Origin of the sequence: Streptomyces sp. NPDC005808 (assembly GCF_042871385.1) — a bacterium.
Classification (GTDB): Bacteria; Actinomycetota; Actinomycetes; order Streptomycetales; family Streptomycetaceae; genus Streptomyces.
Genome location: NZ_JBIAIK010000023.1, coordinates 1 through 57,671 on the forward strand (window position 1 = coordinate 1; position 57,671 = coordinate 57,671).

Here is a 57,671-nt window from a genome sequence, read left to right on the forward strand (position 1 = left end):
GAGATCGGTACCGCCGAACTGGCCGATGTGCTGCACGCGAAGGTGACCGGAGCGGCCAACTTGGACGCCGTCTTCTCCGACCCCGAGTCCGACCTGGACGCGTTCGTTCTCTTCTCCTCCATCGCCGGCGTATGGGGCAGCGGTGGACAGGCCGGCTATGCCGCCGCCAACGCTTGTCTCGACGCTCTGGCCCAGGAGCGGCGCGCCCGTGGGCTAGTCGCCACATCCCTCGCCTGGGGTCCCTGGGGTGGCGGCGGGCTCGTCCAGGACGAGGAGGAGGAGATGCTCCGCCGTCGCGGCCTGCCCGTCATGGACCCGGAGAGCGCCCTGACGGCGCTCGGCCAGGCGCTGGTCGGCGGCGAGACTAGCCTGGTCGTCACCGACGTCACCTGGGACCGCTTCACCCCCGCGTTCACGGCCATGCGGCCCAGCCCGCTCCTCGGCGACCTGCCCGAGAACCAGCGGCTCGCCGAGACGGCCGCCGCGCAGACGCAGGCCGGGGCGGCCGGCAACGGCACGGGCAAGGGCACAGGTGCCGCCGACGCGGCCGCCGTTCTGCGCGAGCGTCTCGCCGCCGCCGGGGACGAGGAGGCTCGCGAAGGTGTCCTGCTCGATCTCGTACGCGGTGAGACCGCCCGCGTGCTCGGAATTCCGGCTCCCGCACAGATCAAGCCGCGGCGCGGTTTCGTCGAGATGGGATTCGACTCCCTCATGGCGGTCGAATTGCGCAACGGCCTGATCAAGCAGACCGGACTCCAGCTTCCCGCGACCCTGATCTTCGATTTCCCGACATCAGCCGTTCTCGTACGTCATCTCGGTGAGAAATTCACCGACCGTGACGCGGGTCTCTCGGGCGGCGACAGCGGCAGCGGTCCCGTACAGGAGACCGAAGCCGTCGCGGAGATCGAGAAATTGGAGCGCATTCTTACGTCTCTTTCCTCGGACGGCGCGGACGGAGCGGACATCACCAAGCGACTGGAAGCGCTGCTGTCCCGATGGAATGCGGCACAAGGGGCGAACCGGAACAATTCGGAACCAGCAGCCGACGATCTTCTCGAGACCGCGACACCGGACGAGTTGTTCGAGCTCATCCAGCGCGAGTTCGGAAAATCCTGATCGCGCACAGCGGTCGAGCGAGTGTACGAGTTTTGTTCTTTCGATGGAGAGGCACAAGGTGCCAGACACGGACACAGCCGCGCCTGACGCGGTGATAGTCGAAAATCTCGTCAAGGAGTACCTGCCGGGTATGCCCCGTGCAGTCGACGGGCTGAGTTTCACCGTGGCGCGCGGCGAGGTCTTCGGCCTCCTCGGCCCCAACGGAGCCGGCAAGACCACCACCATCCGTATGCTCACCACGATGGCCCAGGCCACGTCGGGCCGTGCCTTCCTGGACGGCATCGACGTGATCGCCCACCCGGACCAGGCGCGCGGCGTGCTGGCGGTGGTCCCGCAGCACAACAACCTCGACCGCTCCCTGACGGTGCGCCAGAACCTCATGTTCCACGCGGCCTACCACGGCCTGAGCCGCTCCGAGCGGCGCCGCCGCGCCGACGAGCTCATCGAGCGCGTGCAGCTCACGGAGAAGGCCGACGCGCTGGTGGACCAGATGTCGGGCGGGCAGGCGCAGCGCGTGATGATCGCCCGCGCCCTCATGCACGACCCCAGCGTGATGTTCCTCGACGAGCCCGCCACCGGCCTCGACCCACAGGCCCGGCTCTTCGTCCACGACCTCGTCGCGGACCTCGGCCGCCGGGGCGTGACCGTCGTGATCACCACGCACGACATGGAAGAAGCGGCCAAACTCTGCGACCGCATCGGCATCGTGGACCACGGCAAGCTCCTGACCGTCGACACGCCCGACGGCCTGATCCGCTCGCTGCCGGGCGGCACGACGCTCACCCTCAAGCTGAACCTCCGGGACGAGACCACGGAGTCCGTCACCGAGGCGCTCACCGGTGTTCCGTGGGTCGCCGCCGCCGAGTTCGTGACGGCCGGCGCACCCGCCGTGCCTCCCTTCCCGGGTATGCCGGCCCCCGAGCCGGAGGAGGACCGCTTCGTGCTCAGCGTGGAGTCCGGCGCCGGCGACGTGCTGCCCGGCGTCTTCAAGGTGCTCGGCGAACTGAGCTGCGAGGTCAGGGACCTCGCCGTCCGGGAGGCAAGCCTCGAGGACGTCTTCATTCACATGACTGGCAGGGGACTTCGGTGACTCTCACAACACCCGCGACCGCGACGGACGCGGCGACGACCGACGACACCGCCGCCTCCGGGCGGACGGCCGGGGCCGGATCCGCCGCCCCGGCGGTCGCCGTGCCCACCGGTCCGCGCAAGGCGTCACAGGGCCGCATCTTCGGGTCCATCCTGTGGCGCGACGTCCTGGTCACCGCGCGCCAGCCGTGGCTGTTCCTCGCGGAGGCGCTGCTCCAGCCGCTCTTCATCCTGTTCGTCTTCGGCAAGGTCCTCGTCGACATGGACTACGTCGACAGCGCCTACGTTCCGCTGCTCCTGCCCGGCATCGTGGGTCTGACCGCCTTCATCAGCGCGCTCCAGGCCACCGCCCTGCCCCTGATCATGGACTTCTCGTACTCGAAGGAGATCGAGGACCGCCTGATGGCTCCGGTCGGGATCCGGCTGGTCGCCCTGGAGAAGATCGTCTTCGGCGGCATCCGCGGCTTCATCGCCGCCGCCGTCATGATTCCCGTCGGCATCCTCGTCCTGGGCGTGCCGTGGTGGCCGGCCGCCGACCTCCCGCCGATCCTGCTCGTGCTCGTACTCGGCGCGCTCCTCGGCGGCGCCCTCGGCCTCGTCCTCGGCACCGTCGTCCCGGCCCGCCGCGTCGGCGTCGTCTTCGGCCTGGCCCTGACGCCGCTGATGTTCACCGCGGCCGCCCAGTACTCCCTGCTCAGCCTGCACGGGCTGCGCTGGTTCCAGGTGGTCGTCGGCATCAACCCGATCACGTACATCAACGAGGGCCTGCGTTCGGTCCTCCTCCACGAGGCCGACTCCGTGCCGCTGGGCATCGACCTCGCCGTCCTCGCCGCCGCGATCGTGATGGCCTCGGCGGTCGGCATCCGCGGCTTCACCCGCCGCGCCGTCGACTGATCCGGCGCCGTACCCCCGTACCCCGCACCGCCGTACGACTGTGGGCGGCACCCCACCCGGGTGCCGCCCACAGTCCTTCGTCTCGTCCGTACCCCGCGAGGTCCGCGCCTTGAGCCTTCGTACCCCCGCGAGGTCCGCGCCTAGGCCTTGCGGCCCGAACGGCGGTAGGCGTAGGCCGCGTACGCGCCGAAGACCAGCAGCCAGGCCACCAGCACCAGGACGCCGGTCATCCCCGGCGCCTTGCCGTCGGCCGTGTTCCAGCCCAACTCGGCGAAGCAGTAACCCGGGGTCCACTTGGCCACCGAGGCCAGCCAGCCCGGGAACTCGGAGATGGGGAACCACAGTCCGCCGACCAGCGCGAGCACCAGGTTGCAGACGATGTTGGTGACGTTAGTGGTCTGCGACGACAGCTGGTAGCCGTTGGCGATCCCCAACATCGTGAACGGCAGCGAGCCCACCCACAGCAGCAGGGTCAGCACGATCCACTGCCAGAACTCCAGCCGCACACCGTTGGCGATCATGGCCGTGAGCAGGACCACCACGATCGCCGGCAGCACCATCAGCGAACCGGTCACCGCACGGCCGAGCACCACCTGCGCCGGCGACAACGGGGTGATCCGCAGCTGCCGCAGCCAGCCCACGGCCTTGTCCTCGGCGACCGCCGTGCCGGTGCTCAGGCCGGCGCTCAGCGCACCGTACGCCGCGAGGCCCACCATCGCGGTCACGGCCCACTCGCCCGCGCCCTCGGCCTTCCCGCCCACACTGGTGAACATGATGTACATCAGCACCGGAGTGCCGATGCCGAAGATGACGAACCCGGCGTCACGGAACGTACGACGGAGTTCGAGATTGACGTAGTTGGACACAAGGGTGATCGGACTGGCCATCACGCGCCTGCCTTAGGGGTCTGGACAGAGGAGTCGGTCGAGGCGGAGGAGGTGTACGAGCGGTCCGCGCCGGGACCCGAGTGGTGCGCGGTGAGGCTCAGGAACGCGTCCTCCAGGCCCGCGGGGGCGACTTCGAGACCTCGCGGCATCACCAGCCCCGGCAGGGCGCTCACCGTCGCGTCCGAGTCCGACGTGCGCAGCCGCACCCGGTTGTCGACGACCTCCACCGAGAGGACCCCCGGCAGCGCCTCCAGACCGGCCGGCACCGCCCCGTCCGGCAGGGAGAAGGAGACCATGCTTCTGCCCACCGTGCGCTTGATGTCGACGCTGCTGCCGTCGGCGATCAGCTGTCCACGGTCGATGACGACGATCCGGTCGGCGTTCTGGTCCGCCTCCTCCAGGTAGTGCGTGGAGAACAGCACGGTCTTGCCGCGATCGGTGAACGCGCGCATCGACTGCCAGAACAGTCGGCGGGCCTCCACGTCCAGCGCTGCCGTCGGCTCGTCGAGCACCAGCAGATCAGGGTCCCCGGCCAGCGCCACGGCGAAGCTGACCCGCTGGGCCTGCCCACCGGAGAGCTTGTCCGCGCGCCGCCCCGCCAGGTCGGTCAGCCCCGCCAGATCCAGCGCCTCGCTCACCGGCATCGGCTTGGGATACGTACTGGCGACGAACGACACCAGCTCACGCACCGTCACCCGGGAAACCGGCTTGGAATCCTGCAACATGGCACCGACCCGGCCGTCGCGCACCGCGTGCCGCGGGGCCTGCCCGAACAGCTCCACCGTGCCGGAGGACGGGTCGTCAAGACCCAGCAGCAGGCCGATGGACGTCGACTTGCCCGCGCCGTTGCGACCGAGCAGGGCGACTCTCGCGCCTGGTCCGATGGTGAGATTGAGTCCATCGACGGCGCGCACCGCGCCGAACTCCTTGACCGCGCCGGTGAATGCCACCACCGGTGTCGCCCTGTGTGTTGTCGTCATGGTCGGAACTCTATGAGGACGACCAGCCATTCGGTACCCGGAGAAGTAGGCACTTCAGGCGTACGGAAACATCCACCGGCCGTCGCCACCACGATGAACTGCGATTTCGCCATGGGCCCTGGGGAAATGTACCGGTTACCCCTACCCGTACCCCTAGTCACCCCTGTTCTGAGAAGGCGCCCCGGGGGGAACAGATCACGGCACCCCCATTCGCCGTACGGTAGTTCGTGATTCCACACCGTGGGAAGGACCGGGTGACCGATGACCAGTATTCGACGTGCCGTGGTGTTGGGCGGTGGTCTCGCCGGAACGCTCACCGCTTCGATGCTGGCCCGGTATGTCGACGACGTGACCGTCGTCGACCGGGACGAATACCCCCAGACACCGGAGCCCCGCAAGGGCGTTCCACAGGCCCGCCACTGCCACATTCTGTGGTCCGGCGGCGCCCGAATCATGGAGGCACTCCTCCCGGGTACGACAGATCGGCTGACAGCGGCGGGCGCGCACCGCATCGGAATTCCGAACGGACTCGTTTCCTACACCCCTTTCGGATGGCAGCACCGTTTTCCGGAGACCCAGTTCACCCTCGCCTGTAGCCGCGCGCTCCTCGACTGGACCGTGCGCGCCCAGGCGCTCCGCAACTCCCGCATCTCCTTCCTCGAGCGCACCGAGGTACTCGCCCCGGTCGGCACCGCCCAGCGGGTCACCGGCATCCGGGTCCGCGACCGCTACTCCGGCGAGGAGCGGCTACTGGAGGCCGACGTCGTCGTCGACACCACCGGCCGCGGCTCCTCCACGAAACGCTGGCTGGACGGCCTCGGCATCGCGGCTCCGCAGGAGGAGACCGTCGACACGGGAATGGTCTACGCGACGCGCGTCTTCCGCGCACCGCAGACCGCCACCGGCACCTTCCCCCTCGTGAGCATTCTCGCCGACTCGCGCACGGGCACGCTCGGCCGCAACGCAGTCCTCATGCCCATCGAGGACGACCGCTGGATCGTCACGCTCTCCGGCACCCGCGGCGGCGAACCGCCCGCCGACGAGGCCGCGTTCATGGCCTACGCCCGCGAAGGCGTCCGGCACCCCCTCATCGGCGACCTCATCGCCGATCTGGAGCCGCTCACCGGCGTGCAGCGCTCCCACTCCACCGTCAACCGCCGCCTGCACTACGACCGTCTCGCGGCCTGGCCCGAGGGCCTGGTCGTACTCGGCGACGCGGCGACGGCCTTCAACCCCGTCTACGGGCACGGCATGAGCGCTGCCGCCCGCAGCGTCGCGGCCTTCGAGAAGCAGATACAGCTACGGGACCTCAACCCCGGCCTCGGCCGCGCCGCGCAGCGCGCCATCGCCCAGGCGGTCGACGACGCGTGGATGCTGGCAACGTCCAACGATGTGAGCTACCCCGGCTGCAAGGTCGAGAGCCACGACCCGCGACTGAACGACGACGACGGGACCCGCCGACGCGACTCGGACGTGATGAGCAGCGTCGCGACCCGCAACCGCGAGGTCAGCCGCGCCGCCGTCGGCCTGATGACCCTCTCCACCACCATCGCCGAGATCCAGACGCCGTGGCTGCTCGCCGCCCTACGCCGCGGATTCGAAGTACCGGCCCTGACCGATCCGCCGCTGGAGCCGGAGGAACTCGCCGTCCTGCGCTCGGGCGCCTACACCGGGCGCTGAGCCCGGCCCGCCGACCCCACGGCCGTACCTCCTCCCACCCCCTGCACGACCCCAGCCCACCCTCCTCCCGGTCCCTGCCGGAAGGAGGGTCGCCCGGATCCCACGCCGCCCCGGTCATCCCCCGTCAGGGGCGGCGTGGGATCCGGCACCGCGCCTCGCCGGCCCACTGCGCAGCAGCGCCCACCGGCGAGGCGCAGCAACACCCGGCTCCACACTCCCCCCTCGCCCAGCACAGCGCCGGCAAGCCGCCAGGCGGACCCGAGAACAGGAGGGAGGGGATCGTCGATGACCGACGACCACCACTTCGCGGACCCAGCCATGACCGTGGTCTTCACCCTGGCGGGAGAGGCCCAGGAACCGCCCGCACTGGAACTCCGCGGCCTGCTCGACCCGGCAGCGCTCGAGGCCGCGCTCGACCACATCGCCGCGTACCCCCCGGGCTCCGGCCGCCCCTGTCTCGTCCGGCACAGCCCCCTGCACCACAACCTCACCCTGCCGGCGTCGACCCCTACAGCCCCGTACCCGGCCGGACTTCTGGCGGACCTCCTCACCCAACCAACCCCGGCGCACCCACGGCCCATACCCGCCCACCCCCGCCCCACCACCCCGCCCAAGCCGAGGCCGACGCCGCCCGAGCCGGGGCGTCCGTCGACCGACTCGGGCGCCACGCCGCCCACCCCCGTCGGGCCTTCCCACCACCACCCCGCCACCCCGAGCCGTACGCCAAGAACGGCTCCAATCACCCCCGTCCAGCGCGAGCGGCTCGTCGACGCCCTCCAGGCTCCGCAGCACCAGATCGAACAGCTCTCCTGGCGCTGGCGCGGCCCGCTCGACCCCGGCCTCTTCGCCGCCGCGTGGCAGGCCGTGTCCGAACACGAGGCCGTCCTGCGGACCGCGTTCTCCTGGGACCCGCACCCGATGACCGTCGTGCACGACCACGTCACCCCGAGGTGACACACCATCCGCACGGCACGTTCGCCGACCGGCCCGAACTCCTCCGACACGAACGCAGCCGCGGCTTCGACCTGCGCCGCCCCGCACTCCTTCGCGCCGCCCTCCTCGACGGCGGCCCCGCCGACGCCGACCCCCGCCCCACTCACGCCGGCAGCGCCCCGTCGACGTACGTCGTGCTCACCTTCCACCGCGCCCTGCTCGACAGCCACACCGTGCGCCACCTGCGGCGGCAGTTCTACCGGGCCTACCTCGCCGGGGAGCCCCTGTCCCAGGGCGAACTCCGCCCCGAGCCACGCGAACGTGACCACAGCCCCCGGCCCGACCTCCGCGACCCCGTCGCCGTACGCCGTACCACCTCCGGCCCACCGCAGACCCCACCCCCGGCACGCCCCCCAGCTCCACCACGGACACAGCGGGTGCTGGCCGCACCGGCGCACGCCTCACCCCCGGCGAGGCCGGGCGCCTCGCCGCCTGGGCGGCGCGCTGGAACACCACGGAGAGCGCCGCCCTCCACACCGTCTGGGCGGTCCTCCTCTACCGCGTCTCCGGCCCCGCCCGCGGCCCGGCCAACGTCCGCTTCGGCATCAGCTACTCCGGCGGGCCATTCCCCTCGACGGCATCGAGGGGAATCCGGGGCCCTTCGACCACCCGCTGCCGATGACGGCTAGTGCCGTATCAGGCAACGTTTGCCCTGTCGTGATGTGACGCGCCGCTCGGGCCATGTTCCGTGCGGCGTGTTGCCGTCAGGCTGAGCGGGTGGCAGAACGAGTACGTGTCCGTGAGATCGACGATGACGAAGGCAGGCGGCTTCTGCGGATCATCCGCAGGGGCACCGGGTCGGTGGTGACCTGGCGGCGGGCCCAGATGGTCCTGCTGTCCGCGCAGGGCATGCCGGTGGCGAAGATCGCCGAGGTGTCGTTCACGAGCGATAACCGGGTTCGCGATGTGATTCACAACTTCAATACCGACGGATTCGACTCCCTCTATCCCAAGTACAAGGGCGGCCGGCCGAAGACCTTCACGCTGCCCGAGCGGCGCGAGATCAAGAAGATCGCGAAGTCCAGGCAGACTGAGCACGACCTGCCGTTTTCCACCTGGAGTCTGTCCAAGCTGGCGGACTTCCTGGTCGCGGAGGGGGCGGTCGACGACATCAGCCACGAGGGCCTGCCCATCCTGCTCCGCGAGGAAGGCGTCTCTTTTCAACGCCTGAAGACCTGGAAGACCTCCCGCGACTCGGACTACGCGGCCAAGAAGGCCCGCGTCGAGCACCTCTATGCGATCGCCGACGGGGAGGTCCTTCCCGAGGACGACGAGCCTGAAGTGGTCTTCTGTGTGGACGAGTTCGGCCCGCTCAACCTGATGCCCCACCCCGGTCGGCAGTGGGCCGAGCGCGGCGGCAAGCACAAGGATCCCGACCGCGAGCCGCGCCGCAGGCGGCGGGCGACCTACAACCGCTACGGCGGAGTACGGCACCTGTTCGCAGCTCTGGACCTGGCCAAGGACAAGCTCTACGGCCACATCAAACCGGTCAAGCGGCGCACCCAGTTCCTGGAGTTCTGCCGCTACCTGCGCACCCTCTACCCCGACAAGGTCCGTATCGCGATCATCTGCGACAACTTCTCCCCGCACCTGACCACGAAGAAATGCCAGCGGGTCGGCACCTGGGCCGCGGCCAACAACGTCGAGATCGCCTACACCCCGACGAACTCCTCCTGGCTCAACCGCATCGAGGCCCAGTTCACCGCCCTGCACTACTTCACCCTCGACGGCACCGACCACGCCACCCACAAAGAGCAGGGCAGCATGATCCGCCGCTACATCATCTGGAGAAACAGCCCCACCGCTGACGAACGACTCCGCAAGGTCGTGGCTCGGGCGAACATCGCATAGCAGCTGGCCACCCCCTCTCCGGCCGGCGACGCATCAGCCTGCCGAGGGCGCGCCCTGCTCCTTGCTCAGCAAGGTTCCGCGCGGCCCGAAGCCAGCCGAGGAGTAGAAGCGAACGGCTCCCTTGTTCGGCGCGAAGATGCCGGCATAGATGATCAAGACACCGCGCTCCGCGGCGGCTTTCTCCGCCGCCATCAGCAAGGCCGCCCCGACGCCCTCGCCGCGATGCCCGTCCAGGACGACGGTGTGGATCTCGGCCGCGCGGCGGGGAGCGAGGATCTGATGGTCCGGGGGGTCCGCCAGCAGGACTACCTCCACCATGCCCACCACCTCGCCCACCGCCTCGGCGACCAAGATCAGCACTTTGGACTCGGCCGCAAGCACCTCCTCGAAATGCCTGCGCACGGCCTCGACGCCGGGCACCCGGTAGATGGCCGGATCGAGTTGGACATGCCTTTCAGCATTCGCGAGACGCAGGCGAACAAGCGCGGGCACATCCTCCCGCTCTGCAGCCCTGACCAAGATCGGCATGAGTGGGAGCCTTCCAGCTCGCCCACCCCACCGCAAGGCGCACGGGGCAACTCAAGACGGGGCGAACGTTGCCTGATACGGCACTAGCTTCGGCGGGCCGGTTGTGCGCGAGGTGTGCGTGATCAGCGCCGGCAGGTTCTGCGGCATGGTCACCGCGGGCACGCGCTCGCACCCGGCGAGCGAGGCCAGCGGCACCGCCCCTGGGAAGCCGCTGGCGGCCATCAGCACCCGCTCCGACAGTTCGAAGACCTCGGCCGGAAGGTCCCGCGCCGGCTTGGTCTCGTCGGTGACCAGGGTGGGCCGGCCGATCCGCCGCAGCAGTTCGGCGACCGTGGCGCCGTTCAGCTTCGGGGAGAGCAGCACCGGAACGCCACCGACGCGCGCGACGCAGTAGGCGAGCAACGAGATGTCGAACCCGTCCGACTTGTGGATGACCACCCGCTCTCCGGGGCGCACCCGCGCGGCCCACAGCCGGGAGGCGAAGTCGTCGACCAGATAGGCCAGTTCCGTGAGCGTCGGGCGGCGCCCGACCCCGGGCGCGATATCGAGATCGTGGTCCAGATGTACGGGGCTCGCCGGATGGCGGGCCGCCGCTCGGTCGAAGACCGTCCCCAGCCGGATCCCCTTGTTGGCGACACGCTGCAGAAGCATGCCAACATCCTGGGACGCCCGCAGTGCGCCGGCCAACGTGTGCCCGCGCACTGTGTCAACTCCGTGTTCCCTGCCGGGGAAGGCGAGTCGGCCTGCTGCGTGGTCATACGGCGGCAGAGGCGAGTTTCGGGCCGAAAACCACCAGGGCGACGCCCGTGACCCGCTCGATCCACGACTGAAAGGGGTCCCGGCGCATCAGCCTTCGCGCGGCCGGGATCCACCACGACAGCAGCCCGAACCAGGCGATGTTCAGCGCGGCGTGCACCAGTGCGTACAGCAGGGTCAGCGAGAAGGCAGGAGCGTCCTCGGGGATGAACTGGGGCAGCAGACTGACGTAGAAGACGAGGGCCTTGGGGTTGAGCAGGTTCGTCGACAGCCCCGTGACGAAGCTCCGGCGGGTCGACGCCTCAGCCGCTCCGATCTGTCCGTCGCCCTGCGAAGTCCCGTGAGAGCGCGCGGTGGTGAGCGCACGGACACCGAGCCAGACGAGCCAGAGCGCGCCGATGGTCTGGAGAATCCTGAAGCCCGTAGGGGAGGCCGCCGGCCGGGCCGCCGCCCCCACCGCGCTGGTGAGGCCCCAGGCCATCGGGCAAGTCCGCCCTGAGGAAGGTCAGTTGGTCGCCGGCCCGGCGTATGGATCTACTGATGTCGGCGTGATGTGTGGCGACAACCCGTAGCGGCTGCCTGGAGGGGCCCACCACCGCCTGCCCTGCCTCCGCAAGGCAGGGATCGCGCCCCCCCGCCGGTGAGTGCGGGCGTCCTAGTGTGTGAGGGGCACCGCCCTCTATTTGGACCAGCGAGGAGCAGCAGGCTGTGAAGGTCGAAATCCAGCCGGTCGTGAGCGACGTCGCCGCCCAGCTCGGGGGAGGCGTTCCCTACGCGTTGAGGGCGCTGGCCGGTCAGTTGGCCGACGAGCCTGGCATGGGCCGGCCTTCGGGGTTGCCCGGCATCCTGACCGTGACGGTTGACGGCGACATGTTTGAGGACTGCCCCGACCTGTCCGTCGGCTACGTCCGTGAGCCGGACCGGATCGAGATCCGGTTTCTGAGAGCGGCCTCTTCCACCGAGCCCTCCACGGACGCCCGGGACCAGGGGCAGGGCCGAGCCCCGGATCGGTCTGCCGATCCTGTGGCTGCCGCGGTCACCGTTCGGGAGGTCGCCGATGCCTGGCGGCGTATCACCGGCTGGCTGAAGCACAACGCCCCCGACTCCTACGCTGCACTCCGCGCCGGCGCCGGCCCCGCCGCCATCGCCGCCCTGGAAGACGGCCTCGGCATCCGGATACCCGTCGAACTGCACGCCCTGTGGCTGCTGACTGCGGGCGACGACGGGGGCGATGGCTGGGGATGCCTTCCGGGCAACAGGGCCCTGCTGACCCTGGACGCCGTGGCCGCCGTCCACCGGCTGAAGATGGATTCCCAGGCCCGCGAGGACGTCCTCAACACCGACCGCCCCGAGGGCGAGCGGATCACCGTGTGGAAGGCGACCTGGATTCCGGTTGTGGCCCTGGGTCCGGCTGACCGCACCTCGGGTTTGTACCTGGATGCCGACAGTGGCTACCTGGGCCGGTGGTCCCGCTACAACGAAGGCCGTGGTGAAGTACTCGACACGCTGGTCACCTATCTGGAAGAGGCAGCCGACCTGCTCGAAGCCCCGGTCCTGGCCACGGGGGACAAGCCCGGCCTGATCGGTGGAGCGCTGGTGTGGCTCAGCAGTATCGACCCGGCGCAGGAAGACCGGTGGCAGCCCTGGACCGGCTGACCGCGGACGAGAGGGAGCCGTCCCTGCGCTGTCTCTCCTGGCGGACCGCGGCGCACGGATCCAGGGGCCGCGAGGACGGGACACAGGGCAGGACTCCAGCACCGACGCCTTCCGCAACGCCTACCGCAACGCATTGCGTACGGTAATCGTACGCTATCCGTACGGTTCATGGGTTAGGGTGTTGCTCAGGAGGTGTTTCATGTCCGAGTTGTTCGATCGGATCGATGCGCTGGTCGCGTCCCGGTCGACGCTGCCGCCGCCGGCGGAACGCAAGCGGCTGCGTACCGCGCACGGCCTGACCCTGGATGAGGTCGCGGCCGCTCTGGATGTGCGGCGGGCGACCGTGAGCGGCTGGGAGTCGGGCAAGACCGAGCCGAGGCCGCCGGAACGCGAGGGGTACGCGCGACTGCTCGGCAAGCTCGCGGAGCTCTACCCCGCCGACCCCAACGCCACGGAGCCCGTTGAGGGCACGGCCGTTGCGGAGACGTTGTCGTGCGCTTCCGCCCCGGCTCCACAGGCGCAGCCTGTGCCCACGGACGCGGCGCCCGAGGCTGTGGCCATGACGACCGAGCAGAACACTCAGACCCGCCCCGCCGCCAACGCTGTGCCTCCGGCTGCCGCGTCGCGTCCGGCGCGTACCACCAGGACGACGACAACGTCGGCGGCGGCGTCGCGCCGTCCGGGCACGCGGAAGGCGGCCCCCACCGGCGCCCCACCGGTTGGCGCCGATGCGCGGTTCGCCAACGGTCCGCTCGCCGTCATTGACGTCGACGCCGACGGCCAGGCGTACGCGTACTGCGTCGGCGGCCTGGTCCTGGACGTGCCCGCGAAGTCCCTGCCGTCTCTGGTCGACTGGACGCTGCGCGAGGCGAAGCTGGGGCAGCCGAAGCTGGCCGGGCCGGGCAAGGACGCCGACCCGCTGCTGGTGCTCACCGTGTCGGCGCTGGAGCGCTACGGCCTGCCCGTCGCTCTCACGGAGGAGGAGCGGCTCGCCGGGCGGATCCCGGAGGGCCACAAGGTCATCAAGCAGCTGGTCCGCGCTGACTGGAAGCTGACGAAACGCGGGTTCGGGCCGTGGGCGCGGATCTACCGCCCCGTCACCGGTTCGGAGCGGGCCTGTGTGCAGCTGTGCATCCCGTCGTGGAACGCGCTGGACACCCGGCACTGGGGCACCGCCGGGCAGCTTCCGCCGGCGGAAGCTGCCCGTGTGCTGGGCGTGTACGCGTCCCGGGTGATGACCCCGCGCGGCTCCACCGCCGTGACCGGTCTCGAGCTGATGACCGCGCTGCACCCGCCGACCCGCGCGTCCGAGCCGGACGCGACGGGTAAGCGGCACTCCGAGCACAACCCCGGCAGTCTGGGCAAGGACCCGGTCGACTGCGCTCCGTGCGAGGCCCCCGACGGGCACCCGCTCCTGGCGGATCTGCCGCGCTTCCACGTGCGCGGCCCTGGGGAGAAGCTGTTCGAGGAGGCGTACGACTGGGCGCGGCCCATGACGGATGCCGAATGCACCCTGCGGCACCTGGTGGGCATCGACGTGAACATGGCCTTCGCCGCCGGCGCGAACGGCCTGGTCGTCGGCCTCGGTACGCCGACGCACGTCAGGGCGCCGGTGTTCGATGCGAAGCTGCCCGGCTCGTGGCTGGTCGACCTCTCCCATGCGGATCTGTCGAGGGTGAAGGTCGGCAAGGACAAGTGGGCGGACCTGGACGCGAGTCTGCTGCCCAGCCCGTTCACACCGAAGGGCGAGCGTCCCGAGGGTCCGGCCTGGTATGCGACACCGACCGTGGCGTATGCGGTGGAGCTCGGCTACGACGTCACGCCGCTCGAGGCCTACGTCCGCTACGAGAACGGCCGCTACCTGGACGGCTGGTACCAGCGGCTGCGTGACGCCTACCTCGCCACGATGGCCGACCTCGGTGTTGACGCCGACCTGGCGCCGGCCGACTTCCTCGCCGCGATGGACGGCTACCGCGACCGTGACCCGGAGCTGGCGATCGTCGTCTCAGCGGTCAAGGCGACGGTCAAGGGCGGCCTGGGCAAGCTGCGCGAGCGCCCTCGGGGGGAGGGCTGGCGTCCGGGCGAGCCGTGGCGGGCCCTGTCCCGCCCGACGTGGCGGCCCGACATCCGCGCGGCGGTCATCTCCCGCACCCGGATCAACCTGCACCGCAAGATCGTGAAGCACGCGAGTTTCACCGGCCAATACCCGATCGCGGTCCTGTCCGACTGTGTCGTCTACGCGGCAGGCGGCACCAGCCCCCTGGACGTCCTGCCCTACCGGGACGGCAAGCCGCTGCCGGGCGGCTTCAAGCTCGGCATCAACCCGGGCCTGGTCAAGCACGAAGGCACCCAGTCCGTCCTGTGGGGCGAGGAGGTCCGCGAGCGGTTCAACGCTCCCGAGCTCAACCTCGCCCGGTACATCAAGGACGGGCAGGTCACGGACAAGGACAACGGAGAGTAGCAGGCGATGAGCATGTTCGGGGACGGCTTGGAGGCGGCGGTGCAACGGGCGTTCACCCGCCCGGTCCCGAAGTCGGCCGGCGCGCAGATGCGGTACCTGGTCAAGCAGTACAAGGGCACCAGGGCGGTCGCCCAGATGCTGCGGATCTCCCAGCGCACCGTCGAGCGGTACGTGAAGGACCAGATCAAAAAGCCGCGCCCGGACCTCGCCGCGCGCCTGGAGCGCGAGGTGAAGGCCCGGTGGCAGCCGCAGATCCGCGCCAGGGCCAAGCAGACCGCGGCCACCACGGGCGGCATCGTCATCGACACCCGCGCCCGCCTCGGCTACACCGCGCCGATCGGGTCGACGGACCAGGACCGCATCCGGCACCTGACCATTGCCCTGCCGCCCCGCTACGCCGCCCGCCTCTTCGACGCCCAGGAGCAGGGTGCCACCGAGCAGCAGCTGAAGGAGATCGCCGCAGAAGCACTCAAGGAGGTGTACTTCCAGGACGGTGGCCGCCGCGCCGGAACCCTGGAGGAGGTCCGCTTCACGGACATCGAACACCTCGACTTCGACCTGTAGACCCCGAACAGCGACCACCGTCGACCACATTGACGCCCGCCGGACCGTGTGGTGGGGCTACGGCCCTGCCCGACTCGGGCTCCGCACCTGCGTCGGCAGTGCGAATCTGGCTGGCCCCCTCCAACGCTCGTCCTGCAGCGTGCACTTCAGGAGCGCACATTCAAATGACGGTGGGCTGCCGCCCCACCCCCAGCCGTCTTCCCGTGCAGGGACAGTCTCGTGACCAGGCAGATGTCACAACTCCTAGGAGAAATCGCACTGTTGAGGTGCGCGAGGTGCGTGAGGCTGGGCTGGAAGCCTGTACGAGAAAGGGAAGGGTGCGGAATGGAGCCTGTGATCACCGCAGCGGTGGTGACCGTGGCAGTCAGTGTCATCAACGCCATTGTGAAGATCGCTCAGCGGCGGTTGAACGTGTCTGTCGAGATGGCGCGCATCAGTGAGGCGGCGCAGACCGAGCGGGTCCGCTGCCTCACCGGGCGGTCCACCGCACCGGCCCCCCACCGTGACGGCCGCGAGGCGGAGCCCGCCGGCCGGAGCGGGGGTGGCGAGCGTGGACGACGCCGGCAGCACTGACCTGCACCTTGCCGAGCCGCTGGAGACAGCTGCCACCCCGCTGCCGGGTATCCAGCTCGCCGGGGCCCTGCATGACGAGCAGTATCCCGCTCTGGTCCGCTTCCTGCTGTTGCAGGGAGCGTCCTGGGCAGAGGCCCAGGACGCCGCGCAGGACGCTTTCACTCAGATGTGCGCGCCAGGCGTCACGATCACCTACCCTCGCGCCTGGTTACGCACGGTGGCATGGCGGTCTTGGGTAAGCCAGCAGGTGAAACTCGAAGAGACCTGCGCGGACCTGCCCGAACCGCAGCTCGGCCTGCGCTGGCAGACCCCGGACCACGCCGCCGAACTGGGAGAGGAGGAACGCCAGGTGATCTCCCTTCTTCAGCATTTGCCGGCCAAACAACGAGCCGCAATGGCCTGGCATCTGGACGGTTTCACCACTGAGGAAAGCGCACGCGCGACGGGGACCACTCAGGCGGCCGTCCGCCAGAACCTGGCCCGCGCGAGAGCCGCACTGAAGCAAGGCCTGCGGCTGGAAGGCCGGTTCATCGACGAGAGGAGGAAGACGTGATGGGCAGCGATCCCCGCACGGCGGAAGGAAACGGCCGACACGACGACGACCTCGACACCCTGCTGACAACTATGCACCGTCGACTGGGCATTGCCATTGTTGACCGCCTCAACGCCCACGGCGGGCCGCCCGAACTGCGTGCCCCGGACCTTGCTCTGGACCGCCTCCTGGCAGCGACCCACAGCGCCACGGGGAAGGCTGTCAGCCGCCGCCTGTCCCGGGACGACTACGCCGCTCAGCACAATTCCGCACTCCAGGCGAGTCTCGGGCCCCGGGGCCACCTGGCCCGCCGCCCTGCGACGATCCGAGTGAAATACCGTGAAGGGGCACTGCGCTTGGTGCACAACTACTGGCCTTCCGATCTGGCCGAGGCCATGCGCACCGCTGTCCGCATCGGCCAGGACCTGTATGACCTTCTGGGCGACAGCGCACAGCCGGTGGGCCGTGCCGACGCTGTGGTGGAACACCTCCGAGAACACCTTGAGGGCATGTCCCGGCGGCCCCAACCGCACCGGTCCCAGGCTGCCCTCAGCGGCCTGGACTACCTCAACGCCGTCGAGTCCGCTCTCGCCGACCCGGCCGAGCGCCTTGCCGACGAACTGCACAGCATCCGGGAACTCCTGGATGAAGAACTGGCCCCCTCCGTCACCGCACTCCAGGCAACCGGACGCGCCTACCTGTTCGGCGTCGGGGCAGTCGCCCAGGACCTCATCGACGATCTGACCCACGGCTGTGGGCATGCCGACGCGCTGGCCGGAGTTGTCGCAGAAGTCGAGCGGGCCAGCAATGACTTCGTCGGAGCAGACCTCACCGGCGCCAAGCTGGACGACGTGCCCCTGGAGGGAATCCTGTGGGACGCAACGACTCTGTGGCCGGCACAGTGGGAAACCCGGGTGCGCCGTGCTTCACTGCCGTCCGACGAAGAGCAAGGAGTCCTCGTGGTCGCAGCCGAGGGATGCGACTCCGTGGTCCACGCCGATGCCTAGACGTCTGCTCGGCGATGCTGCATCCAGGTCGGAGCTGTGTTGCCTGTGTCAGGCGACGGGGATGGCGCCGGCCGTGCTCGCCAGGGAATTGCGTAGGTGCAAGGGCTACGTGGGCCGTCTTCAATCTGACTGGTTACGACGACGTGCCGTCCGGGACGCGCGCAGAGCAGTTGCCGGTCCACGAGTAGTGCGGCTCAGGTGAACCTGATCGGCATCGCGGCAGTGACTCACTCCCTGCCGGGCTGGACGGGACTGCCGTCCACCGATGCTGGGTTGGACGGGGCCGGCACCGCTGCCTGTGCCCAGGGCACGCCCAGGGCGGCGAGGGCGGCCTGCTGGTCGGGGGTGAGTTTGTCCCACCTCGCGCGGGTGTTCGATGTCCATACGCCCAGTTTGACGATGATCGGTTCCGTCTCGCCGTCGACCGCGATCTCTTCAGCGTGGCCGCGCGGCGTCGGCCGGTCCGGCCCCTCCCGTTCCACCCATTGCGCGAGGGCCGTCAGGCCGCGCTGGAACGCCTGCTGCGCCTTGCCCGGCTTCGTCGTGCGGGTGGCCGCCGGGGCGGGAGACGGCGCCTCAAGCGGCTGTACGCCCAGCGCAGACAGTCGCTCCTGCTGCTCGGTGGACAGCAGCTCCCAGGTGCCCGGATTTTTCTGCCGCTCCAGCCACTTGCCCAGGTCATCGCCCTCGAACAGGACCCCGGGTTCGATGGCCGGCAGTACGCCGTCGGCGTCGACCAGGTCCGCAAGGACGCGGTAGTGCCGCTGCCAGTCCAGCGGCCACGGGCAGTCCCAGTCCGGGTCGATTGCCGCCAGATGCTTCGCGCGCTGTGCCGCCCGCTCGGTGTCCTTGCCCAGGCCGCCCTTCCGGCGCAGGTTGGCCATGTGCTGCCCGATGGGCACCATCGCCTCGCCCTCGCCCCACACCGCGTCCTGACGCGGAGCGACGTGCCCCATGGCCCGTCGGTAGGACCGCAGCGCGGCGAGCTTGTTCTCCCACGCCTCCTCGCCCGGCTCCCACACCATCCCGGCCTCCGGCGCGTCCAACAGGGTCTTGCGCCGCTCCTCCACCTCACCCGCCCGCAGCGCCTTCCTCTGCTGGTGGACCCAGCGCCCCAGCGGAAAATCCTTCGTGACCCCCACTTCCACCTCGACGTCGTAGGGCACGGCGTAGAGGCCGGTGATCTCGTTCTCCGCCCGCCAGCGGAGCAGGGCCTGGTAGCCCTCCAGCCACACCAGCGACTCGGGCCGATATACCCGGGTGCGCAGGAAGGCCGCGATGGTCGCCGCGCCGCGCGGTGTGGAGAAGTGCAGCAGGGCCGACTCAGCAGCGGCGTCGGTGTCGTCCTGCTCCTGGTCCTCGCCGCCGGCCCCGATGATCCGCCCTTCTTCATCGCGCCGGACGTGGACCCTGCGCTTGCCGCTGGTGAGGGCGCGGGAGGCGAGTTGCTCGACGAGTCGTTCATCGTGTGAGCGCAGGCCCTGAAGGACTGCTACAAGGGGGCGGAAGCTGGCGGAAGCGACCATGTCGGTGGGGTCCTCGCCGGGCTCCAGGAACACCGGCACGATGATCCGCGCGACCTTCGTGGATCCGTCCTTGTTGAGCCGGAGCGCTCGGCCGATGTTCTGCACGATCTCCACCTGCGAACCGCGGGTGTCCGCGAAACAGACGGCCTCGACTCCCCGCTCGCCGGTGATGTCCACGCCCTCACCGAGCACGCGAACACTGGCGAGGAACGCCCGGTGCACCCGGCGCCCGGCCGAGTCGATCCCGTTGGCGAACTGGCGCAGGACCCCGCGCCGCTCGGATACGAGGTGGTCGCCGCACAGCCACACCGACCACACCCGGTCCGGCGGGACGTGGCGGCCGGCCTCCAGCTCGTAGAACTCCGCGTCGATCGACGACTTCGGCAGCTTCTCCGCCTTCGCCAAGTCCTCGTCCGAGGCGTCGTTCATGTACAGCTCGGCCGCCGTCTCGGGCAGCTTCTCCGCGAACGCGGCGGCTTCCTCGACCTTCTGGTGGAACGTCATGACCGTGCGGAGGTTGTAGGCGGCTGCGTGCTCCAGGAGCGCGGTCTGCAGGAGCGCCAGGCGCCGGCCGCGCCGGGCCTCCTCCGACTCCCCGAGGACGGGCGAGGGGTCGCGGATCTCCAGGACGTCGATCTCGAAGCCGGCGAGGATCTCCCGCTCGATCGCCTCCGACAGCCCGAGCTCGGCGAGCCACGCGCCGTAGGTGCCCTTCGGGTCGTCGGCCATGGTCGCGATCTCCGCCTCCTGGCCGTCTGCGCCCCTGCGCGGCTGGGGAGCTGCCAGGATGCGCGGGGTGGCGGTCAGGTAGAGCCGGAAGTCGGCGGGGATGCGGCTGTTGTCGTGGATCGCGGCCCACGGCCGACCAAGATCACCGGCGGTTCCGTGGGCCTCGTCCGTTTTACCGATCCTGAAGATGATCGGGATGTTCGTGAGCTGGTCAGATGCGTCGCGGACATGTTCGCGACGCATGGATTGAGGTGACAGTCACGGGACCGATGACGTGTATGTCGTCGGTGCCTCGGGCGCAGCTTTGTGTCGGTAAGCGTCGTGTTTATGGGATCTGTGCGGTGGCTCGGCGGACGCGTGCGCTGTTGTCGGTGCGGAGGCGCTCGGTGATGGCTTGGTACTCGAGGCGTTCGTCCGGGGGGAGTTGGGCGAGGGTGTGGGCCAGGTTGTGGCGGACGTTGGTGTTGGGGTCCTCGGCGAAGATGCGTGCCAGGGACGGATCCCGGTGATCGGCGCGACCCCAGCAGATCACGGCGGTCTGCCGCATGGACGGTGAGGGGTGGGTGGCCGTTAGGGACGTCGGCGCGAGAGTCAGGCGGTCGAGTGCGAGCACGGTCTGTGCCTGCAGCCAGCCGTGGCCTGGTTTTTGTTCGGGATGGGTCAGGTGGGGGAGCAGGCGCTGTTCGACGCGGATGGCTTGTTCGGCGGTGGCGGCGAGGACAGCGGTGGCGTGCAGGATCTCCGCGGGCAGACGCCAGTCTCCTCCAGTGTTGATCTTGTAGCGGCTCAGGGGGTGCTGGGTGTGTCGGTCGAGGGCGTTGGCCGGGTGCTCTGTGAGATCGTGGTACAAGTCCATGAGCCGTTCGAACGTGTCGTCTCGCACGGGCGCCGGCAGGGTTTCAGCGAGGATGGACAGCGCGCGAACGGCCTCGGAGCGCCGGTCGGCAATGTCGGCGCGATCTTCGGCCCACAGCAGCAGATGCGCTGTGACACGTTCACGCAAGAGCCTGATCGGCTCGCCTGTGCCCACGCTGCTCTGGTCATCGGAGCATATTGTGAGGTATGCCGCGCACTGCCGCGCGGAAGTCCCCATGGCATAGAAGGGGCGGACGGTCCCCACCGGCTCGGCCAGTACAGTGTCGGCCAGTTGCCGCGCGGTCTCGCCGACGGACGGGTCGTCCACCCGCCAATCGGCCAGAAGGGCCGATGCCCCGGTGTGTCCTTGCTGCGCCCGTTCGCGTATCACTGACACGGCCGACGGCAGGTGGGCGCGAAGGCCGGCAAGCAGACCTTCAGCACCTTTTATGTCGAGCTTCCATGCATCCAGCAGGCCTTGGGCGGCCTGATCGGCTACAGGCACTTCGGCCTTGATGCAGGCACCGAAAAAAGCCACCGTCTGCTCATCGAAGAGCCGGGAGACGTTCGGCTCTCTGGGAATCCACTCGACCAACAGGGGCAGCACCTGTTGCGCTGACGCCGCTGGCAGTCGCTCATCGAGCGCTGCAAGCGCTCCGAGGGCCTCCTGGACCGGGTGGATGCCTGTCGACTCCGTCTGCGCGCCTGTGGTGACGATCTCCGTCAGGCGGGCGGCGATGCCCGCGACGGCCCTATCAGGAATGAGATCCGCCTGCTGGCCGATCACTGCTGCGGCCGCGCTGCATACCCACCGTGCACGTACCTCCAGGAGGTCGCATACATCGAGGTACTCGAGAAGCGATGCGGCGGCGGAGCGTACGTCCTTCCTGCGGCCGGCAAGGACGAGTTGACGCACGGCGTGCTTTGTTTCTCCGGCGCGGTTGAAGACTTCGCCGTAGCGCTGGTGGGCGAGGTTCTCGTCGGTCAGCGCACCGGAGATCCGGTCCTGCCACAGCCACTGGTGCGAGGCCCGCAAGGCGTCCGGCAGTCTGTCGTCAACCAGGGCTTCCAGCGCGCTGACGGCCGGGTTGAAGGAGAGGCCGACGAGCCGTGCGCCCTTGGCGCCGACCGTGCGGGCCGAGAGCATGGCCTGGGACGATTCCCTGAACCCGGCGTTGTATTGGTCGGACAGAAAGGAAATGGATCGCAGGGCGTGCCGGGCGTCACCTCCCAGACCCTCTCGGGTAGCGGCCAAGACAGCGCGCCGGTAGACCTCGATGGCCTCGCTTCCGTGGTCTGCAAGGGCCAGGGCGCGGCCGCGGCGCATGTGCACCAGGACCGCAGAGCGTTCCGGTATGCGGCCGCCCAGAGCGCGCCGGTCGAGGTCGGCATAGGCATCCTCTGGGCTCTGTCCGGCTCGTATGGCCAGGTCCGCCAGACAGCACTCCAGCCGAATCCGCAAAATCCCTGCCTGAGAGGTGACAACCTCGGAAGCCAGATCAGCCAGCCCCGCCGTATCATCGTCGGGGTGTTCATCGGCAACGATCTGCTCGATAACCGCCAGCACCAGGCGGGCTGCCAGGGGATCGCCCGCCTGCACCACAGCCACCAGCGCGGTCGTGACCGGCGCGAGGTCGTATCCGTACTCGAACCAGTCCGCCAGCGCCTTCAAGACCACATAAATCTTGGATGCGGTGCCGCCGGCGTCGGAAGCCAGCCGTTCCAGGTGCTGATCCACGAACATGTGATCGCCGGTGTCATACCGGTCGAGCATCAACATGGCCGCGACGGTGAAGGCCGCGTCGGCCTGTCCTGCGGACGCCAGCAGGTCGCGCTGCCGTGTGCGCAGCTGGTCGGCATGCCCGGTGAATGAGGCCTGTTCGAGTTCAAGCGCCAGATCGCCGAAGAGCTCGGCAGCCGACCCTGGTTCCGTCTCCGCGAGTTGCTGCGCGCGGTGGAGGGCGTCCGCCAGGCCCAGGTGCTCGAGCGGGTCGTTCAACAGCGCGTAGCCATGCGGCAGGGACGACACCGGTGGCGTCTCCACCCCACAGAATGCCTTGGCCCACTCTGGACCGAAGACGCCAGCAACAATGGACGGGCGTTCCCGCAGGAATCGGGAAAGGGCGCGTGCGTCGTACAGATCGATGTCTATGTCGTCCTGGTATCGCTCCTGCAGGGCGACGAGTTCGTCTTCCACGGCCGTGTCATCGACGATGCACCCGGTTGCCAGGACAAAACGCACCGTGTTGAACCGACGCTCGGACCACCCCTCTTCGGGGGCCGTTGTGCGGGACGGGCCGGTGAAGTCGGTGACGGCCGCACGGAGCGCGGGCGCGGACAGGGAGACGATCCTGCGCACCTGGTAGACGTGCGTCTTCCCTTCCCGCCTACCAATGAGATCGAGTCCGCCCTGGTCCTGTCCGGAGCGGCCGTAGCCGCGGATGTCGTTCATCCCATCGACGAGCCACATGACCTCGCAGACCACGCGTTCGAACACAGGCGGAGACAGCTCGCCGAAGGGCAGCGCATCGGGGGCGGAGAGGGGTGGGGTGAGGGGTAGTTCACTGCGCCGGCTGACAAGCGAACTGAGACGGATTTCCTCAGAGGCCAGCCTCGCAGCCATCCTGCACTCCTTGCTCGCCACCGAGTTGCGGCGCTTGTTTGCCTCGGGCAGGCACGGCGAACGTTATCGGAACGGACGCTGTTACCGCCTTCGGCGACCGGGGCGTCGGCGCCGCCGCGTGCTTCGAGGTCGGGTTGCCATTTGGTGTGGCCGTTTTTATCCGGTCCTGAGTGCCTCTGGACGGCGGGGAGACCGGGCGGAGAACAGGGGTGGGAGCAAGGTCGGCATGCGTGTGACAGCCTCAGTCGGCACGGCGCAAGGAGCTGAACGCGTCCGTCCGGTTGTCAGTGGCAGGTGGCACTCTTTGAGCATGGCCTTCCGGGGAAAGTGTTCATATCGAAGGTACTCCGACGTACACGGGCGGTGTTCCATGGGCGGTGGTCGGGTGATACGCGTGCATCGCATGGACCTGCCGTCTCCTGACGGCTGCCGTTGGTGTGGCGACGATCCGGGCCACCACGGGTCTCAGTGGGTGGCTTCGGCCGGTCTGCATACGTGGGAGGCGCCGACGCCGCAGCAGCGGTTGATGCGTATGAAGGCGCGGCGCGCGGCGCGTCAGGCCGGGGCGGCTACCAAAGATGCGGCCCCGCGTCCTGCGCGCGACTGACGAGAGCATCGAAGACCGTGGACAGAGCGGCGGGGATGCGGTCTTGGGCGAGGTGTGCGGCGATGCCGACCATGAGGTCTTCCTTGGTTTTCGGTCCCTCAGGGGAGCCGCTCTTGAGCAGGTCCAGCAACTGCGAGCTGAACTTGCCGGCCCGCAGCTCTTCGATCTCCTGGGGTTGCCAGGGACCGCGTTCGGTGTTCGGCTTCCACAGCACGTTGGCTGTTTCGGCCCAGTCGTCATTGGTGAAAAGGTCTTCGAGCTCGTTGGGGGAGCCGAGGTAGAGGCACTCCTCGTTGAGGTCGAAGCCGTGCTCCTTGAGCTTGTCGTCTCGGAAGGCACGCTTTTGGTTGGTTCGGCTGTCTTTGTCGACGACGAAGGCGACATCGCGGCCGTGATCCTTGAGGAACCGGGCGAAGCGCAGCGCGCCTTCGTTGCTGCCGCCGGCCCACAGGCAGATCCCGGCGGACTGAATCGGGAAGCCGGCGTGCTTGCGGAACAGGATGGGGAACGCGGACGTCTCGGATACCCCCTCCACTGCGACGAAGAACCGCTCGTGCAATAGGACGCTGTTGCGGAATCCCAGCGTTGTCGCAATCGTCGACAGATGCCGACGGACATCCTTGTCCGCGCTGTCCTCGCTCAGGACCTCCGCCCGAACGCGGCCCTCATGAGTACGCAAGTGCACCACAGAAGAGATGTCGACTCCGTCGATCAAGTTGAGCGAGTGCGTCGCCACGATGACGCGCGCGTTAGGCCGTGACGACTGCAACTGGATCAGCGCCATGATGCGCCGCTGATGGGAGTAGTCGAGGTGGGTGTCGGGCTCGTCGTAGACGAACACGACATCCGACTCGGACGCCTGAGTGGCGTCGTGTTGCCCCAGGTCGTTGCTGCTTTCCCACAGGGCCAGCGAGATCCGGCGTGAGCGACCGGTTCCCGCCGACGAGAGCGGGAACCGGCGGCCCTGCGAGTCCACAATGTTCAGCTCGACCCCGACGAGTGCCGGACGCACCTGCACCTGAGGGTCCAGTTCCACCGACGGCAAGGCGCACCGCCGCGCGATATGTCCGCGAATGCTGTCGATGTCCGATGTCAGCGAATCGGCGAGGTAATCCTCGAGGTCTGCAACGCGCTTTGCCACCTCATCGGCCCGCGTGTACTCGCGCAGCCGGGAGTTGAGCAGACTCTGGACCACGGCCTCAGGCGCCTGGACCGAGTCTCCCTTGAAATACACCATTGACGGCATCGCGGCGGCTACCTCGGAGTCCGCCGCCACCCACGCGTCGACCTGCTCCATCTGCTGGGCCAGCTCCCGCAGAGGCTGCTCCCAACTGTTCCTCGCGTTCGCCTGCCCGACGGGCTCGACCCCGTGCCTGGCCGCGAGCTCCTTGAGGCCCGCCAGCTTCACCGATTCCAAGTCGCGCAGCTCAGGGTTCTGGCAGACGCGACGTTGGATCTCCAAGAACGTTCCGGCCTCCGGGCGGAAGCGACGGCGGATCTGCACCCGCTCGGGCAGGGCGAAGTGCTGCTGCTCGTCGGCGCTGAGGGTGAACTCGCCCGTCACGGCCGTCTGAGACACCCGTGCGTGCGGTGCGACCGTGTCCCCGTCGGACACAGGCTCCTGTCGGCCCCCGTCGCCGACATAGGTGAGATCGCGCTCGCTCAGTGCGGTTCCGTGGAGCAGGAAGTTCAGCGCGTCCAGCAGCGCGCTCTTCCCGCCCTCATTCTGGCCAGTCAGGACTGTCTGTGGCAGGACCGGAACATCGGCGATATTTGCAAGGCAGCGGAAGCCCTCAACGGAAACGGAGCAAATCTGCACGCACGCCTCAACTCAACAACGATGGAACGGTTTGGACGAACTGTATGGAGGTCAGCTCGAGATCGGGCGGTACGGATAGTGGCCCTTGATGAACCGAGCCAAGAAACCGCCCTTGCTAGGCGAAGCCATCAATGCCGAGTGCACGTCTGGAGGCACGTTGTCGTAGCGGTACACCCCTCCGCTGTGGAACGCGACTTCGAGCACACGCTCCGCCTGGTTGTAGCCCACCGATCGGACGTTGGTGGAGCGAACCGGCTCATGCAACAAGGTGCCTCCAGCGGCCTACGTGACGGGCGTTGCACGATTGACCGAAAGGATAGCGCTGCGTGCTGCTCTCGAAGGCGCAGTTGTGTGAAGCGCCGCCTGCGCCTGGCAACGGCGGCCCTGCGACCTCGGGTTGGCCGATAGCGGCGGATCGTTGACGGCCTCGCCGCTGTCGGCGACCGAGAAGCTGTTGAGCTTCAACGCATCGACGAATGATGTCGGCCAGCTCCCAGCGGCCACTCGCACACTGACTTTCGGCCTGCCCAGGCGACCCCTCGCCCGCCCCACCACCTACGCCGAGGAGGGCTCGCAACGCGGCGTTTCACAGGCCTCGAGAGTGCGATCACCCGATCATGTCCGGTCGGTTCACGGTTTCTCACGGCACTGACCGGTTCGGTCATGCTTTCGGGCAGGGCCTTCTGGCGCCGCTCACGAGCTCGACGAAGGACGGAGTTCTCATGGCCTCTCCTACCGCTGCGCCCGGTGTATCTGGTGGGGCGTCGTCGCCGTTGGGGCAGCGGCTGCACGGACTGCTGAGTTCCGAGCGCGTTGTCGGTGACCTGCGGCGTTACTTCGGGATCGGTCTGCCGCCCGGCGTGATGCCGTTCACCGGTAGTCGGTTCGAGCATCTGGCGGGTGGGGGAGACCGGCCCGAGGTCGCCGACCGGATCACGGCGGAGGACCTGGTCGCGGTGCAGACCCTGTCGGTCACCGTTCCGGCGCCTGTCGCGCTGGACATTCTGGAGGGCCCTCTCGGCGTGCGGCTGTCCGGTCTGCTGCACGCCATACCCGGGGACATCAACATGGTCGACACCGACGCGGATGTGGTGGCCGACGACTCGCCGGCGGACCAGGCCTGGCATCTCCTGCGCGATCAGCCCGATGTCGGATGGGTGATCGCGGGGAAGCTCCTGGCCCGCAAGCGCCCGCAGCTGCTCCCCGTCTACGACCGCGTCGTCCGCTGCGCTGTCGGCCGACCGCCGTCATTCTGGCTCGCCCTCCACACTGCGCTGCGTGAAGACGGCGCTGCTTTGCACCGCCAACTGCTGGAGCTGCGCCAGGTCGCGAGGGTGCCGGAGACGGTGAGTGCGCTGCGGGTATGCGACGTGGTGGTGTGGATGGGGCATCGGGCGGAGGGGCACGCCTGTCCTCGCTGACGTCGGCAGCGAGGTTGCCCTTGCGGCGTTCTGGCGTGTGAGGGTGACGGACTTTACCAACCGTCACTGACGTGTGTGGGACGTTCGAGTGGAGTGGTTTGCGGGTGCAGGGGAGGGGTGTGGACTGCGGGCTGAGGTGCCGCTGCTGGGGCGGTTCCCGGTTCGGAGGGGCGGCACACAGTGGGTGGTCGGTTGGTGGTGGGTGAGTTACGGGTGCAGGAGATCGTGCGTGGGGACGGCCGGGTCTGTTACACGGTCGTGGATGCGGACTGTTCGGTGGTGGCGGAGGCGGACGGGTTCCTGCGTACCTGCGCCGCGGGTACGGACCGTACGTACGCGTATGTGCTGGTGGATCATCTGCGGTGGCTGCGGTTCGCGGGCCTGGACACAGGGTCGGTGTCGCTTGAGGACCTGCGGCACTACATGGCGGCTCTGGGGGCGGACTATCCGGGGCCGTTCGGTCTGCCGTGGCGGGAGGGGAAACGCCCGTACGGGCACAGCGCGTTGAAGACCGCGGCGGCCTGTCTGAAGGGCTTCTACCTCCACCTGGGCATCCACGGTGTGACCCCCACACTGGCCGAGGCACTGCGGGCAACACGGCTGCCGACGCGGGCGGACCGGCGCCGGGCGATGCTCGGACACGTCCTGCACAGCATGCCCGCGAACCCCCTGGCTCCGGCGGAGCAGGTGCGCCGGCATCCGAAGATGCTGCCCGAAGGCGCCCGGGAGGTGCTGTTGGGGGCGGTGTCGTGCGCGCGGGACCGGATGGTGGTCACGTGGCTGGCCGACGGCGGGTTCCGGATCGGTGAGCTGTGCGGCCTGCGCTTGGTCGACCTGCACCTGCGCGAGCAGGCCGCGTGCGGGCAGTGCCGGGGGCCGCATGTGCACATCTGTCACCGCGAGGACAACGTCAACCGGGCCCGGGTCAAGACCAAGACACCCTGGACATGGCAGGACAACGCCGTAAGCGGCGGGACGGTGCGCCGGGCGAGTCCGGCGATGATCCACACCTACTTCGAGTACATCACCACCCAGTACCCCGCCCAGTCCGTTCACGGCATGCTCCTGGTCGGCCTGCACGGCCCCTCCCGCGGGCAACCGTGGACCACGGCTGCGGCCCGCGGCATGCTGCGCCGTGCCGCGGCCCGTATGGAGATCGGCCGGGTGGTGCCGCACGCCTTCTGGCACAGTTTTGCCACGGCGGTGCTGGACGCGGCACGGGGCAACGCGGTGATCGCGCGGGAGGCCGGCGGCTGGGCCTCGGCTGCGACCGTCGAGCAGGTCTACGGCCACGTGGACGTCCACGACCCGGTCTTCACCGCAGCGCTGGAGCAGGTGTGGGGGACACGGCCGTGATCCCGCTGACGCTGCTGCCCGGCTGCACCGACAGCACCCGCGTCGGCCGCGACCGGCTCGAACTGCTCACAGCCCTCATCGGGGCCCCCGCATTCGACCCGCTCTTCAGCGACAGGCTGATCTTCATCCCGCCTCAGCATCCGGTCTACGCCTGGCAGTGCGCCGTTGACGGCTGCCTGCGTATCCGCCGGGTCAGCCACAACCTGTGCAACACGCACAACCTGGAGTGGGAGGAGGCCGAGCGGACGGGGCAGACCAAGCGCGCCTTCATGGATGCGGCCACCGCTCTACCCGCCGCGCGGGGAGTGGACTACGGCCGATGCCTGATCTGTCCCGACCGCCCGGCGATCAGTCCCACCACCCGGCTGTGCCAGCAGCACCAGACCAGATGGCAGTACGGCGAGGCCGCCGGCATGGACCAGGACCGGTTCGACCCCTGGGCCCGTACACAGCACCCGCTTCCCGGTTACGGCTTGTGCACGGCACGGTGCCCGTTCCTGGCCTGTACTTCCCTGGGGCTGTGCCTCCAGCACCTGAACCGGTACAAGATCGAAAACCGCCCTGGAGGAGCCCGGTCGCAGAACTTACACGGCCCCCTCAAGGACGGCCGACCGCTCCCGGTGACCTACGGCGACGAGAAGGCATTCCGCGCCTGGTGCGCCACTGCGGAGCCGGTCACGCAGCCAGGGCTGGTCAACCTTCATGGCCTGTCCCCGCTGCTGAGGGCCGAGATCCAGTGGGGCCTGCACGCCCATGCCCAGTCCGCACAGCACTCCGAGTGGACCACCAACGGCATCAGGAATCTCGTCAGATATTGCTGGCGAGGCAGCATCACGTCCCTGATGGACCTGCACGACGAAGGCTACGCAGGCCTGACGCGCAAGCAGATGGACTCCGAGGTCCGCAAGATCATCTGGGAAGTCGTCAACGGTCTGCGCTGCGTCTACTACAGCCCCTCGGACACCAAGGACGCCGGCTTCCTGGAGACCGATCACTTCGGACGGCGCTTCAAGAACGCCCAGAGCAACTTCGACGTCACCGCCGTTCCCCAGCGATGGCTGCGCGACCTGCTCTGGGACCACCTCGCCGAGTGGCTCCGGTCCCCGCAGTGCCCCCGCACCAGAGGCCCCTTCGAGCAGATGCGCCGCGCCGCCGTCGAACTGGGCGTCTTCCTCCAGGCCGACGCCCCCGACGCCGGCCACGACCCCTCCGCGCTGCGCCGTGAGCACGCCGAGCGGTTCGTCGCCGACCAGCGCCACCGCGCCCGCCACAACCTGCCGTCTCTGGGCATGGTCCTGGTCGACGGACGATCCCCCACCGTCACCGACCTGAGCTGCCAATTCGTCTTCAACGGGGCACGCAAGCTGCTCTACAGCGCCATCACCGCCGGGCACGCCGAACGCCTCGGCATCGACACCGGCTTCCTGACCGCCATCCCCTTCGGCGGTACCGGCCTCAAGCCGCGCTCCCGCAACCCCTTCAGCGACGACGTCGCCCGCGCGTTGATGGACGAGACCAACCTGCGCCGCCTGGAGGAGCTCGACCTCAACGACCGGGGCCTGCGGGACATCTGGGAGACCATCGTCGCCACCGGGCGCCGCTGCAGCGAGGTCGTCGGACTGCGCCTGGACTGCATCGGCCGCTACCGCGGTCTGGCCATGCTGTGGCACGACCAGACCAAGGTCGGCAACTACAACGAGGGCATCCGCATCCCCGAGCCCGTCTACCAGTGCCTCGATGCCCGCCGCGCCAAGACACTCCACCGCTTCGAAAAACGCTACGGCCGCACCCCAACAGCCGCTGAACGCCCCGGCCTGGCCCTGTTCCCCTCCCGCATCCGCAACCCCAACGGCCGACAACCGATCTCCTACGGACACTTCAACCAGCGCTTCAAGACCTGGATCGCCGACCTCGACCTCGGCGGCGCCTACGTCGCCCACCAGGCCCGCCACACCCTGGCCACCAACCTGCTGCGCGCCGGCGCCACGCTCACCCACATCCGCCGCTACCTCGGCCAGCTCTCCGAACGCATGGCCGAGCACTACGTGAAGATCACCAACAGCGACCTCGAAGACGTCCTGAACACCGTCTGGGTAGCCGGGCCCGGCGCACCCCACCCAGGCGAACTCCTCTCCGGCGACACCACCCCCATTGCGATGTGCCGGTGTGGTGTCAGTGGGTGGTGTCAGTGACGGCATGTCAGGTCATGGTGTTTTCGCTGTTGGTGGGGTGTTGAGCGTGGGGAGTCACTGACATGGGGCGGTGTCTGGTGCCGTCGTGGCTGTCATGGGGCGGTACACCCTTCCCTGTTCCGCTGTCATGGGAACGGCACTTCTGATCCTTCGAGGGCCGGTCGGCGGCACGGTGGTCGGCGTCGGGTTTGGGCGTCGGGAGGGTGTGGGGTGGGGGAGCCGGGCGTGTGGGGTGAGGTCACGGCGGGGTTGAGGGTGTCCAGGCCGGTGCTGGTGGCGCGGCTGCTGGAGCTCGAGGCGGCGGGGGCGTTGACCACGGCGCACGTGCGTGCGGGCGCGCAGGTCGGTGGGGTGAATGTGCGCACGGTGTGGCGCTGGCTGGACGCGGCGCGGACGGAAGGCCGTGTGGAGCGCAGGCCGCGGGCCCGGCTGGAGTTGTCCGACCAGGTGTGGGAGGTGCTGGCACAGGCGGGCGGGAACGTGTCGGTGCTGCACCGGCATTTGAAGGATGCCGGGGGAGAAGTGCCGTCGCTGGCGTCGCTGTACCGGGTGGTGCGGCGGGACCTGGAGGCCGGCCGGGTCTTGCCGGACCGCGTGGTGGTGCGGCGGGAGCGGGAGGAGCAGCGGACACGGCAGGCGCTGGTTGACCTTGCGCTGGCCGGGACGCGTGAGGGCGGCGCGGCGAAGACGGTGGCGCGCCGGCCGCCACACCCCGCGCCGGCGGCGGCGTCCGCGGTCCTGCCGTCGAGGGAGAGCGGCGCGATGGCGGGTGTGGCGTTGCCGGCGGGAGCACAGCTGGTGCGGACGTCGTCGGTGAGGGCGGTGGCCGAGGCGGTCGGGCAGGCGATGGCGGCTCAGGGCGCGGTGTGTGTGTTCGGCGACCCGGGCCGGGGCAAGACCGTGGCCGTGCGGATGGCGCTCCACGAGGTCCCGCCGGGCTGGAAGGTGACGTGGGTGCCGGTGCCGGTGCGCCCGTCGGTGTCCGGCATGAGGCGGGCGGTGTTCGATGCTTTGGCGCTGCCGGGCCGTTTCCCGCACACGTCGGCGTTGGCCGACGCCGCGGTCGCGGGGGCTTTGGGTGAGGCGCGGGTGTTGGTGGTCGATGAGGCGCAGCGCTTGCCTGTGCCGTGCCTGGAGTACCTGCAGAGCCTGTGGGACGACCCCGGCACGCGGATCACGCTGGTGCTGTGCGGGTCGGGCAGCGAGCGGGCGCTGGCCCGGCTGCCGCAGCTGGCGTCGCGGGTCGGCGGGTGGCAGGAGGTTCCGCGCCTGGCTGCAGCGGAAGTGGCGGCCGTGGTGACCGGCTTCCATCTGCTGTGGCGTACCGTCGCGGCCCCGGATCTGACGTGGATCGACCAGTCGTGCGCCCACGGCACGTTCCGCATGTGGGCCGCTTTGACCGCGCACCTGCAGAACGCGCTGCTGACCACCGCTGACGCGGCCGTCGACCGGGCTTTGCTGAGGCGGCTGTTCAGGAGGGTCGTGCCGCCGCTGTGAACCAAGCGCTGTGCAAGAGGCGGGAGGGCGATTGAAGGCGCTCGGCACGCACACGATGTCCCACCGCGGGAGGGGAGCTGACATGGAGGACGGTGACGCCGTCCGCGCAGGCGGCGGATTGCCCGCGGCATCGAGGACGGCACTGCGCGGTCCGGCGGTACGGCGGCTGCTCGCTCTGCGGGCGGGGAAAAAGCTGACAGCGGGCCATGTGCGGGTGGCTGCAGACGCGTTGGGGGTGGCGGAGCGCACGGTGTGGCGGTGGCTGGCCGCGGCTGAGGGTGATGAGGCCGCGGCCGCCAGTCCTGGTGCCCAGCCCCGGGCCGGTGCGACGTTCACGATCACGCCTGAAGTCCGTGGGCTGTTGGCGCTGTGGAAGGGGAACGTGCGGGCCGTCCATCGCGAACTGGTCCTCCGTGCCGCTCGGAAGTCTCCGCCTGCAGACGCACCGTCGCTGACGACGCTGCATCGCGCGATCCGCCGGGACCTGACGCCGGGGGAGCGGGCCGGGCTCGCGGGAGGGGAGCGGGCGGCGCGCAAGCACGATGTGTTCCTGGCCCGGCCGCGGGGTTGGCGCAACCAGGCATGGGAGACCGACCACATGCAGGCCCCGGTGTTGGTCGACGTCGATGGCACCGCCCGCAGGCCGTGGATCACGTGGTTCACCGACTGCGCGACGAACGCGATCACCGGCGTTGCGGTCACGCCGGGGGATCCGTCGCGGGAGTCGGTGCTGTCCGCGCTGCGTTCCGCGGTCCTGCGCGAGGATCCCTACGGCCCGTTCGGTGGCCTGCCGGAGAAGGTGCGTGTGGACCGTGGCAAGGACTTCCTGTCCAGGACGGTGACCGCTGCGTTCGATCTTCTGGACGTGACGGTGGAGGACCTGCCCGCCTACACCCCCCACCTCAAGGGCACCGTGGAGGGTCTCAACCGGGCGGTGGAGAGCATGTTCCTGGCCGCGCTGCCCGGCTACGCCCGCCAGCCGCGTCCCGGCAAGCGGGCTTCCCGCCCGAAGGACGAAGTGCTGCTCGGCTTCGAGGACTTCACCGGCCGGCTGCTGGCCTGGACTTCGTGGTGGAACACCGAGCATCACCCCGCGCCCTTGCGGGGAAAGACTCCGCTTGAGGCGTGGCAGGAGGATCCGACCCCGCTGCGGGACGTGCCCGCGATGGATCTGTGGACGTTCACCCTTGAGGACGCCGGCACTCGCACGCTGACCACCCGCGGGGTGCGCTTCAGGAAACGCGACTACGTGAGCGCGTGGATGACCGGTCAGGCCGGGATCCAGGTCCGGGTCCGTTTCATGCCCCACCACGATCACCGGATCGAGGTCTACCATGCGGCCACCGGCCGTTACTTGGGGTCTGCGGACCTGGCCGATCAGGCCACCGAGGAACAGGCCAGCGCCGTACGGCGAGCACGGGCCGCCCGCACCCGCCGCCTCAAGAAGGACCTGGAGGCTTCCCAGCGCGAGCGCTACGCCGCCGTGAACCAGCCCGAGGCCCCTCAGCGGCTCGGCGCGCTGACCACCGCGCAGGCCGAGGCCGAACTCGCCCAGGCCACCGACACCGACCTGTCGCAGCTGTCGCTGCCGGACCTCATCCCGCCCGCCGCGCCGCCGGCCGGGTGGCGTACCCCTGCTTCCCTGGCCGCGCTGACCACGCCAGAGCGGCCCACCCCGCTCCCGTCCGGCCGTGATTCCGCTCCCGCTGCGGACGGCCCCGACGGGCGGGCCGCACGTCCCACCACCGACAAAGACGGAGACGCCTCGTGACCGCGGCCACCTACCAGTACGTCGACCTGCCCGACGCCTCCGTGGTTACCACCCGGGCCCTGCTCACTGCCCGGGAGAACATCACCGACACCGTCGCCGCCCGCGCCATGATGTGCATCCACGGCGGCGCCGGCTTCGGCAAGACCCTCGCCGTCAACACCTGCCTGCGCGAACTCGAACCCGGCGAGGACGTCCGAAAAATCACCTTCCGGGCCCGGCCCACCGCCCGCGCGGTGCGCTACGAACTGTTCACCGCGCTCGACCTGGCCGGCGAACCGCCGCGCCACCCCAGCGAGTTCGACCGCCTGCTGAAGACGGCCCTGGCCGAACGCCCCCGCACCTTCCTCGTCGACGAAGCACAGTGGCTTAACGGGGAGGCGTTCGAATACTTCCGCTACCTCTGGGACGAACCCTCAACCCAGCTCGCCATCATCTTCGTCGGCGGCGCGGGCTGCCACACCGTGCTGCGCCGCGAACCGATGCTGTCCTCCCGCGTCTTCATCTGGCAGCAGTTCACCCGCCTCACACCTGACGAGGTCCTCGAGGTGATCCCGTTGTTCCACCCGGTCTGGGCCGATGCCGACCCCGAGGACATCACCTTCGCCGACCAGCATGCCGCGCACGGCAACTTCCGCGCCTGGGCCCAGCTGACCGCCCACACCCGTACCGCACTGGCCCGCACGGAACGCTCCGTGGTGGATCAGGAACTGCTGCGCTGGGCCTTCAGCCGACTCGCATGACCCCGATGCCGCCCGCCCCGCTCCCCGCCATGGGAGTGCCGGCCCTCACCCTGGTCATGGACCCCCACGACGATGTGGTCCACACCCACGCCGCCCTGGCAGCGCACCATCCGCCATCGGGCCGAATCACCCTGCACCCCGGTCCCGGAACCACCAGCGACACCGCGCTCGCCCACGACCTCCTGTCAGCCTTGGGCAGACCGCCGCTGCTGCCGGGCCGCTTCCCCTCAGGCCGGCAGCCCGCCTGGGAAGCGGCCACCGCATGGGTGACAGCCCAGCCGGTCACTCGTCTGACCGTCCTGCGTGCCCACCGCCTGACTGCCCGCCGCGCCGAACGCCTCCTCCATCTGCGCGCCGTCACCGGCATCCACCTGACCCTGGTCTGCCACCGCCCTCGTCTCCCTGCCGCTCTGCATCAGGCCCTTGAAGCGGTCGACCACGTAGTCATTACCGACTCCGAGGCCGCCCAGCATTACTACGACGACGGTCCGCCCGTCTCCACGGACGACGCGGGCGAATCTGTCCGGCGGTCCGGCCGCTGGATCACCCTGCCCGCTTTGGACCGCCTCGTTTCCTACGACAGCCCCGCCTCCTGCCGGGCCTCTTGCGCACCGCCGCCGATCGTCTGGCGACACCGTTCACAGCCCGCGTCTCTCACCGCGCACACTGCCCGGGAAGTCGCCCGCCGCCTGGCCGACTCGACCGCTCACCCCCGCCTGGCCGCAGCCCTGGCAGCCGCGCTCTTCACCGGCGCCTCCTTCCAGCAGCTTGCCACCGCCGGCCTCCGCGACTACGACGACACCGAGGCCACGCTCGCCCTGCACGACCGCGCCCGCTACACCGACGGCTGCGCCGGCTACCCCGTACCGCCCTGGGCGCGCGTCTTCTTGCGGGCTGCGGCCTGCTTCGCCCGCCTCGTACCCGGCGATGATCAGGAGCTGCTCGCCGCGCCCGGGGATCGTACGCATCTGCTGCGCTTGGCGGAGACGGCGAGGCTGCGCCCGCCGCAGCCTCCCGCCGCCAGGCGGACCGACCGGGTCGGCCGCGTCGAGTGGGCCTGGCGCGAACAGCAGGAAGCCAAGAAGTACGACGCAATGCTGGGCGTACGCGAGAAGCCCTCACGGGGCTGAACGGCCTCGCCGGCGAGATCGGCCGCCTGCCTCGCGGATTCCCGGCGGCGAGGAGGTCATCCGATCGAGAAGTCGGCGAACTCGACGTCGGTGAAGGCGATATGCAGGCCATGACCGCGTCGGCCCCCGTCGCGGAAGTAGGCATGCCCGAGCGCGCGGGCGAGGATCACCATCTGCTGCTGCTCGCCCGCGCCGGCGTCCCGGGCGGCGAACAGTTCACGGGCCACCTCTCCCGGCAGGTACTGGGTGATCCACCGGACCCGCGGATCGTCCGACGACCCTGCAGGCGCCGCGAATCCGAACCGTGCCCTGGTGTGGATTACGAAACCGTCCGCTTCCGCCCTGGCCCGTTGGCGCACGCGGACCCGGGGCTGCCAGCGCGCCCTGACGACCTCATCGATCCTCCTTGTGTGCGCTGCGCTGGGACGCCGTCGTATCCCCGGCCGACCGGCGACCCACCGCTGCACGGTGCGCTGTGAAACGCCCACAAGACGCGCAACGTTCTTCGTAGAGCCCTTCTCCGCTCTATGTCGTCTCAATGTGATTGCAGGCATGGATGATCTGAAGTGGCAGCTGACCTGTGATGCTGCACCAGCTGAGAATGGTTTCAAGAGGCGCAGGAAACGCTACTTTTCGGGCTCGAGTGTGGCCTTGTAGTCATTTGAACTGCAAGGATGCATAGTGTGAGATTGGCCTGCATTCCCATTGAGACGGCTATTGGTCGGCATGGATTTGAGGTGAGGCTGTGAGCGTATCTGCGGCCTGGCCGGGGGTGCGTGGCATGATCGCGCTAGGGTCAGCGCGGTGCGCGAGGACCAGATCGATGTCGTAGCTTCTGGACGGAGAACACTGTCACTCGATCGCGAAACTGCTCGGCGTCTCCCACAACAGCATTTACAGCTACGTGCCCGAACCGAAGGGTGGCCGTTCGAGGCCGGCGCCGAACAGACCGCGAAGACCTCCATTTTCTGGTCGTCGGCCGGGTCCGCGGGTCCCGCTCCGTGACGTGCGGAGCAGGACCCATTGCTGGTGGGCAGCCGTTCAGGATGCCTGTGTAGTACGGGTTCGGGGAGACGGGCGGGAGGGGTGCAGCGCCTCGGTCAGGAGGCGCAGGTCGAGCCAGTAGCGAAGTCGCACGCCGGGCTGGTCTGCTTCCCTGTCCTTGCCGGTGCGGTCGGTCGTGGCCCCTTCCCAGCAGGCAGCGACCGCTTCGCGGAACGCGGACGCGGCTTCGGCGTCGACGTCGGCCGCCGCGAACTCCACCAGCACCCGCTTGGGCTCCGGCTGTTGCGTCTGCTCATCTTCCGGCTGATGGGAGGTACTGGTGCTGGGAGCCCGGCGGGCGGGAAGTGCTCGGGCCGTCTGCTGTCCGCGGTGCTTGCGGGCGGTGTCCGAGGTGGCGGCGAGGATGATCTCCAGGTGTTCGGCGAAGTACGGGCCCGGGAGCGGGATCTCGTACTCGGGATGGTGTGCGTAGCCGGCGGCGACGACCGCGGCAACGTAGTCCATGACGGCGAGGGTTGCCTCTGTGAGCGTGCGTCCAGGGGGAGTGAGGTGCTCCAGGACGCGCAGCAGGACGGGAACGCTCGGCTCTGCAAATAGTTCGTAGCCGTCTGGGTCTTCATCGTCCGGGATGTTGCTCTGGTCGTGCCAGAACGCGGCCGCGTGGCGGTCACCGAGGGCGCGGTGATGGAGGTAAAGGCAGTACGCGGCGGCTGACACTCCGGCGCCAGCCGCGTACTGCCACCAGAACTGCGCACCGTCGTCGGCTTCGGCCAGGTGCAGCAGGCAGCCCAGGATCCAGGCCCAGCGGGGCCCAGGTACCTGCTCGGTGATGAAATCGGCGATCTGCCCGGGCAGCGAGTGGGTGATCGCCGCTTCGCACAGGGATCGCAGGTGCGCTGCTGCCGTTTCGTCCGCCAGGTCACGGGCCCAGCCCTCGGCCAGTGGCAGGCCGTCGGGGGGCAGGCCGGGGTAGGCGTCGTCGTAGGCAACGGTGTCCGCCGGGATGTGCGGATCCTTCAGCTGCAGGGCGCGGGTGAGGAGGTCGTCGATGGTGCTCATGTCGGGTTGATCACTCCCGGGTCGTCGTCGGGATGGTGGATGCTCTCCAGGGCCCCTCGGGCGTGGTGGTCGATGGCGTGAGTACGGGCCGCGGACAGACCGAGGACCGTGTGAACCGCCTGGGCGTCCAGGCCGCACAGGTAGCGCAGGACGACGACGTCGAACTGGTCCTGAGGCAGCCGACCGACAGCGTCGAAGAATCCGGCCAATGCGCTGATCTCGGCGAAACGTGCCGTGAGGTCGCTGATCAGGCTCTGGGTGACGGTGGTGAATGCCGCCGGACGCAGATCGGGGTGCCCGTCACGGTGACGGTGGGCGCGGAGCGTGACGCGAGATCGCAGCAGGCGCCAGGCGTGACGGCGCACATCAGGGCTGGCGACGGCCTCGTCCCAGCCCAGCCAGAGGATGTCGAAGGCCTCCGCGACGACCCAGTGGGCGCGCCGGTCACTGTGGAGTAGGGCGCGGGTGTACGCGGTGTAGGGCTCACGCATGGCCTCCGTGAACGCCTGGTGTGCCAGCGGTGGCACCTCCGGCTCGAGCGGGCGCACCGCGTGTATGCGCTCCTCGATCCACGCCTGGTCCTTGTCCGCCTCGCGTGCTCCCGCCGTCCACAGCCGGCGCAGCGGCCAGACGGGGAGGTCGAGGGCGTGGACCATGCTGTAGGTGATCTCCCAGCCGGGGTAGTACTCCGCCCCGCGCAGGAGCGTGGAGATACGGGTCTTGGAGTAGCCGGTGAGGCTGACGAGTTGGTCGAGGGTAAGACCGGAGGCGGAGATCCGGCCGCGCAGCGGGTGCAGCCAGGCCTGGTGGCAGGGGCCCGCCTTGTCCGACACCGGGTCCGACTTGCGCCCACGCTTCGCCGACTCGCTCCTCCTGGCTGGCTCGACCTCCGTGGGCTGCTCGGGCACCGAGCGCGGCGCAGGCGTATCCGGCTTGCCGCCGCTTGTGCCGGATGGGTCTCCCGGCTGCTGATGAGGTACCGATGGAGGCGTCATCGCAGCGTCTCCTCGCCCCCGGCCGCGGCCGGACCGGTATCTGCCGCGCCGGTGCGCCGCGTCTCTGCGCTGGTGAACGCGGCGGCGATCTGCTGCACGAGCAGTCCGAGCGAGGGCAGCAGCGCGGCTACGGCCGCGAGCTGTCCGAGCACGGTCATCACCGTGCTCCACACGAGGACCGCCGCCAGCACGGCGAGGATCCACACCTGCTTCCTGGGCATCGCACCATTCCCTGAACTCGAGGCGTCTGAAAGGCACTTCGGCAGCGGTGCTGACGCGCCGCCGAAGGTGAACGACAGCATGGCGGGCCGCCCACCCAACACTCAACGTGATCATGGAGTCACGGAACAATGCCTCCAACGGCCCCACCCGCACCTGGCGCCCAATACGCCAACACGGCTCCCCACGAGAGCAGAACAGGCCTCAACGAACGCTTTTGGCGGCGAAAACGTACAACTCATTGCGGCACCCAGGGCGGGGCGCACCATGGAGTGGACGCCGCCCGTGGGCGTCGGACCTTCCCGTCTGGAAGGCCGCGCGATTCCCTCGTGCTGAAGAACGACCGGAGGGGACCGCACCAACTCCCGCCCAGCCACCCTGTGCTGGGCGGGAGCTCCACACCAGTGCGGGCCAGGCCGGCCGATTTCCTCGCCTGGGACCAGGCCTACGCCTTCTACCGCCGCTCCGCGCGACCGGGAGTTGATCACCGAGTTCCACGACCCGCTGGGGGAAGGTTCGCGAGATCGAGGGCCGCATGGAGCCGACCGCGGCGGCCATCGACTCGCGGTCTGTGAAGAGACAGTGCGGGCAGAGCATTACTGCCTCGTTCCACGCTCTCTCGGGTCCTCGCTGGCGGAACGTTCCCGAGAAGGGAATTCCTGGAAGCATTCGTCAAAGCCTGCCGTCAACCGAACACGAAGGTGACGGACTGGCTCGACGCCTACACACGGATTCCGCGGGCCGAAGAGCCCCGCTGCCGCCGCACTGGCACGAAGCTGTAGAGCAGCGGGCCCAAGAGCTCCATAGGAAAGCCTGGAACGACTACATGCACAGAAGCATGTTTGGGCGGCCTCCTCCCGACAGCTTCTACGAGGCCGATCCGGATGACGAGGACGGGAGGTGGTACTTCCTCCGGAGCCAACGGACCCTCGCTTCAAGCGACTACGACGAGGACGACCCGACCGCCGACGCGGACGAGCCGTACGGCTGACGTCAGTGGCCTCCCGTCGGCTCCACGTCCCACCCTGCGCCTGGCCGTGGTATCCGCCGGGACGCGGCAGGTCGAGGTGCAGGGTCTCCGCAGCCTGTCGGCCGAAGGTGCCGGTCTGACGGCCTCCCGGGGGCCGGCCTGGCAAAGCGCGGCAGTCGTCCAGGCGCGGGTGAGTGGGGTGCCTGGCATGATCGCGCTACGGTCAGCGCGGTGCGCGAGGATGGGCCCTGTGCAGCGTAGCCAGGCGGCCGCACACGCGACGGCGGACGTCCAATTCGCGCCGGAACATGCATACGGTAACGAACCACGGCGGCGGCCGCGAAAGCGCAGGCCGTGGCTCCCGCCTTGGTGCGACCGCGAGTGGTCACTTGATGCCGCACGTTACTAAAAAAGGGGCCGTCAGACTTCGTCGTAGAGACGGCCAGGAGCCTTCAGGCCTCTCGGCACGACGACAGTTGACACCCCACCCGACGAGAACACGATCGGCCAGCAGTTGGACGGCACTCACCGGGCAGGGCCGGGCCTGCCTGACAGGCCTTACGCGATCACGAGATGATCGCGTTGAAGAACAGCACGCCGCTGGCGAACGCACCACCACCGGCGAGCAGGCCTGCCGCAGGTGCTCCGCCCGCCCAGACGGTCAGGGCGGCGGTAGCCGCCGCGGTCAGGACGCCGAGCAGCAGGATGACCGCGGCGCGCTGGCTGAGCAGCGGAGGCTGCGGATTGGGCTGAGGCACCGTCACGCTCCATGCGAGGTAGGGGGTATGCAGCCGTCGTCTCCGGGTGCGGCTGGTGCAGGAGGTATAAGCGGGAAGCGGGCACGTCACCCCTGTGATGTGAATCACCGTCAGCTGTCGAAAGTTTCTTGGGGAACGCAGGGGGGAGGCAGGCGCGCGGCGTCTATGACATACGCGAGATGGTCCGCACGGGCCGCCGGGAACCTGTCGCAGATGCAAGGGAGCGGATGTGCCGGAAGCGATCGAGGGTGGCGAGGACACCGCCTGCACCCCCATGTGCCCCCTCGATGCGGAGGACGCGGAGCTGACGCCGGACGACCTGTCTCGCCTCGACCACGACCTCGGTGCCGTCACGGACGTGCAGGAAGCGGCCCGGCGCCGGCAGAGGGACGTCACCATCGTCGAAGTGCTGCGCACCGACGGCTTCACAGGCCCGCGCTACCAGAAGGTCGTCAACCGGCTGTCGGAGTACGGCTACCACACCATGAACAAGTGGACTGCTAACGGCGAGGCCTTCCGCAAGGCCCGCCAGGCCGGTAGGCCTGTGCCAATGCAGAAGATCACCCTCGGCTGGACGGCGGAAGATCGCCACGGCGTCGTCGTCGACAGCGTCCTCGGAGGCCTGCACGTCTTCCACACCTACGGGCTCGTCCAAGGCCGCTGGAACCCTGATGGCGGCGCCAGCCTGGACACGTACTTCATCGGTGCGGTGATCCGCGCCTTCCCTCGCGTCTATATCCGCTGGTTCGACGGCCACCAGCAGAGGCAGACTGAACTGGGCCACTCCCCGGACCACCACGAGAACACCGACGTGTTCTCCCTCGTGCCGGACCAGCGGGCCGCTGATCCTGCTCACGTCACGGTCACCTATGACTATCTCGACCGCCTTCTCCCGCTGGTGACGGACCCGCAGGTCCGCGAGGCCCTCGGATGGCGTGCCATGGGATACACCCAGAAGCAGGCCTCTCAGCGGGTTGGGCTGACGGAGAAGGCGCTCGAGCGCCGCACCCGCCGCTTGCGCGACCGTCTCACCCAGCAGGTGCGCCAGCTCGAACCGGGAGAGGGAGGAGCACGATGAGCGTCCGAAGCGAAGGGACCATGAGCACTTCCGAGACGCCGGACTACGACGACTTCGACGCCCTGCTGGAGGCTTCCAGCCTCGGGGCCCCGCGTGTGGTCGCCGCGCTCGGTTCGGCACCCCCGGACGCCCGACGGCGCTTCGATGCCGCCGCACACCACCCCCTGTCCTGCAGCCCACCCCCCGGACACACGCCCGGCGACCCCGCCGCACAGGCACAACGACCGGCGCCCTCAAGCCCTGCGGGCCAGGGCGCGGTCACGAGGCTCGGAGTCGTGACCACGATCGGTGCCGGAAAGACATACGCCCTCCTCAGTCAGATCAGCCGGGTGCGGCGCCGCAGGGACAGTGCTGAGGGATTCATCAGCCGACCGGTACGCATCTTCACCGTTGCCGCCTGGCCCCGGCCTTTCGCATCGGTGCCCCTGTACGTTCTCGACGACGAAGCTGACCGAGCGATGAACCCGTGGCCTGCGCAGGAACAGACGCTTCCGGCCGCAGCTCTGAGGAACCGCGGGACTGCCCGTTCTGACGGACCATGGCATCCTGCGGATCTCTGCCGGCTGCTGTTCCACCCCGCCAGCGGGTTCCCGACTCTTCTCCGCCACATGGAGCCGGCTGCGTGCGCGGAACCCGACGTCCTGCGCGAGATGCTGGTCTGGCGCCTTCTCACCGACCTCACAACGCGAAGTGGACCAGGCCAGGGCCGGGCGGCTGCAGCGCTGCTCCTCGCCACAGGGATGGCCTGCGTGCGGCAGGACCCGAAGGAACCGAACGCTTCGGGACAGGCCTGGCCACAAGCAACAACCTTCCAGCCGCTGCCCATTGACGGGTCCAGCCAGGCAGGCCTCGTTAGCCGGCCCCTCCCGCCCCTGCTCTGGAGCAGAGCGGACGGGCCGGGATTGCACGCAAGGCCGATGGAGTGCCTGCGGCACGCACCGATGCCGCCAGACGCACCCTTCATCGACCAGGCCCTGCTGCGCCGCGTTGCCCGGCTGAACTCCGCACACGGCGAGCGGTCCCTGGCCCGCACCTGGCTGGTTCACGTCGGCACAGATGAGTGCCTGTCCTGGCCGCATGCCATGCCGCCCACCGCCGACGGCTGGCCGCAGGTCCTGTACACCGGTGAACGCAGCGAGACGGAAGATACCGGGCACCTCACCGCGCCCATGCACTACGCATCACGCGAACCGGACCTGGACACGCTCCGTGCGCCACGACCGGCACGCCGGGTCCACCCCGCAACTGACCGCGCCGCACACAACGAACAGCACACGACTGCAGCAGATTCCACCGACCAGAAGCTGGATCAGCACGACACCGCCAACGCACGGATCGAGTCACGGCACGGCACGGTCCACGCCTCGATCACCGCACTCCTCTGTCCGTCCGGGGACATCAGCAATCCCCTGCCCCTGCCCACACACCTCAACTACCGTGAGACGGACCCCTACGCGGTAGAGGCCGTGTTCGGTTTCGGTCTCGGACCACACCAAGTGACCTGGACATTCGCCAGAGACCTGCTGACAGACGGACTGCACGGCAAGACCGGCAGCGGCGACATCAGCATCTGGACCAGTGCCTGCGACGAAGGCCAGCTGCACACCTTCATCCAGCTCAAGTCGCCCACGGGAACAGCCCTGCTGTCCCTGCCACGCACACCCGTAAAGGAGTTTCTGGCCGAGACAACCCGCATGGTGGCCAGGGGAAGCGAACACGCCTTGCTCAGTTCCAGCCTCAACGACCTGGAGGCACAGCTGAACCGGCTCAGCGCCTTCCCGGGAAGGGGAGACTGACGCCTCTGGCGCGGGCGCAAGAAGGCAGGTCGCGACTGCGGGGACCGCGCCTCTTACGGTATGGCCAGGGTCAAGGTGTGAGGGAGGTGCCGTTGGTGAGTATGCTACAGGTGGACGTATTGGCGTATCGGGCGCCATGTCTGCAATGTTCCACTCAGCTGCGATGGGTGTTCGGCCTGCTGCCGTCGCACCGGCCGAGCGGTGGTGAATTCACCACGACAGACTTTCCCGAGGCCGTGGACGTGGCCCGCCGTATCCTCGCCGCCCGGGGAGGTGACGGCACAGAGCTGGTCGGACAGCTTCACGACCGGCCTGCGTGGCAACGGGGACGCAGCTTCAACCCCAACAGGTGCCGTGGGTGCGGGCACCACGCCGAGTGGTACGTGTTCGACGACATCCTCCACCGTGCTCTGCACGCAGGCTGGAGCGTCGTCGGGCAAAGCCGCGTCCCCGTGGTGCAGTGGCGGGCGATCCGCGGCCGCGGGCAAGGAATTTTCCTGCCCGTGCCCTGACCACCTCACCGGGCACAGCAGCTCCTCAAGACGATTGAGGAAACGGCGGGCACAGTTGACGGCAGCCGGCTCTTCGGCGCCGTCGCCTCACGCAACGGGCGGCAGGGACACGCCCGGCCCCCCAGATGCCGGACGGCAGTTCGGCAGCGGGCGTCGCGCGACGGGTGTGGCGCAGGGCAGGAGGATGGCCGCATGCAGGATTCCCAGGCCGGGGCCGGTGCCCCCGCGCACCAGTTGCCGGACCGGCTGCATTCGGTCGGGCCGGGCTGGCACCCTTTGCTTCAGCAGCTGCACGAGCAACTCGTCGCCCGTGAACCGGACTACAGGGTTGCCGACCTGAAGGAGAAGCTCGGCACTGTCCGTGTCCACCTCGCACCCCGCCCCGCTACTACCGACCACCCCGAGACACGAGCCCTGATTGCCACAGCTGAGGCGCAATCTGCGGCCACCTGCGAGTTCTGTGGCGCACCGGGTCGGCGCCGCAGGCGTGGTGATACTGACCACGGCTGGATCAAGACGGCGTGCTACACCTGCCACACTGCGTGGTCTCACGGCACCATCCTGATCGTCAGAGGAGCCGTGCGGCGACGGGAGGAGGCCGCTCCTGGCCGGGACCTGTCACCTTGAGTGGCCGGGAAGCGGCACGGGGGCGCCTTGATGTGTCAGCCTCGCGGTGAACTTCCCGGAATGCGGGGAAGAGTCGATCCCGGCTGCCCTCAGCCTTCCTGGTAGAACAGCAGATTTGATGAGAGAGCCCGGCGGGCAGGCACGGGAGACTATCGGCTGTCACCGCGGCCGATGCGTATGTCGTCCAGGAGCCGTTTGGTGATGGCCTCCGGTTCGGTCTCGGTGGCGGTTTCGATGGCTTCCTGAGCGGCCTGGCAGATCAGGTCGTTGAGAGAGGCGATGTAGCCGCCGGTGCGCTGGTGGAGGTAGCGGGAAAGCTTCAGCAGGGACTTGGGCTTGTGGTCGTACAGGCACAGGTCCTCGTCGAAGCCCTGGACGACACTGTGCCAGTCCTCGCCGTAGGGGATGACCCCGGCCCACAGCACCGGCAGGTCACTGAAGTAGGTCTTGCCCTTGACGACGTCGGGCAGGTTCTTGCGCCGCTTGTCGTAGCGGGCTTCGTGGACGATTTCGCGGGCGCCGGTGCCGCAGAAGACGAATGTGACGTTGGTGCGGTCCTGCAAGGCCTCGAAGTAGCTGAAGGCGGCGCCGATTTCGTTGTCCTGGATGCGGTTGATGCCGTCGAGGAGGACCAGCCGGGTCTTCGCCTGCCGCATCACGTGGGCGACGGGCTCGGTCATGTCGGCGGTGCGGCGGTTGCGGTCGTCCGGGTTGATGGTGTGGTTGAGGCCGAGGAACTCAGCGAAGGGCAGCGACCAGTGCAGATTGCTTTCCTGCTCCGGTGGGACGCTGATATGGATGACCGGGATGCGGTTGGGGTCGGGGCCCAGATCGGATTCGATCAGGCCCTGGAAGCCGCGGCCGATCTGCACCAGCAGAGTGGACTTGCCGGTACCCCGGTCCCCGTCAATGATCATGTCCGTGGCGCGGCCGATGCTGCGGAACCGGTTCTTGCGTAGCTGGCGTCGTGCGTCCAGCAGGCCCCGCCACAGTGCCGGAGTGATCACGGGGAGCATCTCGGCGTGGTACATCAGGCGGGGATCACGAGGCCCGACCTCGGTCCCCTTGGGCGCCCAGTCGGCCCGCTTGGGCGGGGCCAGCTCGCGGGAAGCCGCGAGGTCCCATCCTTCCCGGGTGGTGAGCAGCGGCGGGTCGATGGGCTGGGTGACGGCCTGGGCCACACCTGGGCCGAAGGCGCGGATCAGCTCTTGTCGGCTCACGATTCTCCTTCGTCTTCTTCTTCGTCACCGGGCTCGCTGGCATGGAGCGAAGGCGCTGTCGGGGAGGCGGAGGACCGGGCTATGCCAAATACCTCTGCTGCGCTGCCTCGCAGGCTCAACGCGCCTGTGCTGTACAGCCGGGCCGACGACTGCGCAGGGCCGCCCGTGTCCGCAGTGCGGAAGTCGTCGGCGGGCTCGTACTGCGGCTCCGTGTCTGGCTGTCTGGGCAGTGGGGGAGTAGCAGGCCGGGCCGCCTGCAGGATGTATCCGGCGGCCGTGGTCAGCGAGGGCGCCCGTACTACGGTGGCAGGATCGGGGTCGGGGATGCCCTCGTACGGGTCGGCCGCCGGCACGTCCAGATCCAGGGCTGGTCCGGTGAACAGCTGCGGTACCCGCGGGGCGTCGGGGTCCGGGCCGCGCCGGGCCCGCTCGCGCAGTTTGGACACCTCGCGGGCGATGCGCCTCTGATCGTCTTTGCGGCCGCCGTCCTCGAGCACGTTGAGGGTGGCCTGCTCCCAGGTCCACTCGGTCCAGTCGTCGCCGATGAGCCGCTGGTGGATGAATTCCGCCTCCACCCAGTCGTCCTGGTGGTGGTCCCACAGCCACACGAACCGCGGCGCATAGGGGCTGTAGCGGATCTGCCAGCGCCTGCCCTGCCCGGGGACCCCGGTGTGCCGGTTCTTGTACTCCTGCAGGGCCTCGCTGTTGTAAGTACGGTTGCCGATCCTGACGCCCTTGTCGGTCACCTTCAGATAGCTGAACGGCAGCAGCTTGCGGTTCTCGTGCGGTGTCAACGCCAGCGGCACATGGCCCTCGGCGGCCACCAGCGTGGCGTACATGCGGTTCGGGCTGACCGTCAGGCCGGGCAGAAACGGGCTGCGCAGACCGTCGTGGGGTTTTTGCTGCCAGTCCAGGGCGATCCACTCATCGAGCAGGTCCTGCAGCTCGTTCAGGTTCCACAGCGGCCCGTCGGTGAGGTGTTTGCCGCGCCGCTTCAGGTCGGAGCCGGTGTAGCCGGCGACGTACTGCGAGAACCGCCGCTTGATCGCGTTGAAGGTGCTCTCGATGATGGCCTTGTCGGTGGCGGTGCGTTCCCGGGCCGGGCGGACTTTGATGCGCAGCATCCGGCACACGTCGTCGAAGTGCTCGCTGTTGAAGATTTTGCCGTGGTCGACGACGACCATCCGCGGGCGGATCACCGGCCGGGCGGCCGCCCCGGCCATCCGCGGATCGCACGCCACCAGATCCGCGTACGGCATCTCGGAGTGCTCCGCCAGCGATCGAGGGGACCAGCCGGGCCGGCCCGGCATGGGGGCCAGGGCCTGGGCCAGCATGAGCACCGCGTCGAAGGAACGGGTGGCGCGCCCGCCCAGCCGCCGCCCCCTGGGACCGCGGCCCGGAACCTTCGGCACGATCATCGCGCCGATGATGGTCCGGGACGCCACGTCGATCGCTGCGGTCAACTCCACCTGCACCGGCCGCCCGTCATCGCCGATCGCGATCACGTCCAGGCCGGTGGAGTCGATCTGCACCTGCTCGCCCAGCCGCCACGCCAGCGTCGGCGTGTACGGGGGAACAGCGCCGTTGGCCTCGTCCAGGCGCCGGTCGGTGGGCCAGTGCAGAGAGGCCACGTTGATGCCCAGCCGGCTCAGCAGCCGGTAGAAGGTGGCCCTCGAGATCATCAACTTGTCGTACTCGGTCTTGTGTTCGCGCCGGACGGCGGCCTGCAGCCGCTCATACAGCCGGCTGGCGTCCCCGTCGGATTCTCCGAGTCCGGCCTTGACCTCCGCCAGCAGCAGCTTAACCACCCGCTCGTCGGTACGTCCCCAGGGTGAGCCCGGCACGATCTCGCGGATCAGCCCGAACACGCCGCGCGTCTGGTAGGCGCGCCTGCGCCGTTCGATCGTGCCGGCCGAGGCATGTCTGAAGCCCAGCGTCTTCATCTCCGCGGCCTTGGCGGCCAGACGCTGGCGCACGGTGAAGTGGTCGGGATCGTAGCCGGGGCGCGGCACCGCGCCCTCCTCGGCATCCGGGGGCACCCCGTCGTCGATCTCCCGCAGATGGCGCTCCCACTCCCGCACCAGCTTCGAGTCGACCTCCGACAGAAGGGACAGACGGCTGGTGTCCGTCACCTGTTCCCGTTCGAGTTCCTGCAGGTCCTCGTCCAGGAGAGCGAAGTCGTCGGCGCCGGCCACGGCCTCGATGAGGGCACGGGCATCCGCTCCCTCCTCGTCCAGGCAGCCCAGCTGCACTTCTGCGCCCTGCAGCACCAGGACCCGGTAGGTGCCGCCCTGCCAGCGCAGCCTCGCCCCCAGCCGCAGCCCGGCCGGCTTTCCCGTATCTGCCTGCACTACGGCCGTTGCCATCCCTTATGCCTCCTCTGCATCGGCCGCCTGGCTGGCCCACACCGGCGAGGTCGGCAGCAGCGGCCTGGTCCAGTCACAGGTCAGCTCGCCCGTCCACACCAGGTGCCAGGCATAGCCGGGCGCTTTCAGCCCGAGGCCCGAGGCGGCCGCGCCCGCCAGCAGCGGGCGCGGTGTGGCGAATACTTCCAGCAGTACCCGGCGGACGTGATCGTCGGGGGAGAAGTCCGGGCCGCTGAAGTGCGCGGCGCCCTCCAGTGAGGACCGCAGTACCCCGTGGGGCACGCGCAGCGGGCGTATCTCCCAGTCCGCCTCGTCGCCGGCATGCTGCAGCGCACGCTCCTCCATACCCGTCTCGTCGCGGGGCGGGTGCGCGAAGACGAGTCTGCGTCCGGCGCGGGTGCGGGCGACGAACGCAGGCTCCACGGTGCCTCGCCGGCTGTCCAGCTTCCAGTGCACTTGCACCACACCGGACTGGAAGCACACGATGTCCGGGTCGAAGTCGAGGAGCATCGCCGCATCCATCTGCACAGCGCTCGTGCACCACACCGCCTGCCCGGTGGTGGCAGCGGCCCACTTGGTCAGGATCGAGGGACGGCCCTTGTATGCGTGCGGCTCGGACAGCGACTGCCGTTCCTCCAGCGGCACGCCCCGCAGACCGGCCGGCTCGTCACGGCAGGTGCGGCCTGCCGCGCTGCGGTACTGCACCTGTATTTCCATCAGCCAGGGCAACCCCTTCCGCACCTATCACCCCGCAGGCCACGGCAGGAGCGGTGCTGGCACCGATGCTAGGCGACAGGCCGCACCTGTCCGCAGCCTGCCTCGGACCTGCAGCCCGGGCTACCGCTCTCCTCAGAACAGGCCGACGCGGATCAAGCGTTCTGCGCCCGGGCAGCGCACGAACGGAGAGGCCTTGGGCTTTGCCCCGGCTGTGGGCCGATGCCATCGCTTTGCCTCCGCAGGCTCTCGACGCGTAGGAGAACGGCCGTTCGCCCTGTGGCGCATCGGTGCCTGGTCAACCGTAAGGACGGGGGCCACGGGCCAAGACCTCCCATGGGACACAGGTCAGTTTGTCGACGGAGGCCATCTCCGGCACGTCCTTGTGCGGGGCGGCCGGTCGCAGCTGCCAGCGCTGTTGCGGGCGTGTAGTCCGGGGACGCCTGAGCGGCGGATGCTGCTGGCTCCACGCGGCCAGGGCCCTCCCCAACTGCCATCCCAGGTCTTTGACGACCTGCTCGCGCCAGCGCTGGTGCTCGTCCGGCCGGAGCCGATGATCGAGGCGGCGTCGTTCAAGGAAGGCCATCCGGGAGGCGACCCGGACCGCCATGGGCAGCAGACGCAATGGCGTGGTCCGCCCGCTTCCCAGGCGCGGCAGGTGCAGGGCCTCGTGCGACAGGACGCCGAAGGCATCGGCGACCAGCAGCCGGCCCACCGGGCCGGCGCCCACCAGCCGGAGCCGGCGCCGCTCGGCCTGGATGACATGCGGGCCCGGCGACAGGTCGATGAAGGGAACCCGGTCGTCGCGGGAAGTGTCGTGGAAGCGGCCGTGACGTACGCAGATGTGCCACGGATCCGGCCTGATCAGCCACACCGGGTCCAGGACACCTCGGCGGGCCGCGCACAGCGCGCATCCGCGTACCAGGAACCCGGCGTGCGGCCGCCACGGCCACTTCCACACGGGGATGTCGGGGGAGTCGGGCAGCAGATGCTCATCCCGTAGGCTCACCAACGCCCGCGTCAGTTGATCAAGGGGGCGCCCGGTCATCTCCGCCAGCCGCCGACGTGCCGCCTGGTTGACGTACAGCTCGCTCTCCCACGGGTCGACGCCAGCGGCGGAGTGTCCTTCGCCCAGGGTGGCCAGAAGGTGGGTGGCGGACTGTCCGTGGCGGGCGGCCAGCCGGGTCACGAAGGAGCCGGTCGACTCACCGTCCACCAGAGGCTGCCGGTAGGACAGCGGCCGCATCTGTTCCGCCACTACTCACCTCCAGCCAGTACGGGCGCCCCATATCCGTGCCCTGCCCCCGGACGGCCATGTGCTGTGATCTTGGTAACGACTTTCCGTATCAGCTTTGAACAGCTGACGCGGCTGACGCAAGGTCGATTCAGCGCCCGGCCGCGCCCGTCGACCGGGGTGTGGCCGGACAGCTGTTGCCTGCTCGCCTCGTGAAGGGAGTCCCGGCTGTGGCGGACAGAGGCGTCAAACAACTGCGGGTTCACCAGCGTGAAGCGTACGACGCCGCGGTGCGGGCCCTGTCCCGTATGCCCAGGGCCACGATCGTCTCCGCCACCGGCACAGGAAAGACGATCACCGCCATCCGGATCGCCGAGCATTTCGCCGGCCCGGGACACATCCTCGTCGTTGTCCCCTCCCTCAACCTGGTCAGCCAGACTGCCTGGCACTGGCACGCCGACAGCCGCATCACCCGGATGCTTGCCGTCTGCACGCTCAAGCCGGCCATGGTCCGCCTTTCCGGGGACCGCCTCACCGCTACCACCGACCCGGCCCGCCTCGCTCGCACCCTGGCAGCTTTTCCCGGTCCGGGCGTCGTGTTCGCCACCTACCAATCTCTCAAGGCGATCGCCCGCGCCCACCAGCATTACCAGCTGCCTCCGTGGGCGATCGTGATCATCGACGAGGCGCACCGCAGTAGCGGCAGCAGCAACAAACAGTGGGCCGCCGTCCACCACGACCGTGAGATCCCGGCCGAACGCCGCCTCTACATGACCGCAACTCCCCGCGTCTGGAAGCCCGAGGACCCCACCGCGCAACGCCGCCGCCGTCGTTCGCCGGAGCCCGACGAAAAGCCTGAACCCCTGGCCTCCATGGACGACGCCTCCATCTACGGGCCCGTTGTCTACAACCTCGGCCTCGCTGATGCCATCGACCGCGGCATCCTCGCCGACTACCGCATCGTCGCCCCGGTCATCACCGACGACGACCTGCGCGACATTCTCACCACCGACGACATCTCCCGTCGCCCCAACGGGTTGCGGCTGGCCGCCCTGCAGGTCTGCCTGCTGCACGCGATGAGAACCCACCGCATCCGCCGCGTCATCAGCTTCCACAGTCGCATCGCCTACGCCCGCCAGTTCAGCGAGACACTGCCCCGTACCGTTGAGGCTGCCGCTTCCACGACCCGCGTGCGCCGCCTGTGGGCCCGCGCTCTGTACAGCAAGCAATCGCCGCGCCTGCGCGCCGAGTTCCTGGCCGAGTTCGAAGGCATTCCCCTGCTGCGCCGCCGCTCGGGCCCCGCCGACTCCGTCGACGGGGCCGTGCTGTCCAACGTCCGGATTCTGGGCGAAGGCGTCGACGTGCCCGACGCGGACGCTGTTCTGTTCGCCGACCCCAAACGCAGCGCTTCCGACATCATCCAGGCTCTTGGCCGCGCCCTGCGCCAACCTCCGGGAGCAGGCAAAATCGCCGTCCTGATCATTCCTGTCTATATCGGCCCCCGACAAAGCACCGAACAGGCCATGCGCTCCTCGGAGTTCGCCATCCTGTGGGAAGTCCTCAACGGGCTGCGTACCCACGACTCCCGCTACTGGCGGCGCCTGGGCGGCGGCTACACCGACCTCTGGCGCACCGTACCCCGGCCCCCGCCGCCCGAACGCGCAGGGGAGGTCGCTGCCGTCACCGAACTGCGCACCCATCAGGTCGACACCGGACTTTGGGAGATCGGGTGGGAGGCCGCCATCCGCTTCTTCGAGCGCCGCGGACACCTCGACGTGCCCAGCGACTACACCGACCGCACCGGATACCCCCTGGGGATCTGGCTCGGCCAGCAACGCTCCCTCCATGCCCACGGAGGTCTCGACGCTCAGCGTGCCCTCGCCCTGACCAGCCTCAACGTCTCCTGGCCCCATCCCGAGGGAAGCTTTGAGGCCCGGCTGGAACAGGCCATCGTTTTCGCCGCCCACCACGGCACCCTGGCCGTCACCCGCGCCCCCACCCCGCGCGAAAGGCCACTGCTGCGCTGGCTGGCCCGACAGCGCCAGCTGGTCGCAGACAAAAGCCTGCACGACGACCGCCTCGACGCCCTCAACGCGGTCGATCCCTGGTGGAACCCGCCTTGGGGTGTGGCCTGGCAGCACGACTACATCCACCTCACCCTCACCCCGCACGCCGCCCCTGCCACCCCCACGCCCGCCTCCGGCCACAAGGCCGCCGCATGGCTGGACCACCAGCTCACCCAACTGCACACCCTGCACCCCCAGCAGGTCCGGCTGCTGGCCCAACTCAACGCCCAGCACCCGCACCTGCACCCCCACACCATGCTGCTGCTACCCGACCCCGCACCGCGCGCCCGCGCTTTTGGCCGCGGCCTGATGGCAGCCCGCCAGTTCCAGCAGCGCGAAGGCCACCTCCATGTCCCGCTCGCCCACCGGGAAGACGTCCACGGCGACGAGGTCCTCCTCGGCCAGTGGCTGCGCAGATGCCGCAGCAACACCGCACAGCTGACCGGGCCCCAGATCACCGCCCTCACTGCGCTCGGCATCGATCTGGACCCCGTCTTTCAGCCCGCCCCCGCCGCGGACCGGGCGGAGGACACCGTGGACGACGATGACTGGTGGTCCGAACCAGATCTGTCGTGGACCCGGCCCCCTCCTCTCGCCCTGCGCTGAACTCACCACCTCGCGCCTCGTCCCACCCGCCACACGAAGGAAATCCCGTTGCCCACGGCCGCACATCCCTGCTACTGCGCCCACACCAGAAAGATGCGCTGAAGGCGCTCACTGACGCCTTCGCAGCGGGGGAGAGGCGGCGATGGTCGTCTCCACCTGCGGAGCCGGCAAAACCCACACCGCGATCGCCGCCGCGCACCACCTGGCCCCCGACGGCGCCGTCCTCATCGCCCTGCCCGAATTACCTTCCCTGGAGAGCCCGGTTCGGGTTCGTGGCCTCCAGAGAAGGTAGGACCCTCTCTGCGTCCGAGCTTGGCCCGTCGCCCACCTGCGTCTGCCCGACGACGATCTCGGAGCTGCTGTTGGGGATGCTGCGTCTCGAGGATCCGTGTGTCAGCGGGCGGACGGTGCAGTTGAGGGTTGAAGCGGGGGACAGGTGAGGGCTCCTCGGGCCGCGGGCAGGGTTGCGATCTGGTCGGTGCGCACGCGCAGCGCCTTCTTCGTGAGGTCGGTCGTGCCCTGGGCCCGTTGCGGATCCCATAGCCAGGTCTCGTCGCCAGTGACGTCGAACACGATGACCGGGTGGCCGGTGGGCAACGGCCCTGGCTGCACGGCTGTTTTGGTTTCGTCGAGCGGTCTCACGCAGACCCGGCGGGCGCTGATGCCGAAGAAGGGAGATGGGTCGTGCCCTGCCGTCGCCTGTGCGGCGATGCGATCGGCGGCTGTGGTGGCGGACGACAGACCCGCTATCAAGGCTCCCGCCGTCATCAAGATTGTGAGCGTGCCGACGACGGCGATGCAGTAGGACTTCGAGCCGATGATCCAGTAGAAGTGCCGGGCCCAGCCGAGCGCGGCCAGCCCGCACACCACGGCGACGATGCACAGGCCAGCCAGCTGCACGCCAGCGAGATACATCCACAGGGGATCGACGTTGGCGGCCGAGAGAGGGGTGCCGAGGCACCCGGTCAGGTAGACGCCCTGGGCCAGCCGTCCCATCCAGGGCAGCACCCATGCCAGGGGGAGAACGGCGATCGGCAACACGGCAGCGGCATTGCGGGAGAACCAGCTCCGGCGCAGTGCGTACATGCAGCCGTGCAGCACCGGCAGCCCGCACAGGACGATGCCCGCCGGCCACCAGCCGCCCACGTCTCCCAGCGTCGTCGAGATCACCTGGATCACGAAGCCGCTGAACCCCGTACTGCCGACCATGGCCAGCCCACACAGCCAGGTAATCATCCGGGAGTGCCGTTCCCGCTCCGCGAACCACGGGCCCACCCACCACGCCGCTGCCAGCAGCAGCGGCGCCAGCGCGACCTGCCACCTCAGGCCCAGCCCCGCCAGCACCCAACCGAAGAGCATCGCGGCGGCACCCACGGCCATGCCCGGAAGTCCCAAGGCCCGGGTGTGCCAGGGGGCAGGATCCTGCGGGCGCAAGGCATGGGCGGACGCGATTCCGGGCCGCACGTCATGAAGCTCGTCGTCGAAAGTCACACCTCCCAGATCCGGCCTCCGGCGAATAGCCGCCACAACCTCCTCGTAGTTGCCCGGACCATCCAGGCGCACCCGGCGGTGCACATCCGCCGCCCCCACCTGCACCCACAGCCGCGCGGCCCGGCTCCGCCACCAGCCGGACCCCCAGTCGACCTTCCGATGCACGTACCAGGTACTCACAGCCGTTGGCGTGTCCTCGGGTTCCAGCAACGTGGAGTCACCGATCTGCGCCGTCACCCGGCCGGCCAGCGCCGCCGTGACGCGGCGCTCAGCCTCGCTTAATGCACCCCAGCGGCTTCCCTGCAGGCGTACCTCCACCCGGTACAGCACCATCGCGTCACCCTGATGGGCATCGTCCACACGGGAGAACAGCAGCCCGCACCGCTCCCACTGCTCACGGGCGGTGCCCTCCTCCATGCCGGCGGGGACATGGACCAGCACCGCCGCACGATGAGTGAAGTCCCCGGCCGGTGGTGGCACTTCGCCGGGACTGTTACCGTCGCCGCCGGGCGGGGCGGATGGACGACGGGAACGAAACTGGGCGACAAGCGCGCTTGCCATGATGGCGAACCTCCAGCACGGACCTGGCAGACACAGCGAGGCACCACCAGCGTGTCGGTGAGGGCACCGCTGGCCTGCGATTGTGGTATGCAACAGTGTCCCTGCGATGGTGCGTCCTCCCATCGTCGCCCACTGACAGCGCAGCGATACGTCCTGCCCAGACGTGCGAGGCCAAGGGGGCAGGGCGCAGAGATCGATGAGCGTGCACCGGGCGTCGGGTCAGCCGGCTGTACTGTGCACCACGGCCCACACGATGAGCGCTTCGTCATCGTCGGCACTGATGATGACGGTGTCGGCACGACCGGCTGTGATGGACGTGATGGTCTGGCCGCAGGCGGTGACGGGGTAGCTATGTTCGGCGCCGTCCGTCTGGTGGGTAGTCGCTTTGGCCGTCCCGTGGCCGTGGCAGCGGAAGCTGACGCGGTTGGCTGTCGTTTGGTCGTACTGCTGTGCCATGCCCAGGGACACAGGTATGCCCGGCTTCGATATTCCCGTGTCGAGTACACGCTCGGAGGAAGGCCGGTATTTCTTGAGGTCCTTGAGGAACTGGGCGTGCACCGTCGATGTCTGGGTGTCCCCGTTGTGACCGACGGGGGGAAGGGCTCCGGCCAGCGCCAGCCCGACCGCGGTCAGGGCCGCTGCGCCGAGTGTCAGGGCGCTCGTTACGGCGCCCCGCCCGTTGGGGTATAAGGAGTCATGGCCGACCTGGGGGAATTGCGGGTGTGTCCAACGCTCGCGTCGCCGTGGTTCCATCGCGCGATCTCCGTTTTCACAGGTTCCGTCATGGGTCTCCGCCACGGACAGAACCCCTGGGAGTCATGCGTAGGAGTTGATGGCGGAGGCGATGAGGGTGAGGACCGGGCCTCCGTGCACGGCCAGGTCGGTCAGCCGGGTGAAATCGTCGGTGTAGTGCTTGACTTCATGTGACTGTTTGACCGTCAGATATGCGGATACCAGTTCGACATTGACCTGGCGGTCGTCGAAGATCCAGAAGTCTTCGACAGCGGGCATGACGCTGCGGTCGGCGTCACGTCGGATGATGCCGAGGCTGACCGACGCCAGGACCGTTGCCTCAAGGAGACGGCTGAGCTGCTCAACCATGACCGCAGGCGGGCCCACCCGTCGGTACAGCACGGTCTCCTCCAGCACGATCGCGAACTGTCTCCCCCCTTCGGTGAGGAACTTCTGCTTGTCCAAGCGGGTTTCGACCGCGGCCTCGATCTCGTCGGAGAGCTGCCGCCGCTCTCGGATGCCGGCCAGAACGGCCCGGGTGTAGGCCTGTGTCTGCAAGGGGCCAGGCACAAGGCTCTGTGCGTACGCCTTGAAGCGGCGTGTCTGGTCCCACAGCGGCAGCACGCTTTCCTGGGCATGCTTGAGTCCTGCGCGTTCCATGGACCGCCACTCGATGTACATGCCGTCGATGCCGCGGGCGGTGGCGATGAGGTCGGCCGCGGCAGTCTCCTCGCCACACACCCTGGTCCACGACTCGATATCGGCGGCGGACGCGGCAGCGTGCCCGTTCTCGATGCGGCTGCACTTCGACTCGTGCCAGCCGCAGCGCCGAGCCAACTCTCGTGCGGTGAACCCGTGTTGCTGGCGCAGAGCGCGCAGGCGCTGTCCCAGATCCCGACGGGCTTCCCTGATGCTTGAGGAGGTAGGCATGCGGACAGTGTGCAGCGGAATACGCTATCCCGACCAACGCCTCCACAGCCCCAACTTGCCCTCATCTAGGATCTTTTAGGGCACTATATGTACACTCTGGCTTGCACTCGTATGCGGGGCGCTGTCGGGTGCAGGGAAGAGCCGCAGGAGCCTCGTGGGGAACTCGACCACGGTTTCGTGATCAGGAACGGTGATGGACGCCAAGCGGGCCGGGTCTCGCACCTTCCAGGCCTGCAGCAGATAGCTGTCCGATTCATCATCGTAATAGAGGGTTGGGCTCCCATTGTTCGGACTCTCAGGGTCCTTGCACAGCAAGTACAGCGCCACGAATCCTCCATGCGCTCGCGTGAATGTGACCCTTCGAGAGTGATCGGCCGCACAGGGGCACCACTACTGGCTTGCGGAAACTTGCTTCGTGAAGATTCACATAGCGCGTAACTTGCGGAAACTTGCATCTGTCTCAAGTTGATCACGCAAGAGCTGCACGTGCGAACGCCGATACAACGGTCGCCCCTCACGTGCCCGCACAGCACAACTACCAACTCACGGCCTGACCCTCGGACCTTCTGAGCTGGGTGTAGCTCCCCTCCAGGGAAGCCCTTGAGCTGGGAGAACGCTGGTTGATGGTGTGGGCGGGGTAGGCGTCCCTCGGGTCTGTTCACAACAATGGTGTCCAACATGTCCTCGGTTCGAGAGGCCATCGGCCTCGGCGTTCAAGGCTCACCCGCCCACGTCAGCGCCCTTTCGGATCCGGTCGTCTGGACCGGTATCCGGCCGGTTCCCCGTGACAGCCGCCTGGAGGGGTAGCCGTGGTCACGAGTCCCGTTGCCTTTCGGCAGCCGGCATCCGCTTCTTGGACTTCCTGTCCCACCGAGGGCTTACGCCCCTCTCGCGATCGG

At 68.9% G+C, this 57,671-nt stretch carries 45 protein-coding genes; 24 read left to right on the forward strand and 21 right to left on the reverse strand.

What is annotated here, in order from left to right; all coding sequences use genetic code 11:
- The 3 genes from ACFYPC_RS34190 to ACFYPC_RS34200 form a co-directional block, all read left to right on the forward strand.
- A partial coding sequence (locus tag ACFYPC_RS34190) for a KR domain-containing protein (RefSeq protein ID WP_391891010.1) occupies positions 1–1,116 on the forward strand: 1,116 nt, incomplete at its 5' end.
- Between the two features lie 130 nt (positions 1,117–1,246).
- Positions 1,247–2,206 carry an ABC transporter ATP-binding protein gene (locus tag ACFYPC_RS34195; RefSeq protein WP_391891011.1) on the forward strand — a complete coding sequence of 320 codons (960 nt, stop codon included), beginning with the start codon at positions 1,247–1,249 and terminating at the stop codon, positions 2,204–2,206.
- The gene (locus tag ACFYPC_RS34200) at positions 2,203–3,099 is read left to right on the forward strand and encodes an ABC transporter permease (RefSeq protein ID WP_391891013.1); all 897 of its coding nucleotides are present in this window, start codon (positions 2,203–2,205) and stop codon (positions 3,097–3,099) included. Before ACFYPC_RS34195 ends, ACFYPC_RS34200 begins: the two co-directional genes overlap by 4 nt.
- Before the next feature lie 140 nt (positions 3,100–3,239).
- Here ACFYPC_RS34200 and ACFYPC_RS34205 read toward each other — a convergent pair whose 3' ends face one another.
- A complete protein-coding gene (locus tag ACFYPC_RS34205; RefSeq protein WP_391891015.1) occupies positions 3,240–3,986 on the reverse strand; it encodes an ABC transporter permease in 747 nt (248 codons plus the stop codon).
- Complete coding sequence (locus tag ACFYPC_RS34210) at positions 3,986–4,966, reverse strand: ABC transporter ATP-binding protein (RefSeq protein ID WP_391891017.1); 981 nt, start codon at positions 4,964–4,966, stop codon at positions 3,986–3,988. Before ACFYPC_RS34210 ends, ACFYPC_RS34205 begins: the two co-directional genes overlap by 1 nt.
- Before the next feature lie 261 nt (positions 4,967–5,227).
- On the opposite strand from ACFYPC_RS34210, the gene ACFYPC_RS34215 reads away from it, so the two are divergent.
- The 3 genes from ACFYPC_RS34215 (at position 5,228) to ACFYPC_RS34225 (ending at position 9,490) form a co-directional block, all read left to right on the forward strand.
- Positions 5,228–6,646, forward strand: coding sequence for an FAD-dependent monooxygenase (locus tag ACFYPC_RS34215; RefSeq protein ID WP_391891019.1), 1,419 nt, complete (start codon positions 5,228–5,230; stop codon positions 6,644–6,646).
- 285 nt (positions 6,647–6,931) lie between these two features.
- On the forward strand, positions 6,932–7,600 hold the full coding sequence (locus tag ACFYPC_RS34220; RefSeq protein WP_391891021.1) for a hypothetical protein: 669 nt from the start codon (positions 6,932–6,934) through the stop codon (positions 7,598–7,600).
- Between the two features lie 756 nt (positions 7,601–8,356).
- Entirely contained in the window at positions 8,357–9,490 is a 1,134-nt protein-coding gene (locus ACFYPC_RS34225) for an IS630 family transposase (RefSeq protein ID WP_391891023.1), read from the forward strand.
- Positions 9,491–9,523: 33 nt separating this feature from the next.
- Here the strand turns inward: ACFYPC_RS34225 and ACFYPC_RS34230 are convergent, their stop codons facing one another.
- The 3 genes from ACFYPC_RS34230 to ACFYPC_RS34240 all read right to left on the reverse strand — a co-directional run bounded on the left by ACFYPC_RS34230 (position 9,524) and on the right by ACFYPC_RS34240 (position 11,255).
- Positions 9,524–10,018, reverse strand: a complete 495-nt coding sequence (locus tag ACFYPC_RS34230) for a GNAT family N-acetyltransferase (RefSeq protein WP_391891025.1) — start codon at positions 10,016–10,018, stop codon at positions 9,524–9,526.
- Between the two features lie 51 nt (positions 10,019–10,069).
- Positions 10,070–10,669 carry an AMP-binding protein gene (locus ACFYPC_RS34235; RefSeq protein ID WP_391891027.1) on the reverse strand — a complete coding sequence of 200 codons (600 nt, stop codon included), beginning with the start codon at positions 10,667–10,669 and terminating at the stop codon, positions 10,070–10,072.
- Between the two features lie 103 nt (positions 10,670–10,772).
- Positions 10,773–11,255, reverse strand: coding sequence for a LysE family translocator (locus ACFYPC_RS34240; protein ID WP_391891028.1), 483 nt, complete (start codon positions 11,253–11,255; stop codon positions 10,773–10,775).
- A gap of 227 nt (positions 11,256–11,482) precedes the next feature.
- Here ACFYPC_RS34240 and ACFYPC_RS34245 point away from each other — a divergent pair, with 227 nt between their 5' ends.
- From ACFYPC_RS34245 to ACFYPC_RS34270, 6 genes are all read left to right on the forward strand, one after another.
- Positions 11,483–12,430, forward strand: a complete 948-nt coding sequence (locus ACFYPC_RS34245; RefSeq protein WP_391891030.1) for a hypothetical protein — start codon at positions 11,483–11,485, stop codon at positions 12,428–12,430.
- 199 nt (positions 12,431–12,629) lie between these two features.
- Positions 12,630–14,891, forward strand: a complete 2,262-nt coding sequence (tap, locus tag ACFYPC_RS34250) for a telomere-associated protein Tap (RefSeq protein ID WP_391891032.1) — start codon at positions 12,630–12,632, stop codon at positions 14,889–14,891.
- A gap of 6 nt (positions 14,892–14,897) precedes the next feature.
- A complete protein-coding gene (gene tpg, locus ACFYPC_RS34255) occupies positions 14,898–15,455 on the forward strand; it encodes a telomere-protecting terminal protein Tpg (RefSeq protein WP_391891034.1) in 558 nt (185 codons plus the stop codon).
- 324 nt (positions 15,456–15,779) lie between these two features.
- Positions 15,780–16,028, forward strand: a complete 249-nt coding sequence (locus ACFYPC_RS34260; protein ID WP_391891036.1) for a hypothetical protein — start codon at positions 15,780–15,782, stop codon at positions 16,026–16,028.
- The gene (locus ACFYPC_RS34265) at positions 16,006–16,581 is read left to right on the forward strand and encodes an RNA polymerase sigma factor (RefSeq protein WP_391891038.1); all 576 of its coding nucleotides are present in this window, start codon (positions 16,006–16,008) and stop codon (positions 16,579–16,581) included. The genes ACFYPC_RS34260 and ACFYPC_RS34265 overlap by 23 nt, the downstream gene beginning before the upstream one ends.
- On the forward strand, positions 16,581–17,567 hold the full coding sequence (locus ACFYPC_RS34270) for a hypothetical protein (RefSeq protein ID WP_391891039.1): 987 nt from the start codon (positions 16,581–16,583) through the stop codon (positions 17,565–17,567). Before ACFYPC_RS34265 ends, ACFYPC_RS34270 begins: the two co-directional genes overlap by 1 nt.
- A gap of 227 nt (positions 17,568–17,794) precedes the next feature.
- Here ACFYPC_RS34270 and ACFYPC_RS34275 read toward each other — a convergent pair whose 3' ends face one another.
- The 4 genes from ACFYPC_RS34275 to ACFYPC_RS34290 form a co-directional block, all read right to left on the reverse strand.
- On the reverse strand, positions 17,795–20,065 hold the full coding sequence (locus ACFYPC_RS34275) for a Helicase associated domain protein (RefSeq protein ID WP_391891041.1): 2,271 nt from the start codon (positions 20,063–20,065) through the stop codon (positions 17,795–17,797).
- Positions 20,066–20,147: 82 nt separating this feature from the next.
- The gene (locus ACFYPC_RS34280; protein ID WP_391891043.1) at positions 20,148–23,300 is read right to left on the reverse strand and encodes a HEAT repeat domain-containing protein; all 3,153 of its coding nucleotides are present in this window, start codon (positions 23,298–23,300) and stop codon (positions 20,148–20,150) included.
- A 569-nt stretch (positions 23,301–23,869) separates the two neighbouring features.
- On the reverse strand, positions 23,870–25,726 hold the full coding sequence (locus tag ACFYPC_RS34285; protein WP_391891045.1) for an AAA family ATPase: 1,857 nt from the start codon (positions 25,724–25,726) through the stop codon (positions 23,870–23,872).
- Positions 25,727–25,777: 51 nt separating this feature from the next.
- Complete coding sequence (locus ACFYPC_RS34290) at positions 25,778–25,993, reverse strand: KTSC domain-containing protein (protein ID WP_391891047.1); 216 nt, start codon at positions 25,991–25,993, stop codon at positions 25,778–25,780.
- Positions 25,994–26,448: 455 nt separating this feature from the next.
- Here ACFYPC_RS34290 and ACFYPC_RS34295 point away from each other — a divergent pair, with 455 nt between their 5' ends.
- The 7 genes from ACFYPC_RS34295 (at position 26,449) to ACFYPC_RS34325 (ending at position 35,833) form a co-directional block, all read left to right on the forward strand.
- A complete protein-coding gene (locus ACFYPC_RS34295) occupies positions 26,449–27,147 on the forward strand; it encodes a DUF6308 family protein (RefSeq protein WP_391891049.1) in 699 nt (232 codons plus the stop codon).
- Positions 27,148–27,360: 213 nt separating this feature from the next.
- Positions 27,361–28,503 (forward strand): tyrosine-type recombinase/integrase, encoded by a 1,143-nt coding sequence (locus ACFYPC_RS34300; protein WP_391891050.1) that lies wholly within the window; start codon positions 27,361–27,363, stop codon positions 28,501–28,503.
- A complete protein-coding gene (locus tag ACFYPC_RS34305; protein ID WP_391891052.1) occupies positions 28,485–30,695 on the forward strand; it encodes a tyrosine-type recombinase/integrase in 2,211 nt (736 codons plus the stop codon). The genes ACFYPC_RS34300 and ACFYPC_RS34305 overlap by 19 nt, the downstream gene beginning before the upstream one ends.
- A gap of 267 nt (positions 30,696–30,962) precedes the next feature.
- A complete protein-coding gene (locus ACFYPC_RS34310; RefSeq protein ID WP_391891054.1) occupies positions 30,963–32,192 on the forward strand; it encodes an AAA family ATPase in 1,230 nt (409 codons plus the stop codon).
- An 82-nt stretch (positions 32,193–32,274) separates the two neighbouring features.
- Entirely contained in the window at positions 32,275–33,963 is a 1,689-nt protein-coding gene (locus ACFYPC_RS34315) for a Mu transposase C-terminal domain-containing protein (RefSeq protein ID WP_391891056.1), read from the forward strand.
- Positions 33,960–34,703 (forward strand): AAA family ATPase, encoded by a 744-nt coding sequence (locus tag ACFYPC_RS34320; protein WP_391891058.1) that lies wholly within the window; start codon positions 33,960–33,962, stop codon positions 34,701–34,703. Before ACFYPC_RS34315 ends, ACFYPC_RS34320 begins: the two co-directional genes overlap by 4 nt.
- Positions 34,700–35,833 (forward strand): hypothetical protein, encoded by a 1,134-nt coding sequence (locus ACFYPC_RS34325; RefSeq protein WP_391891060.1) that lies wholly within the window; start codon positions 34,700–34,702, stop codon positions 35,831–35,833. Before ACFYPC_RS34320 ends, ACFYPC_RS34325 begins: the two co-directional genes overlap by 4 nt.
- 56 nt (positions 35,834–35,889) lie before the next feature.
- Here the strand turns inward: ACFYPC_RS34325 and tpg (ACFYPC_RS34330) are convergent, their stop codons facing one another.
- The 4 genes from tpg (ACFYPC_RS34330) to ACFYPC_RS34345 form a co-directional block, all read right to left on the reverse strand.
- Complete coding sequence (gene tpg, locus ACFYPC_RS34330; protein WP_391891062.1) at positions 35,890–36,387, reverse strand: telomere-protecting terminal protein Tpg; 498 nt, start codon at positions 36,385–36,387, stop codon at positions 35,890–35,892.
- 487 nt (positions 36,388–36,874) lie between these two features.
- A complete protein-coding gene (locus ACFYPC_RS34335; RefSeq protein WP_391891064.1) occupies positions 36,875–37,897 on the reverse strand; it encodes a DUF6207 family protein in 1,023 nt (340 codons plus the stop codon).
- Positions 37,894–38,805, reverse strand: coding sequence for an XRE family transcriptional regulator (locus tag ACFYPC_RS34340; protein ID WP_391891066.1), 912 nt, complete (start codon positions 38,803–38,805; stop codon positions 37,894–37,896). Before ACFYPC_RS34340 ends, ACFYPC_RS34335 begins: the two co-directional genes overlap by 4 nt.
- 83 nt (positions 38,806–38,888) lie before the next feature.
- Complete coding sequence (locus ACFYPC_RS34345) at positions 38,889–39,113, reverse strand: hypothetical protein (protein ID WP_391891068.1); 225 nt, start codon at positions 39,111–39,113, stop codon at positions 38,889–38,891.
- An 836-nt stretch (positions 39,114–39,949) separates the two neighbouring features.
- Here ACFYPC_RS34345 and ACFYPC_RS34350 point away from each other — a divergent pair.
- Positions 39,950–40,102: a hypothetical protein gene (locus tag ACFYPC_RS34350; RefSeq protein WP_391891069.1), complete on the forward strand. Its 153-nt coding sequence runs from the start codon at positions 39,950–39,952 to the stop codon at positions 40,100–40,102.
- 545 nt (positions 40,103–40,647) lie between these two features.
- On the opposite strand, the gene ACFYPC_RS34355 is transcribed toward ACFYPC_RS34350, so the two are convergent.
- On the reverse strand, positions 40,648–40,839 hold the full coding sequence (locus ACFYPC_RS34355) for a hypothetical protein (protein WP_391891071.1): 192 nt from the start codon (positions 40,837–40,839) through the stop codon (positions 40,648–40,650).
- A gap of 229 nt (positions 40,840–41,068) precedes the next feature.
- Between ACFYPC_RS34355 and ACFYPC_RS34360 the strand changes: the two genes are divergently transcribed.
- The 3 genes from ACFYPC_RS34360 to ACFYPC_RS34370 all read left to right on the forward strand — a co-directional run bounded on the left by ACFYPC_RS34360 (position 41,069) and on the right by ACFYPC_RS34370 (position 44,225).
- Positions 41,069–41,917: a hypothetical protein gene (locus ACFYPC_RS34360; RefSeq protein WP_391891073.1), complete on the forward strand. Its 849-nt coding sequence runs from the start codon at positions 41,069–41,071 to the stop codon at positions 41,915–41,917.
- Between the two features lie 941 nt (positions 41,918–42,858).
- Positions 42,859–43,713, forward strand: coding sequence for an SsgA family sporulation/cell division regulator (locus tag ACFYPC_RS34365; RefSeq protein ID WP_391891075.1), 855 nt, complete (start codon positions 42,859–42,861; stop codon positions 43,711–43,713).
- A 167-nt stretch (positions 43,714–43,880) separates the two neighbouring features.
- Complete coding sequence (locus ACFYPC_RS34370) at positions 43,881–44,225, forward strand: hypothetical protein (RefSeq protein WP_391891077.1); 345 nt, start codon at positions 43,881–43,883, stop codon at positions 44,223–44,225.
- Positions 44,226–45,001: 776 nt separating this feature from the next.
- Here the strand turns inward: ACFYPC_RS34370 and ACFYPC_RS34375 are convergent.
- From ACFYPC_RS34375 to ACFYPC_RS34390, 4 genes are all read right to left on the reverse strand, one after another.
- Complete coding sequence (locus ACFYPC_RS34375; RefSeq protein WP_391891079.1) at positions 45,002–46,072, reverse strand: TniB family NTP-binding protein; 1,071 nt, start codon at positions 46,070–46,072, stop codon at positions 45,002–45,004.
- On the reverse strand, positions 46,069–48,438 hold the full coding sequence (locus ACFYPC_RS34380; RefSeq protein WP_391891081.1) for a transposase: 2,370 nt from the start codon (positions 48,436–48,438) through the stop codon (positions 46,069–46,071). The genes ACFYPC_RS34375 and ACFYPC_RS34380 overlap by 4 nt, the downstream gene beginning before the upstream one ends.
- Before the next feature lie 3 nt (positions 48,439–48,441).
- Positions 48,442–49,155 (reverse strand): hypothetical protein, encoded by a 714-nt coding sequence (locus tag ACFYPC_RS34385; protein WP_391891083.1) that lies wholly within the window; start codon positions 49,153–49,155, stop codon positions 48,442–48,444.
- Positions 49,156–49,450: 295 nt separating this feature from the next.
- Positions 49,451–50,410, reverse strand: coding sequence for a TniQ family protein (locus tag ACFYPC_RS34390; protein ID WP_391891085.1), 960 nt, complete (start codon positions 50,408–50,410; stop codon positions 49,451–49,453).
- A gap of 206 nt (positions 50,411–50,616) precedes the next feature.
- On the opposite strand from ACFYPC_RS34390, the gene ACFYPC_RS34395 reads away from it, so the two are divergent.
- A complete protein-coding gene (locus tag ACFYPC_RS34395) occupies positions 50,617–53,058 on the forward strand; it encodes a Helicase associated domain protein (protein ID WP_391891087.1) in 2,442 nt (813 codons plus the stop codon).
- Positions 53,059–53,451: 393 nt separating this feature from the next.
- On the opposite strand, the gene ACFYPC_RS34400 is transcribed toward ACFYPC_RS34395, so the two are convergent.
- The 3 genes from ACFYPC_RS34400 to ACFYPC_RS34410 all read right to left on the reverse strand — a co-directional run bounded on the left by ACFYPC_RS34400 (position 53,452) and on the right by ACFYPC_RS34410 (position 56,772).
- A complete protein-coding gene (locus ACFYPC_RS34400) occupies positions 53,452–55,110 on the reverse strand; it encodes a hypothetical protein (RefSeq protein WP_391891089.1) in 1,659 nt (552 codons plus the stop codon).
- A 219-nt stretch (positions 55,111–55,329) separates the two neighbouring features.
- Entirely contained in the window at positions 55,330–55,908 is a 579-nt protein-coding gene (locus ACFYPC_RS34405; protein ID WP_391891091.1) for a hypothetical protein, read from the reverse strand.
- An 18-nt stretch (positions 55,909–55,926) separates the two neighbouring features.
- A complete protein-coding gene (locus ACFYPC_RS34410; protein WP_391891093.1) occupies positions 55,927–56,772 on the reverse strand; it encodes a helix-turn-helix domain-containing protein in 846 nt (281 codons plus the stop codon).
- Between the last annotated feature and the right edge of the window lie 899 nt (positions 56,773–57,671).

Bases quoted from the DNA above. Each gene is read 5' to 3' on its own strand.
- ACFYPC_RS34195 (WP_391891011.1), top strand. From the start codon at position 1,247: ATGCCCCGTGCAGTCGACGGGCTGAGTTTCACCGTGGCGCGCGGCGAG.
- ACFYPC_RS34205 (WP_391891015.1), bottom strand. From the start codon at position 3,986: ATGGCCAGTCCGATCACCCTTGTGTCCAACTACGTCAATCTCGAACTC.
- ACFYPC_RS34210 (WP_391891017.1), bottom strand. From the start codon at position 4,966: ATGACGACAACACACAGGGCGACACCGGTGGTGGCATTCACCGGCGCG.
- ACFYPC_RS34215 (WP_391891019.1), top strand. From the start codon at position 5,228: ATGACCAGTATTCGACGTGCCGTGGTGTTGGGCGGTGGTCTCGCCGGA.
- ACFYPC_RS34220 (WP_391891021.1), top strand. From the start codon at position 6,932: ATGACCGACGACCACCACTTCGCGGACCCAGCCATGACCGTGGTCTTC.
- ACFYPC_RS34230 (WP_391891025.1), bottom strand. From the start codon at position 10,018: ATGCCGATCTTGGTCAGGGCTGCAGAGCGGGAGGATGTGCCCGCGCTT.
- ACFYPC_RS34235 (WP_391891027.1), bottom strand. From the start codon at position 10,669: ATGCTTCTGCAGCGTGTCGCCAACAAGGGGATCCGGCTGGGGACGGTC.
- ACFYPC_RS34240 (WP_391891028.1), bottom strand. From the start codon at position 11,255: ATGGCCTGGGGCCTCACCAGCGCGGTGGGGGCGGCGGCCCGGCCGGCG.
- tap (WP_391891032.1), top strand. From the start codon at position 12,630: ATGTCCGAGTTGTTCGATCGGATCGATGCGCTGGTCGCGTCCCGGTCG.
- tpg (WP_391891034.1), top strand. From the start codon at position 14,898: ATGAGCATGTTCGGGGACGGCTTGGAGGCGGCGGTGCAACGGGCGTTC.
- ACFYPC_RS34260 (WP_391891036.1), top strand. From the start codon at position 15,780: ATGGAGCCTGTGATCACCGCAGCGGTGGTGACCGTGGCAGTCAGTGTC.
- ACFYPC_RS34270 (WP_391891039.1), top strand. From the start codon at position 16,581: ATGGGCAGCGATCCCCGCACGGCGGAAGGAAACGGCCGACACGACGAC.
- ACFYPC_RS34275 (WP_391891041.1), bottom strand. From the start codon at position 20,065: ATGCGTCGCGAACATGTCCGCGACGCATCTGACCAGCTCACGAACATC.
- ACFYPC_RS34280 (WP_391891043.1), bottom strand. From the start codon at position 23,300: ATGGCTGCGAGGCTGGCCTCTGAGGAAATCCGTCTCAGTTCGCTTGTC.
- ACFYPC_RS34295 (WP_391891049.1), top strand. From the start codon at position 26,449: ATGGCCTCTCCTACCGCTGCGCCCGGTGTATCTGGTGGGGCGTCGTCG.
- ACFYPC_RS34315 (WP_391891056.1), top strand. From the start codon at position 32,275: ATGGAGGACGGTGACGCCGTCCGCGCAGGCGGCGGATTGCCCGCGGCA.
- ACFYPC_RS34325 (WP_391891060.1), top strand. From the start codon at position 34,700: ATGACCCCGATGCCGCCCGCCCCGCTCCCCGCCATGGGAGTGCCGGCC.
- tpg (WP_391891062.1), bottom strand. From the start codon at position 36,387: ATGCCTGCAATCACATTGAGACGACATAGAGCGGAGAAGGGCTCTACG.
- ACFYPC_RS34335 (WP_391891064.1), bottom strand. From the start codon at position 37,897: ATGAGCACCATCGACGACCTCCTCACCCGCGCCCTGCAGCTGAAGGAT.
- ACFYPC_RS34345 (WP_391891068.1), bottom strand. From the start codon at position 39,113: ATGCCCAGGAAGCAGGTGTGGATCCTCGCCGTGCTGGCGGCGGTCCTC.
- ACFYPC_RS34350 (WP_391891069.1), top strand. From the start codon at position 39,950: ATGTTTGGGCGGCCTCCTCCCGACAGCTTCTACGAGGCCGATCCGGAT.
- ACFYPC_RS34365 (WP_391891075.1), top strand. From the start codon at position 42,859: ATGCCGCCAGACGCACCCTTCATCGACCAGGCCCTGCTGCGCCGCGTT.
- ACFYPC_RS34380 (WP_391891081.1), bottom strand. From the start codon at position 48,438: ATGGCAACGGCCGTAGTGCAGGCAGATACGGGAAAGCCGGCCGGGCTG.
- ACFYPC_RS34385 (WP_391891083.1), bottom strand. From the start codon at position 49,155: ATGGAAATACAGGTGCAGTACCGCAGCGCGGCAGGCCGCACCTGCCGT.
- ACFYPC_RS34400 (WP_391891089.1), bottom strand. From the start codon at position 55,110: ATGGCAAGCGCGCTTGTCGCCCAGTTTCGTTCCCGTCGTCCATCCGCC.
- ACFYPC_RS34410 (WP_391891093.1), bottom strand. From the start codon at position 56,772: ATGCCTACCTCCTCAAGCATCAGGGAAGCCCGTCGGGATCTGGGACAG.